General features: G+C 63.5%; 50 protein-coding genes and 1 pseudogene (2 of these 51 running past the window's edge). 21 read left to right on the forward strand and 30 right to left on the reverse strand.

The window, feature by feature from the left end:
* Positions 1–1148, reverse strand: the 5' portion of a protein-coding gene (locus tag CH262_RS25995; protein WP_094718866.1) for a long-chain fatty acid--CoA ligase. Its footprint begins 478 nt before the window's first position; 1148 of the gene's 1626 nt are visible here — the first part of the coding sequence; its start codon is at positions 1146–1148; the stop codon falls past the left edge of the window.
* Positions 1149–1254: 106 nt separating this feature from the next.
* Here CH262_RS25995 and CH262_RS26000 point away from each other — a divergent pair, with 106 nt between their 5' ends.
* Positions 1255–1653 carry a PPOX class F420-dependent oxidoreductase gene (locus CH262_RS26000; RefSeq protein WP_094718830.1) on the forward strand — a complete coding sequence of 133 codons (399 nt, stop codon included), beginning with the start codon at positions 1255–1257 and terminating at the stop codon, positions 1651–1653.
* A 7-nt stretch (positions 1654–1660) separates the two neighbouring features.
* Here the strand turns inward: CH262_RS26000 and CH262_RS26005 are convergent, their stop codons facing one another.
* The 4 genes from CH262_RS26005 to CH262_RS26020 all read right to left on the reverse strand — a co-directional run bounded on the left by CH262_RS26005 (position 1661) and on the right by CH262_RS26020 (position 6112).
* Complete coding sequence (locus CH262_RS26005) at positions 1661–2716, reverse strand: alpha/beta hydrolase (RefSeq protein WP_094718831.1); 1056 nt, start codon at positions 2714–2716, stop codon at positions 1661–1663.
* Positions 2717–2785: 69 nt separating this feature from the next.
* Positions 2786–3670, reverse strand: a complete 885-nt coding sequence (locus CH262_RS26010) for a tagatose-bisphosphate aldolase (protein WP_032383251.1) — start codon at positions 3668–3670, stop codon at positions 2786–2788.
* 71 nt (positions 3671–3741) lie between these two features.
* Positions 3742–5097 carry an FGGY-family carbohydrate kinase gene (locus CH262_RS26015; RefSeq protein WP_094666526.1) on the reverse strand — a complete coding sequence of 452 codons (1356 nt, stop codon included), beginning with the start codon at positions 5095–5097 and terminating at the stop codon, positions 3742–3744.
* A gap of 10 nt (positions 5098–5107) precedes the next feature.
* Complete coding sequence (locus CH262_RS26020; RefSeq protein WP_063216736.1) at positions 5108–6112, reverse strand: LacI family DNA-binding transcriptional regulator; 1005 nt, start codon at positions 6110–6112, stop codon at positions 5108–5110.
* A gap of 74 nt (positions 6113–6186) precedes the next feature.
* On the opposite strand from CH262_RS26020, the gene CH262_RS26025 reads away from it, so the two are divergent.
* A complete protein-coding gene (locus CH262_RS26025; protein WP_176458079.1) occupies positions 6187–6759 on the forward strand; it encodes an AAA family ATPase in 573 nt (190 codons plus the stop codon).
* Here CH262_RS26025 and CH262_RS26030 read toward each other — a convergent pair.
* Both CH262_RS26030 and CH262_RS26035 read right to left on the reverse strand, forming a co-directional pair.
* Complete coding sequence (locus CH262_RS26030) at positions 6752–7759, reverse strand: LacI family DNA-binding transcriptional regulator (protein WP_094718832.1); 1008 nt, start codon at positions 7757–7759, stop codon at positions 6752–6754. The genes CH262_RS26025 and CH262_RS26030 overlap by 8 nt on opposite strands.
* A gap of 30 nt (positions 7760–7789) precedes the next feature.
* Positions 7790–8515, reverse strand: a complete 726-nt coding sequence (locus CH262_RS26035; RefSeq protein ID WP_094718833.1) for an SDR family oxidoreductase — start codon at positions 8513–8515, stop codon at positions 7790–7792.
* Between the two features lie 406 nt (positions 8516–8921).
* Between CH262_RS26035 and CH262_RS26040 the strand changes: the two genes are divergently transcribed.
* From CH262_RS26040 to CH262_RS26055, 4 genes are all read left to right on the forward strand, one after another.
* Positions 8922–9701, forward strand: coding sequence for an ATP-binding cassette domain-containing protein (locus CH262_RS26040; RefSeq protein ID WP_094718834.1), 780 nt, complete (start codon positions 8922–8924; stop codon positions 9699–9701).
* Positions 9698–10795 (forward strand): ABC transporter permease, encoded by a 1098-nt coding sequence (locus CH262_RS26045; protein WP_032364378.1) that lies wholly within the window; start codon positions 9698–9700, stop codon positions 10793–10795. Before CH262_RS26040 ends, CH262_RS26045 begins: the two co-directional genes overlap by 4 nt.
* 54 nt (positions 10796–10849) lie before the next feature.
* Positions 10850–11821, forward strand: coding sequence for an ABC transporter substrate-binding protein (locus tag CH262_RS26050; protein WP_032364379.1), 972 nt, complete (start codon positions 10850–10852; stop codon positions 11819–11821).
* Positions 11822–11924: 103 nt separating this feature from the next.
* On the forward strand, positions 11925–13403 hold the full coding sequence (locus tag CH262_RS26055) for a mannitol dehydrogenase family protein (protein WP_094718835.1): 1479 nt from the start codon (positions 11925–11927) through the stop codon (positions 13401–13403).
* On the opposite strand, the gene CH262_RS26060 is transcribed toward CH262_RS26055, so the two are convergent.
* The 3 genes from CH262_RS26060 to CH262_RS26070 form a co-directional block, all read right to left on the reverse strand.
* On the reverse strand, positions 13391–14182 hold the full coding sequence (locus CH262_RS26060) for an acyl-CoA thioesterase (RefSeq protein ID WP_094718836.1): 792 nt from the start codon (positions 14180–14182) through the stop codon (positions 13391–13393). The genes CH262_RS26055 and CH262_RS26060 overlap by 13 nt on opposite strands.
* Before the next feature lie 54 nt (positions 14183–14236).
* Complete coding sequence (locus CH262_RS26065; protein WP_094718837.1) at positions 14237–15526, reverse strand: MFS transporter; 1290 nt, start codon at positions 15524–15526, stop codon at positions 14237–14239.
* 82 nt (positions 15527–15608) lie between these two features.
* Positions 15609–16655, reverse strand: coding sequence for an SDR family oxidoreductase (locus CH262_RS26070; RefSeq protein WP_094718838.1), 1047 nt, complete (start codon positions 16653–16655; stop codon positions 15609–15611).
* Positions 16656–16822: 167 nt separating this feature from the next.
* On the opposite strand from CH262_RS26070, the gene CH262_RS26075 reads away from it, so the two are divergent.
* Positions 16823–17065, forward strand: coding sequence for an ArsR/SmtB family transcription factor (locus CH262_RS26075; RefSeq protein WP_370878793.1), 243 nt, complete (start codon positions 16823–16825; stop codon positions 17063–17065).
* Here the strand turns inward: CH262_RS26075 and CH262_RS26080 are convergent.
* Both CH262_RS26080 and CH262_RS26085 read right to left on the reverse strand, forming a co-directional pair.
* Entirely contained in the window at positions 17049–17369 is a 321-nt protein-coding gene (locus tag CH262_RS26080; protein WP_143547178.1) for a hypothetical protein, read from the reverse strand. The two genes, CH262_RS26075 and CH262_RS26080, sit on opposite strands and share 17 nt — an antisense overlap.
* A 71-nt stretch (positions 17370–17440) precedes the next feature.
* On the reverse strand, positions 17441–18943 hold the full coding sequence (locus CH262_RS26085; protein WP_094718841.1) for an SAM-dependent methyltransferase: 1503 nt from the start codon (positions 18941–18943) through the stop codon (positions 17441–17443).
* An 82-nt stretch (positions 18944–19025) separates the two neighbouring features.
* On the opposite strand from CH262_RS26085, the gene CH262_RS26090 reads away from it, so the two are divergent.
* Positions 19026–19529: a hypothetical protein gene (locus CH262_RS26090; protein WP_094718842.1), complete on the forward strand. Its 504-nt coding sequence runs from the start codon at positions 19026–19028 to the stop codon at positions 19527–19529.
* A gap of 1 nt (position 19530) precedes the next feature.
* Here the strand turns inward: CH262_RS26090 and CH262_RS26095 are convergent, their stop codons facing one another.
* On the reverse strand, positions 19531–20922 hold the full coding sequence (locus CH262_RS26095) for an outer membrane protein assembly factor BamB family protein (RefSeq protein WP_094718843.1): 1392 nt from the start codon (positions 20920–20922) through the stop codon (positions 19531–19533).
* A complete protein-coding gene (locus CH262_RS26100; RefSeq protein ID WP_094718844.1) occupies positions 20919–22139 on the reverse strand; it encodes a hypothetical protein in 1221 nt (406 codons plus the stop codon). The genes CH262_RS26095 and CH262_RS26100 overlap by 4 nt, the downstream gene beginning before the upstream one ends.
* A 132-nt stretch (positions 22140–22271) precedes the next feature.
* Between CH262_RS26100 and CH262_RS26105 the strand changes: the two genes are divergently transcribed.
* A complete protein-coding gene (locus CH262_RS26105; RefSeq protein WP_094718845.1) occupies positions 22272–23483 on the forward strand; it encodes a Fic family protein in 1212 nt (403 codons plus the stop codon).
* A gap of 18 nt (positions 23484–23501) precedes the next feature.
* On the opposite strand, the gene CH262_RS26110 is transcribed toward CH262_RS26105, so the two are convergent.
* Positions 23502–24746 carry a TetR family transcriptional regulator C-terminal domain-containing protein gene (locus CH262_RS26110; protein WP_094718867.1) on the reverse strand — a complete coding sequence of 415 codons (1245 nt, stop codon included), beginning with the start codon at positions 24744–24746 and terminating at the stop codon, positions 23502–23504.
* Between the two features lie 173 nt (positions 24747–24919).
* Between CH262_RS26110 and CH262_RS26115 the strand changes: the two genes are divergently transcribed.
* Positions 24920–25180: a LuxR C-terminal-related transcriptional regulator gene (locus CH262_RS26115; RefSeq protein ID WP_032384897.1), complete on the forward strand. Its 261-nt coding sequence runs from the start codon at positions 24920–24922 to the stop codon at positions 25178–25180.
* A gap of 4 nt (positions 25181–25184) precedes the next feature.
* Here the strand turns inward: CH262_RS26115 and CH262_RS26120 are convergent, their stop codons facing one another.
* A complete protein-coding gene (locus tag CH262_RS26120; RefSeq protein ID WP_032384898.1) occupies positions 25185–25838 on the reverse strand; it encodes a DedA family protein in 654 nt (217 codons plus the stop codon).
* Between the two features lie 87 nt (positions 25839–25925).
* Here CH262_RS26120 and CH262_RS26125 point away from each other — a divergent pair, with 87 nt between their 5' ends.
* The 4 genes from CH262_RS26125 to CH262_RS26140 all read left to right on the forward strand — a co-directional run bounded on the left by CH262_RS26125 (position 25926) and on the right by CH262_RS26140 (position 28821).
* Complete coding sequence (locus tag CH262_RS26125; protein ID WP_032384899.1) at positions 25926–26954, forward strand: SMP-30/gluconolactonase/LRE family protein; 1029 nt, start codon at positions 25926–25928, stop codon at positions 26952–26954.
* 137 nt (positions 26955–27091) lie between these two features.
* Entirely contained in the window at positions 27092–27781 is a 690-nt protein-coding gene (locus CH262_RS26130) for a DUF998 domain-containing protein (protein WP_230591020.1), read from the forward strand.
* Between the two features lie 73 nt (positions 27782–27854).
* Positions 27855–28412 (forward strand): DUF3558 domain-containing protein, encoded by a 558-nt coding sequence (locus tag CH262_RS26135; RefSeq protein ID WP_230591022.1) that lies wholly within the window; start codon positions 27855–27857, stop codon positions 28410–28412.
* A gap of 13 nt (positions 28413–28425) precedes the next feature.
* Positions 28426–28821: a hypothetical protein gene (locus CH262_RS26140; protein ID WP_032384900.1), complete on the forward strand. Its 396-nt coding sequence runs from the start codon at positions 28426–28428 to the stop codon at positions 28819–28821.
* A 60-nt stretch (positions 28822–28881) separates the two neighbouring features.
* Here the strand turns inward: CH262_RS26140 and CH262_RS26145 are convergent, their stop codons facing one another.
* Positions 28882–30255 carry a dicarboxylate/amino acid:cation symporter gene (locus CH262_RS26145; protein WP_027497711.1) on the reverse strand — a complete coding sequence of 458 codons (1374 nt, stop codon included), beginning with the start codon at positions 30253–30255 and terminating at the stop codon, positions 28882–28884.
* Positions 30256–30568: 313 nt separating this feature from the next.
* On the opposite strand from CH262_RS26145, the gene CH262_RS26150 reads away from it, so the two are divergent.
* Together CH262_RS26150 and CH262_RS26155 are read left to right on the forward strand one after the other, a co-directional pair.
* Positions 30569–31246, forward strand: a complete 678-nt coding sequence (locus tag CH262_RS26150; RefSeq protein WP_052056448.1) for a SanA/YdcF family protein — start codon at positions 30569–30571, stop codon at positions 31244–31246.
* 187 nt (positions 31247–31433) lie between these two features.
* The gene (locus tag CH262_RS26155) at positions 31434–33029 is read left to right on the forward strand and encodes an ABC-F family ATP-binding cassette domain-containing protein (RefSeq protein WP_032384902.1); all 1596 of its coding nucleotides are present in this window, start codon (positions 31434–31436) and stop codon (positions 33027–33029) included.
* Between the two features lie 9 nt (positions 33030–33038).
* Here the strand turns inward: CH262_RS26155 and CH262_RS26160 are convergent, their stop codons facing one another.
* From CH262_RS26160 to CH262_RS26195, 8 genes are all read right to left on the reverse strand, one after another.
* Positions 33039–34655 carry an AMP-binding protein gene (locus tag CH262_RS26160; RefSeq protein ID WP_032384903.1) on the reverse strand — a complete coding sequence of 539 codons (1617 nt, stop codon included), beginning with the start codon at positions 34653–34655 and terminating at the stop codon, positions 33039–33041.
* A 20-nt stretch (positions 34656–34675) separates the two neighbouring features.
* Entirely contained in the window at positions 34676–35992 is a 1317-nt protein-coding gene (locus tag CH262_RS26165) for a DUF2786 domain-containing protein (protein WP_143547179.1), read from the reverse strand.
* A gap of 90 nt (positions 35993–36082) precedes the next feature.
* Positions 36083–36892 carry a hypothetical protein gene (locus CH262_RS26170; RefSeq protein WP_032384904.1) on the reverse strand — a complete coding sequence of 270 codons (810 nt, stop codon included), beginning with the start codon at positions 36890–36892 and terminating at the stop codon, positions 36083–36085.
* Between the two features lie 174 nt (positions 36893–37066).
* A complete protein-coding gene (locus CH262_RS26175; RefSeq protein WP_052056451.1) occupies positions 37067–38665 on the reverse strand; it encodes an FAD-dependent oxidoreductase in 1599 nt (532 codons plus the stop codon).
* Between the two features lie 61 nt (positions 38666–38726).
* Positions 38727–39746, reverse strand: coding sequence for an AurF N-oxygenase family protein (locus CH262_RS26180; protein WP_032364396.1), 1020 nt, complete (start codon positions 39744–39746; stop codon positions 38727–38729).
* Positions 39747–39837: 91 nt separating this feature from the next.
* Positions 39838–41136 (reverse strand): T3SS (YopN, CesT) and YbjN peptide-binding chaperone 1, encoded by a 1299-nt coding sequence (locus CH262_RS26185; RefSeq protein WP_052056454.1) that lies wholly within the window; start codon positions 41134–41136, stop codon positions 39838–39840.
* 91 nt (positions 41137–41227) lie between these two features.
* Entirely contained in the window at positions 41228–42388 is a 1161-nt protein-coding gene (locus CH262_RS26190; protein WP_052054975.1) for a hypothetical protein, read from the reverse strand.
* A gap of 48 nt (positions 42389–42436) precedes the next feature.
* Positions 42437–43111 (reverse strand): NrtR DNA-binding winged helix domain-containing protein, encoded by a 675-nt coding sequence (locus tag CH262_RS26195; protein WP_032384905.1) that lies wholly within the window; start codon positions 43109–43111, stop codon positions 42437–42439.
* 62 nt (positions 43112–43173) lie between these two features.
* Between CH262_RS26195 and CH262_RS26200 the strand changes: the two genes are divergently transcribed.
* Complete coding sequence (locus CH262_RS26200; protein WP_032384906.1) at positions 43174–44100, forward strand: ADP-ribosylglycohydrolase family protein; 927 nt, start codon at positions 43174–43176, stop codon at positions 44098–44100.
* A complete protein-coding gene (locus tag CH262_RS26205; protein WP_094718846.1) occupies positions 44097–44606 on the forward strand; it encodes an O-acetyl-ADP-ribose deacetylase in 510 nt (169 codons plus the stop codon). Before CH262_RS26200 ends, CH262_RS26205 begins: the two co-directional genes overlap by 4 nt.
* Here CH262_RS26205 and CH262_RS26210 read toward each other — a convergent pair.
* On the reverse strand, positions 44603–45301 hold the full coding sequence (locus CH262_RS26210) for an excalibur calcium-binding domain-containing protein (RefSeq protein WP_032384908.1): 699 nt from the start codon (positions 45299–45301) through the stop codon (positions 44603–44605). The two genes, CH262_RS26205 and CH262_RS26210, sit on opposite strands and share 4 nt — an antisense overlap.
* A 164-nt stretch (positions 45302–45465) precedes the next feature.
* A complete protein-coding gene (locus tag CH262_RS26215) occupies positions 45466–45816 on the reverse strand; it encodes a VOC family protein (protein WP_032384978.1) in 351 nt (116 codons plus the stop codon).
* A 149-nt stretch (positions 45817–45965) separates the two neighbouring features.
* Between CH262_RS26215 and recC the strand changes: the two genes are divergently transcribed.
* Genes recC through recD form a run of 3 tightly spaced genes read left to right on the forward strand, consistent with a single transcriptional unit; the run spans position 45966 to position 54432 of the window.
* Positions 45966–49244, forward strand: coding sequence for an exodeoxyribonuclease V subunit gamma (gene recC, locus CH262_RS26220; RefSeq protein ID WP_032384909.1), 3279 nt, complete (start codon positions 45966–45968; stop codon positions 49242–49244).
* On the forward strand, positions 49241–52573 hold the full coding sequence (locus CH262_RS26225; RefSeq protein ID WP_032384910.1) for a UvrD-helicase domain-containing protein: 3333 nt from the start codon (positions 49241–49243) through the stop codon (positions 52571–52573). The genes recC and CH262_RS26225 overlap by 4 nt, the downstream gene beginning before the upstream one ends.
* Positions 52570–54432: an exodeoxyribonuclease V subunit alpha gene (recD, locus tag CH262_RS26230; RefSeq protein ID WP_032384911.1), complete on the forward strand. Its 1863-nt coding sequence runs from the start codon at positions 52570–52572 to the stop codon at positions 54430–54432. Before CH262_RS26225 ends, recD begins: the two co-directional genes overlap by 4 nt.
* 4 nt (positions 54433–54436) lie before the next feature.
* On the opposite strand, the gene CH262_RS26235 is transcribed toward recD, so the two are convergent.
* From CH262_RS26235 to CH262_RS26245, 3 genes and pseudogenes are all read right to left on the reverse strand, one after another.
* Positions 54437–55279, reverse strand: a complete 843-nt coding sequence (locus CH262_RS26235) for a TY-Chap domain-containing protein (RefSeq protein WP_052056456.1) — start codon at positions 55277–55279, stop codon at positions 54437–54439.
* Between the two features lie 79 nt (positions 55280–55358).
* Positions 55359–56528, reverse strand: a pseudogene (locus tag CH262_RS26240) (sulfite reductase subunit alpha); the annotation flags it as partial.
* A 111-nt stretch (positions 56529–56639) separates the two neighbouring features.
* On the reverse strand, positions 56640–57671 hold the 3' portion of the coding sequence (locus CH262_RS26245; RefSeq protein ID WP_179275119.1) for a DUF2079 domain-containing protein. 441 nt of this gene lie beyond the right edge of the window; 1032 of the gene's 1473 nt are visible here — the last part of the coding sequence; its start codon lies off the right edge, out of view — the gene reads right to left on this strand; the stop codon is at positions 56640–56642.

Raw genomic sequence — 57671 nt, forward strand, 5'->3', positions numbered from 1 at the left:
CCGACGGTCTTGCCGTCCCACGGCAACACCGTTCCGGCGTCGTCGACGAGTCGTGCCCGAACTCCGGCAACGAATCTGCCTTGTGTGCAACGCAAGTCGAACTCGTCCTCCGGCGACAGTCCCGCGTCGGGCCTACCGGAGGTGCCGAGCGGTGAGGTCTCGGTCATGCCCCATGCCTGCGAGATGTGTACGCCGTACTTCTCGTGGAAGGCTTTCATCAGATTCGGTGGGCATGCGGCACCGCCGACCACCACATCACGCAGACTCGACAGATCCGCCGGATGCTCGTCCAGATGAGCGAGCAGGGCCTGCCAGATCGTCGGGACAGCAGCCGCCGCCGTCGGACGAAGCGTCGACATCATCTCTGCCAACGGAGCCGGCTGCAGAAACCTGTCGGGCATGATCAGGGACGCACCGACCATCAGCGCCGCATACGGGAGCCCCCACGACATCGCGTGGAACATCGGCACGATGGCCAACACCTTGTCGGACTGCGCGATTGCCATCGCGTCGGTCATGCACGCCTGCATGGAATGCAGGTAGATCGAGCGATGCGAGTACACGACCCCCTTGGGATCGCCGGTGGTGCCCGAGGTGTAACACATTGCGGCAGCTGATCGTTCGTCGAGTTCGGGCCAATCGAACTCCTCCGGTTTGCCGGACAACAGATCCTCGTAGCCGAGCACCTCGATACCGTCGGGTGCAGTGACCTGCGCTGGGTCGACCCCGACGACCACGAGATGTCGCACGGTCTCGAACGTCGGCAGCAACGGCGTCAGTAGGGGGAGCAGGCTGGCGTCGGCAATGATCACTTGATCTTCTGCGTGATTGACGATGTAGGTGAGCTGCTCGGGGAAGAGTCGAATGTTCAGGGTGTGCAGCACTGCCCCCATCGCCGGAATCGCCATGTAGGCCTCCATGTGCGGGGCGTTGTTCCACATGAATGTCGCGACTCGCTGATCATCGTCGATCCCGATGGACCGCAGGCCGTGAGCCAATTGTGCTGCCCGCCTGCCCAGCTCCCCGAATGTCACCGTGGTAGGCCCGGTGTCGGTCCACGTGGTGATCTCGGCCGAGGAGTGGATGGACGTCCCGAATCGAACCAGCTGGCCGATGGACAGTGGGGTGTCCTGCATGGTGCTCTTCACGACGATCTCGCTTTCGATGTCCCGGCGCGGCTGCACGTCGTTGTGCTCCGCGTCACAACATGCACACTACGGACTCGACGCGAGGAGGGTGCGTAACTTGGTACTCATGGCCACTACTTCGAATGACGCTCGTGCCCTCGGCGACGAGGCATTCGTTTCGCTCACCACCTTCCGTCAATCCGGTGCGCCGGTATCGACGCCGGTGTGGATCGCCCGAGACGGCGACAACCTGGTCGTCATCACTCCCGCGGAGAGCGGCAAGGTCAAGCGCATCAGGAACTCCGATCGCGTGGAGCTCCGCCCGTGCAGTCGGCGCGGAGCGGTGCCCGATGACGCCGTGGAGGTAACCGGCTCGGCGACCATCGTCACCGGAGACGCCGCCTCGAGACCGACATCGGTGCTGAAGAAGAAATACGGCATCGAATACCGCATCGTCATGCTCGTCGAACTGATCATTGCTCGACGCCGCAAGCCGCGGGTGATTCTGTCGATCACCACCGACTGAGGTCGAGTTACATCAGGGCCGCCTCTACCGCCGCAACGATGTCGACCCAGATCTCCGACGTGGGATCGACGACGGCGAAGTGCCCGCCCGGTCCTTCGACCGAAGCAACGGAATCGGAAGTCGCGGATGCGGCGGCGTAGTACGCGCGGCTGATCTCGAGGAGATTGGGATCGTCGGCCACTGCGGACACCACCAGCTGTGGCACACCGAGGGGCAGTCGAGACATCGGTGACGACTCCTCGTAGATGCGTCGCGACTCCGCATAACGGGCGCCGATTGCGTTCGATACCGCACCTTCCCCGAGCCACCGCTCGTCGCCGACTTTCAGGTCGAGCACCCCGGCCAGACTCACCGCCAGGGCAGGGGCCACCTGTTCGCCGACAGAATCGGCCGCAAGCCGCAGGGCCAGTTGGCCTCCCGCGGAATGGCCCATCAGGACAATTCGAGCCAGATCCAGCGAGGCGGGTGCCGTCTCCAGCGCGGCGAGAGCAGCCGCGACATCTCCGGTCGTCGTATCCCAACCGTGTTCGTCGGGTCGGCGATACTCGACATTCCAGGTGGCGTAGCCGCGTGCGGTCAGATCCACCGCCATCGCATCCATCAGGTCGAATTCCCACCTCGAACGCCAGTACCCGCCGTGAATCAGTACGGCGACGGGGAACGGGCCGTCGCCTTCGGGCACCCGCAGTTCGACGCGTTGCTCGGGGTGATCTCCGTACGTCACGATCGTGCCGGGGTGGAAGCGATGAAAGTACACACTGTCGATCGCGAACCGGAGACCGTCGAGACCGCGGCCCCGGATGTGGGCGCGAATATTTTCGGACCGATCCGGTGCGCACTGACCGAAGTCGACGCGAACGACGCTGCTGTACAACGACGTATCGACCTGCGCTCCATCGCCGGGAACGACGACAACCTCACCGGAACCGGTTGCAGTGTCGACAATTCCGCCCGACAGACCGCGGGCGGACAGGGCCCGTGCGACCAGCTCCTGTGCGGTCTGCAGATCGGCGAACACTCCGGGCGCGGCAACGATATCGATGTGGTTCGAGTCTTCCGTCATGGGTTCACGCTACCCAGACGGCGTCGACCGAGCCCGTGTTCGCCCACGGGCTCGGTCGAAAAACGCCGATCAGGCGTCGACGGCCGCGTTCAGCTCACGCAGCCGGGGGAGTGCGCGGTTGGTGAGCAGATCCTCGCGGGTCTCGGCAGAGACAGCCATGCTGTCCTTCCACAGTGACCGGCCTGCCATCGCTCCACGTGCACCGTTGGCGACGGCGATGCGGACCTGCTCGATGAACGTCTCGTGATCGACGCCCGCCGACAGCACGGCCCACGGAACACCCTGTGCTGCTTCGGTGACGGCAGCACAGGCCTCGGCGGAACCGGGGTAGGGGAGCTTGAGTACCTTGGCACCGCACTCGACCGAAATGCGCGTGGAGTCGGCAATGATCTTGCCGAAGCCGGCCTTGTAGTCCTCGTCCGACTCACCCTCGAGCTGGTAGGTCAAGATCTCGACGATGAGGAGCAGACCCTCGGCGGAGCATGCCTTGACGAGGTCGCGGATCTCCTCGGCGACACGGGAATCGACGCCCTGCTGCTCGGGGCGCATGTAGAACAGCATCTTGGCGACGTCGCCGCCGAGGTCACGCACGACGCGCGGGGTCACGCCGTCGACGAAACGGGTGTAGCGCAGACCGTCGGTCTCCTCGAAGCCCGACGCATCCATGCCGACCACCAAAGCGGTGCCCCGCGAGAGCACACCGTCGTCGACGATCTTCGGCAGTGCCACCTCCGGGTCCAGCAGGATCGCCGGCGCGTGGTTGCCGAGGTAGCGAACCAGATCGGCCTTGGCCTCGGCGAGCTGCTCGACGGTGATCGAGCCCGGCCCGTCGACGGCGTCCTTCATGACGGCCTTCATGCCGTTGCGCTGATCACCGGCGACGATGAGCATGTTGCCGCCTTCGGTGGAGATAGCAGCCATTCCGCGACGTTCGAGGGTGGTGAGTTCGTTCATCTTCTTCTCCTGGTGGGGTGTTGGGGTCGAGATCAGCAGAGACAACGTTGTCTCGCTGCAGAAATGTGGGCTCAGATTTCTATGAGCGTCAGTAGTCGGGCCGCGAACAGTGCTGCGCCGTAGGCAGTGTCCTGGGATCTGGTCGAGACCGAGACATCGGGCAGCACCTGAGCCCGGGCATCTCGTACGCTGGCCATGCCGGCCCAGCCGCCGGTGAGCAATGTCGTCCTGGCGGGCGGCACCTCGGCGTCGAGTGCGTCGATGAGGCGAGCCACTTCGTTGTTGCCGTGCAACAGAATCGAACGGAACAGCTCGGCCGAATCGATCCCGTCTGTACGGACCGTGATGGACAGAACGCCGTCGTCGTTGCGGGCACCAGTGATGTCGATACCGCCGTCGGTGAACGGTCCGCCTGCAGGCAGTGCGCACACTCGCTGGTCCAGTAGGTCGCGACCGGCACGATCGCTGATGTCGCACAGCTGCAACGCCCGTCGCATCAGCAAGCCGGTCTTCACTCCCGCGACGAGCACATGTTGCCCCGGAACCACGTGGCGCACCGAGTTGATGAGGTGTTCGGCCAGCCTGCTCCGTGCGTCGGTGGTCAACGGAGTGTCGAGTACCCGCAGCAGCACCTCGGCAGTGCCCATCGACACGTGGTAACGGTCGTGCGGGATCGCTCCGCCGGACACCGCGGACACGAGATGATCGTGACCGGCCACAGTCAGACGAGCGCCGGCGATGGACTCGGGAAGTGTTGGTGCGTCGGCAGTTCCGAGATCGGTTCCGGCGTCGACCAGTGGCGGCATGAAGTCGGTTCCGACACCCAGGTGCGCCAACATCTCCGACCACGGCTCGCCGCTGTCCTGATCGAGTAGTCCGGTGCGCGAACTCAGTGAATAATCGGCCACGGCACGACCACCGAGGGACAGTACGACGAACTCCGGCAGGTTGAACCATCGCAGCCCGGTCAGGCTCAGTCCGTTGTCACGAAGATGCGCAATCTTGACGACGGAGACCTGAACGCCGACGGGAAGTCCGGTCTTGCCGGCGAACTGGTCGCGCAATTCGGCCGGCAGGTTGTCGACCTGCTGCTGACCACGCGGGTCGAACCACGCGAAGGCCGGTGCCCGGACAACGTTGTCTTCATCGAGAAGAAAGCCCGTCTCACCCATTCCGGACACCGCGATGGCGTCGATGCGGGCGGCCGGGTCACCGGTTGCCTCGGGCAGCCGGCGAGCGACCGCATCGAGTAGCTGCCCGATGGTGGACAACAGATCCTCGGCGGCCAGGTCGGTGGTTCCGCCCGGTCCGTGCCGCCACGGTGTGGGACTCTGCTCGATGAGCAGCTCGGTGCCTGCATCGTCGGTGACGAGTACTTTGACGCCGGTGCTCCCGAGGTCCAGTCCCGCAACAAGTCTGGGGTTCACGGAGTAGTTCTCATTTCTCTACGGGTAGGGGGAGTGCATGTGAAAGTCGTTCCACCAGAGTGGTCGGCGCTATCTGCTGCTCTGGTTCGAGATAGGGATCGTCGAACCGCTGCACCAGGCGGTCGAATGCGAGGGTGCCGATGCGATACGGGTCTTGGTCGATACAGGTCACCGACGGGCTGACGGCATCGGCGAGCGAGAAATTGCCGAACGACACCATGGCTACGTCGGTGCGACCGATCTCGTGCAGAACCGACACCACGGCGGTCGCGTGTCGTGCGTTGGCGACGAAGAACGCAGTCGGTGGATTGCGCTGCGCCAGTAACGTCTTCACTACAGGCCGCACCGAATCTGCGGCGTGGGATACCGGAGGGGCGAGCGCGGACTCCGGCTCTTGGCCGAGATCGGCGAGAACGTCGAGATACGCCTGCCTGCGCAACTGCGCAGTCTGCAGGCGATCGTCGAAGCCGAGCAGAGCAATTCGCGTGTGCCCGCTTGCCACCAACTTCTCGACGGCTCGCTTGGCGGCACCGTAATCGTCCACGATGACAGAATCGAAACCGGCGATCGAGCGGTCGATGGTAACGGTGGGCAGTGTGCGACGCCGAGGTACGAGGAAGTCACTGTGGTCGCCGACCGGCGCGAGGATGATGCCCCGCACGTGTTGTCCGGCCAGGAGGGCCAGCTGATCCCGTTCGCGCTGGGCATCGAAGCCGGTGCTGCCGACGATGACGGCGAGCCCGTGTTCGAGTGCGCGATCTTCGACGGCACTGACCAGTGATGCGAAGAAGACGTCGTCGATGGAGTCGACGACGATCCCGATGGTGTTGCCCGACCCCGATTTCAGCGACCTGGCGGCGGAGTTCGGAACGTAGTTCAGTGTCTGCACCGCAGCCTCGACCCGCTCGCGTAGCTCCGGCAGGACCGTATCCACGCCGTTGACGACGCGTGAGACGGTCTTGAAGCTGACGCCCGCCAAGGCGGCGACGTCTTTGATGCTGGCGCGCTCGGTCACGTGAACTCTCGATCGGAGGAAGTGTGTCGCTGTAGCACGTATGCGAGACAACGTTGTCTTGTATGATTCCCGCTATGCCTCATGTCTGTCAAGACGTCCTCGGAATCGAACGGGAATCTCTACCGGTCCTGGTGGTTGCCGGCGCGGCGGGCAGTGGCAAAACGACGCTGGGTAGAGAGCTGGCGCGCCGTCTCGGTACGGCCCTGCTCGACCTGGACACCCTCACCAATCCGCTACTGGACGAACTGGATTCGATGATCGAAGGCCCGCACTGGAACAGTGCCGGACCACATTCGGAGCGGATTCGCGCCGGGCGCTACGCCGTGGTGCGCGCCGCTGCCCGGGATCTCGTACAGCTCGGTCAGCGGCCCGTCCTCGTTGCGCCCTTCACCCGCGAATTGACGGGCGCGCCAGAATGGACGCTGTTGATGAACGAATTGTCCCCTGCTGCAACGAAGGTGATCCACGTCGACGGATCGCCGGAGCTCCTGGCGCGACGCCGGGCCGCTCGTGGCGCGTATCGCGATGCTCATCGGCCGGTGGATCCGCCGGCTCGGACGCCGAGCATCCCGCACTTGCGCGTCGACGCCGAACTGACGACCGCGCAGCAAGCCGATCTCGTCGCCCGAGAACTCGGGCTCAGCTGATGGTGTGAGTGGTTCCAGGAGTACAGGATTCGCGCTCGATCAACTCGACACCCAGGATGTTGCGTCGTTTGTAACGGCGCCCGGGATTTTCGATTCGACCCAACAGTCGTTCGATGGCCAGATGGCCGAGTCGAGCCGGGTTCTGATCGATCACCGTCACCGGTGGCATCACTGCATCGGCGAGGGGAAAGTCGCCGAATCCGACGAACGCCAGATGCAGCAAATTCATCTGCTGTAGAACAGGTACGCAGGCCATCGCCACCCGCGCGTTCGACAGAAACAGTGCGGTAGGTGGACTGTCGAGTGCGGTCAAGTCGTTCAATGCCACACGGGCGTCCTCGCGGTCCAGCACACCCAGAGCGACGAGAGCCTCGTCGAATTCGATTCCCCGGGCCTGCAACGACTCTCGATATCCGGCCAAGCGATTGCGGCTGGTCGGGATCCCGGCACTGTCGCCGATCACGGCGATGCGGGTATGGCCCAGATCGAGAAGATGATCGGTGGCCAACACCGCCCCGCCGTGATCGTCGTCGACGAAGCTGTCGGCTTTGAGGCCGTCGGGTGCGCGGTCGACGAACACCGTCGGTGTCCTGTCGATCCAGCGCTCCAGATATGCGTGGTCCGCACCCGTCGGCGCGATGATCAAGCCGCTCAACTGTCTACGCAGCAGCGACTCCACCAAAGCCTGTTCCTGATCTCCGTCGTGGCCGAGGCTGGTGACGAGAACTGCCATGTCGTCCTGGCGGGCCCGTTCCTCCACTGCGCGTGCGATGGAGGAGAAGAAGGGGTCGTCGATATCCGGGACGGCGACACCGATGGCCGCCGTCTGGCCGTTGCGAAAGGAGGTCGCCATCGTGTTCGGCACATAGTTGAGCGACTCGAGCGCTTCGGCAACGCGGGCACGAGTATCGGGATCGACGTGCGGGTCGTTGTTGTACACCCGTGAGACGGTCTTGGCACTGACCTTGGCCAGCGCCGCGACGTCTTGCATGGTGGTCATGATCTACCCCGTCTGCTCGTCCTCGTCCCGTCAGCGACTGGTGTAGCCGCCGTCCACCGGCAACGACACTCCGGTCACCATGGAAGCATCATCGCTCAGCAAGAAGGCAATCGGCGCGGCAATCTCGTCTTCGGTGGCCCAGCGTCCCAGCGGCATCTGCGCCAGGAACGGCTCCTCGATCTCCGGGCGACCCCAGTAGAACGCGGACATCTCCGTCATGACGACCGTCGGGTTCACACCGTTCACGCGGATGCCGTGGCGGCCGAGTTCGAGTGCGGAGACCCGAGTGATGTTGTCCAAGGCTGCTTTCGAGGATCCGTAAGAGATGTGTCCGGTCAGAGCGACGAGACTGGCCTGGCTCGAGACGTTGACGATGGCTCCGGTGCCCGCGGCGATCATGGCGGGGACGGTGTACTTGATGACCAACAGTGCGCCGCGCGCATTGATGGCGATGACCTTGTCGAAGATCGAGATGTCGGTGTCCTGAGGCGTGGCGATCTCGCCGCCGAATCCGGCGCAGTTGACGACGCCGTACAGCTCGAGGCCCGCGACGGCGTCGCGAACACTGTCCTCGGACGTCAGATCGAACGCCAGGGGCGTTGCGCCGGTTTCGTCGGCCAATTTTTCCAGCGCGTCCACCGACTGGCCCGCCGCGACGACGTCGGCACCGTCGGCCACCAATCGCCGAACGGTAGCCGAGCCGATGCCTCCGCTGGCACCTGTCACCAAGATCTTGCGGCCGTCGAACTTCGCCATGGGGGTCTACCTTCACTGTTCCGAGTGGTCATGTCATCGATGTCATCGGTCCCGGAGTGGACCCGTATGTCATCGGTGTCATGGACGGTACCGCAGCGCGTCCTCCCCGTCGCGAAAACGGTGTAGATCGTCCATTTGTCCAGTTCAGAGACGGTACCCCGTGGTCGGATATCGGCCTCGTACTGCGGCGGAATGACCGCCGGGTCGACAGGCCATGTCACCGGTGACATGAATTTTCGCGAAACACGTGACAATGCGAGTTGTGTGGGTCACACTCGTTAACACAGCGAGCCCCGCAGGGAGCTCGACATGCCGCGCAGGCCCAGTTCTCGAACCGTGCTGCACCGGCGTCGGCGGGGGCGTCCTGTCCCACACCCGAACGTTTCCATTCGACCGAGGAGTACCCATGGCCACCGTTGCACCTGCTGCGACACCGATCCTCGAAGCGAGGGGATTGTCGAGGAGCTTCGGAAACGTGCGCGCCCTCGACGACGCAGACTTCGACATCTACCCGGGTGAGGTCGTCGCCCTCATCGGCGACAACGGCGCAGGCAAGTCCACGATGGTGAAGGCTCTTTCGGGCAGCCTGGCCGTCGACACCGGAGAGATCCTGTTCGACGGCACAGCAGTCGATCTCGACAGTCCGACGGTGGCGGCAGAGCTCGGAATCGAAACGGTGTTCCAGGATCTCGCGCTCGCTCCGCATCTCAACGCGCAACAGAACATGTTTCTCGGACGCGAACTGCCGGCCAAGGGGCTGCTCGGCCGCCTCGGTTTCCTCGACGTCTCCACGATGCGCAAGCAATCACAGGATGCGCTCGACGAACTCGGTGCCACCGTCCGTAGCCTCACCGTCCCGGTGGGATCGATGTCCGGCGGCCAGCAACAGGCCATCGCCATCGCGCGTGCCGTCGCCTGGGCCAAGGGCGTCGTCTTTCTCGACGAACCGACCGCCGCCCTCGGTGTCGTGCAGACGCGCAACGTCCTCGACACCATCCGCCGGGTCGCGGACAGGGGAGTGGCCGTGGTGTTCATCAGCCACTCCATGCCGCACGTGATGGAAGTAGCCGACCGTGTCCAGGTGCTGCGGATGGGCAAGCGCGTGGCCACCCTCGACGCCAAGAACACGACCATGGAAGAACTCGTCGGTGCGATGACCGGCGCAACCACCGGAGCAACACGATGAGCAACCAGACCATCTCCCCATCGCTCGAGCCGCTGCCTCCCGGCGACAGGCCGTCACGGCACACGTTCGATCTCGTCGAGTCGCTCGGAAAGCTGGCGCGAGTTCAGGTCTTTCAGATCGTGCTGGTGCTGGCGGCGATCTGCCTGGTGTTCTCGATCATGGCCCCCGGCAGCTTCCCCGAATGGGGCAACATTCGGCAGATCATCCAGAACGTCTCCATCCTGGCCGTTCTCGGTATCGGCATGACGTTCGTGATCGTCACCAGCGGCATCGACCTCTCGGTCGGCTCGGTGCTCGTCTTCTCCGGCGTGGTGTCGGCGAAGACGATGGCCGCGATCGGCGGCGACGGCTGGGGAGTGGCGGCCGTCGGCATCGTGGTGGCGCTGGGATGCGGCCTGTGCTGGGGCCTACTGAACGGATTTCTGATCGGTAAGGCGAAAGTGCCTCCGCTGATCGTCACACTCGGCACACTGGGCGGGGCGCTCGGTCTGTCGCAGGTCATCACCGGCGGCGTCGACATCCGCGACGTACCACCGGTTCTCGTCGACACGATCGGCTACGGAAACCTGCCTGCCACCACCATCCCGTTGATCTCGAGCATCGCCTTGGTGCTGGTCGTTATCTTCGGAATCGTTCTGCACCGCACCAAGTTCGGCCTCTACACCTTCGCCGTCGGCTCCAAGGAGCAGTCCGCTCGCCGCGTCGGCATCAAAGTGGACATGCATCTGGTCAAGATCTACGCACTCTCCGGCACCCTCGCCGGGTTGGCGGGCATACTGTCGCTGTCCCAGTACGGCACCACCGCGATCGCCGGCCAGTCCCAGACCAACCTCAATGTCATTGCGGCAGTGGTCATCGGTGGAACGAGCCTCTTCGGCGGCATCGGCACCATGTTCGGCACCGTCGTCGGATTGTTCATCCCGGCCGTACTGCAGAACGGCTTCGTCATCGTCGGAGTACAGCCCTTCTGGCAGCAGGTCGCCGTCGGTGCGGTTCTCATCGCCGCGGTGTACTTCGACCAACGTCGACGCGACGCCGCAAGTCGAGGCCAATCGCCCAGCTCCCTCAAGAGACTCTGGTCTCGAAGTCCCTAGCTTCGGACCGGCCCTGAACTCCCTCACTCGCAACCCCTTACAAGAAAGTCGACCATGATCACATCACGCACCGCCGTCGTTGCACTGAGTGTCGCTTCGGTCTCCGCCATGTTTCTGGCGGGTTGTTCGTCCGACTCCGGAAGCGGTGGCGGCAGCGGCAAGATCGCCTTCATCCAAGGCGTCAGCGGCGACGAGTTCTACATCAGCATGCAGTGCGGAATCGAGGCCGCAGCCAAGGATGCAGGCGTCACCGTCGACACCCAGGGGCCGGTGAAGTTCGACCCGACGCTGCAGAAGCCGATCGTGGATTCGGTTGTGGCATCACGGCCGTCGGCCATTCTCATCGCGCCCACCGACGTCGCCGCCATGCAGGCACCCCTCGAGGCAGCCTCGAAGGCCGGCATCAAGGTCGTCCTCGTCGACACCACTCTCGAAGATCCGTCCATTGCGGTCTCTTCCATCTCGTCCGACAACAAGGGCGGTGGCGCAGAGGCATTCAGCGCCATCGAGCGGCTCAGCCCGGCAGGCGGCAAGGTGCTGGTGATCTCGACCGATCCGGGAGTCTCCACCGCCGACGCCCGAGTGGAAGGCTTCGAGGAAGCCGTCGGAGCGAACTCGGCCTTCGATTACCTGGGCGTGCAGTACAGCCACAACGATCCGGCCGAAGCCGCCCGGCTGGTCTCGGCCGCACTGGCCAAGGACCCCGACATCGTCGGCATCTTCGCTGCCAACACCTTTGCGGCCGAAGGCACCGCAACCGGAGTTCGGCAGGCGGGCAAGCAGGATCAGGTCAAGATCGTCGGCTTCGATGCGGGCCCGGCGCAGGTCAAGCAGCTTCGTGAGGGAACGGTGCAGGCCCTGATCGCTCAGCAGCCCGGCACCATCGGCACCGATGGCGTCGAGCAGGCCATGGCTGCCATCGACGACAAGCCGGTCACCGCCGACATCTCCACCGGTTTCCACGTCATCACCGCCGACAACATCGACGGCGAAGGCGCACAGTACGTCTACAAGTCGTCTTGCTGATTCACCCCTGAACTGCGGTGGTGCTCCTGGTGGCAGAACTTGCCCGGGAGCGCCACCGCTCACCACGTCCGTTTCATCTTCAGCCGACTCGAGGACCGAAGTCATGACCGAGCTTCGTCGCACCACGTTGGAACACCTACCGGCGACCGTCGCGAGGCCCGAGTACGATGCGGAGGAACTGCACTGCGGTGTGGTTCATTTCGGTGTCGGTGCGTTTCACCGCGCACATCAGGCGGTCTACTTCGACCGATTGCTCGCGGCCGGGCACCTGGACTGGGCGCTGTGCGGGGTAGGAGTACTGCCCCAGGACAAGAGAATCGGAGAGGTCCTCGACGCCCAGGACTACCTCTACACACTCGTGACCGTCGACCCCGACGGCAAACGTGACGCCCGAATCGTCGGCTCCGTCGCCGATTTCGTTTTCGCACCCGACGATCCGCAGGCCCTCATCGATGTGCTCAGTTCACCGTCCACGATGATCGTGTCCCTGACCATCACCGAAGGCGGTTACGGCGTCGACGATCTGACGGGAGCGTTCGAGCCCACCGACCCGTCGGTGCTGGCGGATCTCGAGGATCTCTCCATACCGAAGAGCGTCTTCGGTTTTCTGACCGTGGCTCTCGCCACCCGTCGATTCCACGGAGTCCCGCCGTTCACCGTGATGTCGTGCGACAACATCGTCCACAACGGAGCGGTCACTCGCACCGCGCTGACGTCCTTCGCGCGCCACCACGACAGCGACTTGGCCGACTGGATCGATGCCACGACCGCGTTCCCCAATTCGATGGTCGACCGCATCACCCCGGCCACGACGCCCACCGTCGTCGACGACCTACGACGTGATTTCGGCATCGACGACCGCTGGCCCGTTCAGTCGGAATCGTTCTCGCAGTGGGTACTCGAAGACACCTTCTCGTTCGGGCGGCCACCGTTCGACGCAGTAGGAGTGCAACTCGTCTCCGATGTCGCACCGTACGAGCACATGAAACTTCGGCTGCTCAATGGATCCCACCAGGCCATGAGCTACCTCGGCATCCTCGCCGGATACACCCACGTTCACGAGGTGATGGCGGATCCGGACATGCGTGAATTCGTCGCATCGTACATGCGTGCGGAGGCTGCCCCGACGCTCGCGCCGGTGCCGGGGATAGACCTCGACACCTACATAGAGCAACTGCTGCAACGATTTTCGAGTCTGGCCGTTCGAGACACCCTCGAACGTCAGATCGTCGACGCCTCCGCGCGAATCCCGAAATTCGTGCTGCCGGTACTGCGAGATCGGTTGGCGCACGATCGGACCGTCGATCATTGCGCGTTCATACTCGCCGGATGGTGTGGGGTGTACGAGCGTGGAGACGTGCCCATGATCGACGTCGATGCGGAGCGTCTGCAGCGACTGTCGTGGGAAGACCACGACAATCCCGGAGCATTCCTGACCAATCGCGCAGTGTTCGGGGACCTGTCGGTTAGCCCGCGACTACGAGGTGCGTACCAGCGAGCCAAGCGTTCGCTGCAGGACAACGGTGCGAGGGGCGCGGTACGACGACTGGTCGAACCGTCGTCGGTGAGTCACACCTTGTAATAGACCAGCTGGTGACTGGTGGCCAGCAAAATCCCGCCCTCGGTCCACAATTCGGCAGTCTGGTCGAAGTAGCCCTGGTGAAATCGGCGTGCCCGCGCGGTGCCGAGGACGTATCCGTCGGAATGCTGCTCGAGATCCTCGGGCGTAGCGAAGTAATGGGTAGTCAACGAGATCGTCCCAGCCGGAACATACTTGCCGAGCCGCTGGAAGATCCGCGGATAGAACACATCGCTCAGCGAGGTCAGGGCCGCGAAGTCCATCGGCCGCGGTGGTGTATCGCGGATCCACAGAGTTTCGGTCGAGTCAGCGGACTCCTGATCGCTCAGTGCGCCGTGCACGAAACGCATCTCGTAGTTCTGTGCCCACGCGATGGCGTCGGGAAGACCGCCCTGCTTCGTGTCGGCGGGGGAGGGAACGTCAGGGACCGTCGCCTCGATGTTGTCCCAGGTCTCACGACGCGAACCGAACACCGCGGTCGCGGTCGTCGCCACCGCACCGTTCTGAGTCAGTTCGAGATACCAGTGCTGGTTGCTTCGGTTGGTCCGCACGGGGCGAGCCGAGATCTCGAAATCACCCTCGGCGACAGGACCGGCGAAGTTCACCGTCAACGAGACCGGTGTTCCCTGGCAGTCGGGATGGAGCTCGATGGCCCGGACGAACGATGCAGCAGTGATTCCGCCGAACGGGCCGACCATGTTGTTGTACGACGGCGACGTACGTCCGGCGTACGTGCCCTCGCCGACACTCTCGAGTGCGACTGCTGCGTCGAACGGGTGCATTGACTCTCCTACGGCCTCGGACGGTGTGCCATCCGATCGTAGTGTCGCCGAGAATCAGTCCAGGTCCTGGCCACGCTTCTCCGGCATCCACACCATCGTCAAGAACGAGATCACGGCTGCTGCAGCGAGATAGTAGAAGAACCAGTCGGCGTGGCCTGCGTCGGACAAGGCATTGACCAGTAGGGGAGCGGTGCCACCGAACAACGCAACCGTGAGGTTGTACCAGGCCCCGATACCTACACCTCGAAGCTCTGCCGGGAAGGCTTCGGCCAGAACGGCAGGAATGATGGCCGAGCACATCGCGAACAGCAGCAGGCCGACGCAGAAGACGATCAGCAGTTTGACGAACGACGGCCCGATCAGCTTGGAGAGCGGGACGATCAGAATCGCGAACAGTGCAGCGTAGGTGAGCAATTGCGGCTTGCGGCCGATGCGGTCCGCGAGAGCACCCATGGGGTACTGCAACGCGACGAACATCGCTGTCGCAATCGACAAGGCCACGAACACGTCGTTGGCCTCCGCTCCGCGCTGCTTGACGGCGTAGGGCGTCATCGCGGAGAAGAACGTGTAGTAGGCGAGAGTGGCGAGGAGAACGAATCCCACGACTTGCAGGACGGCACGAGGATGGTGCTTCATGGTCATCCACAACGGGTTTCGCACGGCCTTCGCCTTCACTGCGTTGCGTTCCTGGTTGTCGGCTTCGGCCATGCCGCGTCGCATCCAGAGTCCCACTACTCCGAGCAGCCCGCCGATGACGAACGGTACGCGCCAGCCCCACGAGCTCAGTTGGTCGTCGTCGAGCACGAAGGTCAGATACGCGCCCAGTAGTGAGGCAAGGAGAATGGCCGTGCCGGTGGAGATGTAATAGAAGGACGAGTATCGCCCCCGCCGATCGTTCGGGGCGATCTCGGCGAGGTAGGCCGACGCATTGGAGACTTCACCGCCCATCGACATGCCCTGGACGATCCGGGCCAGCAACAGCAGAATCGGAGCGATCCACCCTGCGACAGCGAAGGTGGGAAGGGCGGCGATCGCGAACGACCCACCCGACATCATCGCGATCGTCAGGATCATTGCCTGGCGTCGCCCTCTGAGGTCGGAGAAGCGCCCGATCAGCAAGCCCCCGAGCGGCCTGAAGAAGAACGCCACCGAGTACGTCGCCAAGGTGCTCAACAGAGCCACAGCCGGGTTGTCACCGGAGAAGATCTGGGTCGCGAAGTAGATCGAGAATGTCGCATAGACCGTCCAGTCGTACCACTCGACGGCATTGCCGATACTGACTGCGAGTAGTTGCTTCTTGGGCATCACGTGCCGAGTGGACGTCGATTCGGACTTCACTGACATGGCGATCTCCTTGTCGGGGGCGTGCGTCGAAAAGCCTATGCCTCCACAGCTCCCGGGTGCGGAACCACCGAGCCCGATTCGCTCAGGGAATGATTCGTTGCCGCCGGAGATCTGTGACGATGCCGGCGAACATCGCCTCGGAGTCCACGAAACGATGAAAACCCATGCGGCGGGCCTTGGAGCTGTCGGATATGACGTCGTAGTCCCACGAGAACACGAAGTCACCGAACGCCCAGGACGACACATCGCGGTAAGGAGTGGGCTTCAGCTCGTGTTCGGACACAATCGAATTCCACAGTGGCTCTTTGTCGGCCATGACCTCGGCCAGCGACATCGGCAGTGGGGTGGCGGTGTCCAACCCGAAGATGTCCGCGATGCGCGGCCACATGTCGTTCCAGCGGAACAGGTCTCCGTTCGTGATGTTGAACGCCTGATTCGCGCACGCGGGAGTGGTTGCGGCCCACACGGTCGCTTCGGCGAGCAACGATGCATCGGTCATTTCCAGCAGAGATTCGAAAGCACCGGGCTTGCCCGGGAATCGCATGGGTACGCCCAGTTTCTTGCACATGGTGGCGTAGACAGCGATGACGGTGGCCAGATTCATCGGATTTCCCAGCGCTACACCGCACACCACCGATGGCCGGATAGCCGACCAGGACCACTTCTTTCCGACCTGACGGCTTTCGAGGAACTGTTGTTGGTCGACGTTGAACTCGGGCGGCATGTGCGGTGGATCGGATTCGCGCGCAGGGGTTTTGAACGGGCCAAGGTGCGCGCCGTACACCTTGTATCCCTGCATCAGGCTGACGTGTTCCAGATCGGGAGAACTGTCCTCGATCACGGTGACCACGTTGACGAGCATCGCCAGATTGGGAGGCACCAGCTCGGCCCACGTGGGGCGTTCCTGATATGCGGCGTAGAAGATGTGCGTAACGTCCGTCAGGTGCGAGAGCTGGCATCGAGTCTCGTCGCCGTCGAGCAGGTCCACTGCAATGTGCCGGACGCGTTCGCTGTCGATACCGCCGCGGCGGGACAGGCCGATGATGTTCCAATCCCCGGTCCGCTGCAGGTGTTCGACCAGATTTCCGCCGATCACGCCGTTGGCCCCCACGACTACTGCTGTCTTCATCGGCTTCTCCTTATCCGAATATCGCGATATTGCGATGTCCGAGTAAGTAGACCACAGATCGCGATATTGCGATATTGGAGTACGCTTCGAGGGTGGCAGACGAACTGAATCCTGCGGAGCTTGCGGCAGTGTTCGGTGCTCTCAGCAACCCGGCGCGATTGGCGATCATGCAATGGCTCAAGGACCCGAGCGACTTTCCGCCGCAGCTCGAACCGGCCGAACAGGTAGGGGTGTGCCTCAAGCATATTCAATCCAGAGCGGGCGTCTCGCAGTCGACTGCCTCGCAATACATGGCGGTGCTACAACGCGCCCACCTGGTGACGAGCACCAAAATAGGGCCGTGGGTGCACTACAAACGCAACGCCGACTACCTCGACCGATTGGCCGAAACGATCAAGACCGATCTGTGACGCCTCCGCTGCCTCGGCGCGACTTCTGTATGTGGCCTGCCAGCAGGTTGATGATGCCGGACAGTGCGAGGCTGCCTCCGGGGTAGAGGACGAGCCCGGGAGAAAAGATGACGGGTTCCGATGCGTCTCTGACCATGTAGACGGCACCGATCCCCGTCAGGACGAATCCGAGGATCGTGAGCAGTGCGATGATTCGGCGGTTCAGGCGTGATAGCCGGGTCGAGATCAACGCCGCGAAACCGGCGAATACGCCCAAGAAAATGGACCCTATGAACAGCCAATCCCACTTCACGATTGTAGCCACGACGAACATGACTCCACCTATGAGGAGGAGGCCCAGCTCCGGAACGGGTTGTCGCTGAGGAGGATCGACATTCACAGCTTTTGGCCCCTCGCGAGATCGACCGCACGAGTGAGCGATGCTGCCTCGAACACTAGACCGTGCGCAGCGGCCGCCGCTGCGGAACGCTCACTCAGTACGACGAGGTCGGTCGCCCGGGCGATCGCCGCGAGGTCGATGCGTTGCAAGAGCTTCTTCGTCACGGGCCGCTTGCTGTCCCAGAAGGCCAGAGCAGCAATGAGATCGGTAGCTTCGGGCCCGGTCAGTAACGCGTGGGCGACGGAGCAGGCTGCGGGGTCCTCGAAAGGGAGCAGATAGGTGGCATCGTCGAACACGGCTGGTTTGCCGTCGTAGGGACCGACCATCCTGAACTGTGGAATCTTGTGGAACCCGGAAATCGCAATCTTGTACGGCGCGAACGTGTACGGGCCTACACCGAAGATGCAGAACCGGGCTCTATTGCGATAGATCGACGACTTCCGCCCGTCGAGCGCCGCGGCGTTGGCGTTGAGGTATGCCCACAACTTCGGTGCGGTGTGCGCCAACTGCTCGGTGTCGTCACCGGTATGCGACTGCGGCACGATCATCCACCTGGACACCGAGTCCAGCTTGTCGCGGTAGACATCGGTGCACTTGAAGAGTGGGAACAGGTAGTCGGCTTCGATGTCGACGCCGGTTCCCAGTTTGGTTCGCGGGCCGCCATTCTCGGCCAACTCCATCACCGCGGTGGCGTCGTGCTTGATGCCTTGCCGCCATACGAGAGGGCTGGTGCCGTCGAAGTGCTTGCTGCGCTGATATGCATCGACGTTCGCGACCAGTTGGCCGTCGACGACTCCGATTCTGTTGTCCGGCTGCGACGCATCGATGCTCGGAAATGTCTCTGCGGTGTAGTCGGTCTGGCCCGGCCCGAGTTCGACAAGGAACCAGCAGGCATCGACCCCTGCGTCGAACCACTTTTTCGCATCGATCATTCGTAGGCTCGAACCGGTCACCGGAAGCTGATGCCGAGCACAGTGCAGCAGAACGTTTCGAGCTACCTGGGTCTTGCAGATCATCGCGATGGCTGCGGGTCGATCGGCGAATTCGGTAAGCAACTTGATCCAAATGAACTCTGCGATATCGAAGTTGGAGCTGCCGGTGATGGCGTCGATGCCGCGGGCGTTCTTCGTGTTCGTGCGGGCGGGTCGATTGGCGGAATCGAGCACCGACAGTTGCGAGTTGGTGACCCACGGTGGGTTGCCGATCACGAGGGTCGCGCCGGGCCCCGAACTCCACTCGATATCTCGGGCCAGATCGAAGTCGAAGATCGACGCTGTGATGATCCTGCCGAATTGTGCTGCTGACGAGGCATACTCGGGCTGCACCTCGATCCCGACGCGCTCTGTTTCAGGATGAGTCCGGGCCATCACCGACAGGAAGTTCCCGACACCGCAGGTGGGTTCCAGGACGCGGGTCCATTCGCGACGAGGCAGGGCGTTGACCAACGCGCACGCCAACTCGATCGGAGTCTGAAAGTCTCCGAACTCGTTGTTGGGCATCGGTGCCTCCGGCAGTGGTGCGGTTAGGTTCCTTCTGTGGCACTCAACCACACCACTGCCGGAGGCATTAATGTAGAGCGGGATGAAGTACTCGCGCGTTGCACTGTCGCTGACAACTCTTGTATTCATCGGTGCCCTCATGTGGGTCGCCGTGACTGCAGGTGACGTGTTACCCGCGCACTTCACCGGCTCCGGAAGGGTCGACCGCGTGGAGTCCAAGTCATCGTTTCTGTTCACCACGGGTGGCATCGGGTTCGTGCTGATCGGGTTCTTCGCGAGTGTCGGGTGGTGGCTCCCCAGACTTCCGGCCCAGCTCGTGAACTTGCCGAGTCGGCGAATGCACGACTATTGGACTGCGCCCGAAAACAGGCCCGCGCTGAACCGCAAGATGGCAGAGGATCTCGACTGGATGGGTGCGGCAACCGCCCTGTTGCTCGCGTGGATCGTCGGGGTGTCCGGTAGTACGGTGGGCGACTCGGTCAGCGTCTGGGTTCTCGCGGTACCGACGGCGCTGTACCTGCTGGCCATTCTGGGATACGTGGTGTTCATCATCAAAGGTGGCCGGTACCGAGTTCCGAAGGACTGACTCAGGGAAGTGGTTGCAGCATTGCCAGTTTGGTGCCCGACTGCACCAGATAACCGCCATCGGCAGCGTCGACCAACGTCTCGAAGCTCATCGATTCGTCGTCCGGAAACATCATCGATGTGGACGCAGTCCACGCGGTCTCACCGGTGGTGATGTCGACCGCGGACAGATCTGTGCCGGCCGAGGTCAACACCAGATCGCCATCGTGTCCGAGAACGTTGCCGTTCAGGTCGGCCTGCCACAGATGCTCGCCGTCTCGCAGATCGAGCGCTGTGGTGCCGCTGGATGACTGCAGCAACCCGACATGGCCGATGATGTACCTCAGGGTGGCGTACGTGCGGGGCTCGTTGAGTTCGTCTCCGGGAGAGTCGTACGACAAGGCGTCGTCGCGCCACAGTTGCTCACCTGTGGTGCGATCGAAGGCCGCATCGCCGAGAACGATCGGGATCGACGTGTCGGTGGGCTCGTCGATCGAAGGCTGTTGCACGACAGGACTGTCCGAACGTGCGAGGACCGTGCCGTCCAGCTGGAGGGCGACGGACCCTTTCAGCTCGGAACCCGTACCCTCGCAGTCTTGTAGCGAGGCAATGGCCAGGTCGCCCATGGTGCGTCCCACTGCTCCGAGGCAATCCTCCAGGCTGTCCGTCTTCCACAATTGCCGGCCGGTCGAGGCGTCGAACGTGGAGAAATCGCCTCCGACATCGAACGTTCCGATCTCTCCATTCACCTCGAGCGCGGTGGCGTAGTCGTCCTCCCAACCGGCCCAAGCATGCAATGGAGCCGTCCAGTCGGCGCTCGGATTTTCCAGCGTTCCGCGGTGCAGGAGTACGTCGTCGTCTTCGAGGTTGCCCGATGTCGTGTAGACACGGTCGTTCGCAACGGTGACGGCGAAAAAATCGAGATCAGTAGGGTAGTTTCGCGATTCGCCGGTGACCGGATCGAAGGTGACGTAGCCCGGAGTTTCGCCCCAGATGGGCTGGTGGCACACGAGTCGTCCGTCGAGCGGCTCGTCGGCGCATGCCGCCAGGTCCGGGGCCGGGGTCTTCCACAGAACTGTGCCGTCGGTGGTGTCGATTCCGACCATGACGGCCTCGTTGTTGCCGGATTCCGACGACACGACGGCCAGTGTGAGAGCTGTACGGCCGATCACTATCGAGCCGAGACCCCAGGCATACATGGAACCGGTACGAGGAGAGGCGAAGGTAGCTCCCTCCAACCCCATGTCCGCCGCGTCGACGGCCCATGCCAACCCGGGTGAGTCGTCCGAGGAGTCGGTGATCTTCTTGATGGTCGTCGATCGGTCCTGTGCCACAACGGCTACCGCAGCACCGACCGACAGTGTCGCGACGATCGCCGCAACGACCAATTTTGTGGTCCCGTTCCATCGCGTCATCGAAGGTCCAATCCTGCTGTGTTCGAGAGGTTTTCGAGCAGTGTCGGATCCTGCACCAGTTCAGTTGTCGACACCGTGATCTCGAGCCCTGACGGCGTGACGACGGAAACCGAGGAGCCTGGTCCGTACTCATCCGGCGACACGAGCTGGGGCTCCTCCGTTGTCGTCGAATCGGATTCGTTGTCAGGCGCGGCCCGGGCAACGCTGATCGTGAGTTGCCCGGCAGTGCTGTTCACCGTCTGACAAAGCCCCGAACTGAATTCACTGGTGTGCAACGCACCCAACGGTGGTGTCGGACCGAGCGCCGCCGCATCTGCCCGCCGGAGAGCGTCATTGAGCCTCCGGGTCTCGTCGGGGGAGAAGGAGGCCGATGAACTGTCGTCCCAACCGGCGCTGCACTCGGCGACGTTGCCTGGCGTGCCAGGAGGTACCGGAGCCGAGATTCGCAGGTTCGGATCTGTGGCAACGCGGACGAGGTCGTCGAGTGTGAGGGTGAACGCGTTTTCTTCGGCTCCTCCGGCCAGGTAGACGGATACAGTCGAGCGGTCCGAGTGGTACGCCGTGGCCATCCGCGTGTAGGTGCGAGCACCGTTGGTTTCGCTCCAGGTGTCGTCGGTATCGACCACCGTGCCGTCCGGCATTGTCCGACGTTCGTCGAGTTGGCCCGCGACGCATGCCGGCGGCTCCGCCGAATCACGCGGTCCCACACCAACGCTGAGGTACTCAGGGTTCTCGCCCCTGGACAGCTGCACCGACGCGTTCGCCGAGTCGAGAACGAAGTCCTGACCTTCCGATGTGGGAATCGGCCCGAAGTACAGTGAGTTCGACGCAGAGACGTTCGAGGGAAGTGCGGCCATCAGCGCCTCGGACATGAGATGGGCTTTGGGGCCGCTGTACCAGGGCGCGGATGGGTTGTCGTAAGACTCCTCACCAGTGCTGATCAAGCTGGAGTACGACGGTTCGGTGGGAGCCTCGACGGTGTCGCATCCGGGGATGCTCGCCGACGGATCGACCTCCGGAGTGACGTAGACGTACTCCTGTTGTGGTGGCTCGGGGGTTGGCGTCTCCGAAGTCTCTGGTAGCGAGGTTAATTCGGGCTCCTCGGCCGGGGTGGTCAATCCCGCTGCGACCACACCCAATGCCACTACAGATACGATGACGAGGGTGTTGAGCAGCGCGGAATGGCTGCGTTCTGCGGACTGCGTGTCCTCGTCCATGACCCTCGCTCCGTTCGGCACCAGTGCGACGAACGTCGCGCAATATTCATACCATTCGTTTTGCTAAGCGAGGGCTTAGCCTGGCCGCGTCATACCAAACTTTAGGACAGTAAGGTTTGGTATGGTTCATCGATGGCGGATGATCAGGCCGCGAGCCGATGGCCTGCGGTCGATTTCGAGCGTCGACCATGGCACGTGTCCGATACCTACACCTCGGGCGCCCAGCGTCGGCTACATCAGGGTGACTATCGCGCGTGCGTGCCGGCGGGTATCGCGGATGCGGAATTGGCGTTGCCCGCGCAGCTGCTGGCGGAATCGGAGGACGCGCTCCGTGAAATCGTCCGCTTCGACCAGTACGCCTCGGTGCAACTCGGTTCATCGGTCGAGCTCGCACCGATGAGTTCGGTTCTGCTGCGAGCGGAAAGCTCAGCGTCCTCGCAGATCGAGAATCTGACCGTGGGAGCCAGGGCACTTGCACTCGCCGAATTGGGTGCGCCCACAACGCGGAACGCCTCGATCGTGTCGGCAAACGTCCGTGCGATGGAAGCAGCACTCGAGGTCGGATCATCGATCGGAGAAGCAAGCGTGCTTCAGATGCACCGATCGCTGATGGAGTCCAACGGCGATCCGTTCCCTGGGCAATGGCGAACTCAGCAAGTCTGGATCGGGGGATCGGACATAGGCCCGCACCGTGCCGCTTTCGTTCCACCGCACCACGACCGGCTTCCGGGTGCACTTGCCGACCTGTTCGAGTTCGCAGCTCGTTCGGACTTGCCCGTCATCCCGCATATCGCCGTCACGCATGCGCAATTCGAAACGGTTCACCCGTTCACGGACGGAAACGGGCGAACGGGCCGGGCCATAGTCCACGCGATGCTGCGCACGGCGGAAGTGACGGAGCGAGTGACGGTTCCACTGTCTGCTGGGCTCCTTACGGACACCGCAGGCTACTTCCGAAGTTTGGATGCTTACCGCGCCGGGGATGTCGAGGCGATCGTACGGAGCCTCACCACTGCCACGTTCCACGCCGTCGAAGGTGGGCGGCGATTGGTAGACGAGCTGGCCGATGTCAGAAGCGAGTACACCGAGCGCGTCGTCGCACGAAGCGACTCGGTTGTGTGGAAACTCCTCGACGCTCTGGTGGCGCAACCGGTCGTCGACAACGCCTACGTACGAAACACATTCGCCGTCAGCGAGATTGCGGCTCAGCGGGCAATCGACAAGCTGACCGAGGTGGGAATTGTGCACCAGACGTCGAAGGGGCGACGAAACAGGGTGTGGCAGGCCGAGGAGATACTCGCCGCTCTCGACGACTTCGCGGACGGCATCCGGCGGGTCCGATAACACGCACTCGGTCGATGCTCAGTGCACACCGAGACCGTCGAGGAGAAGTTCAGCGACGAAGTTCGCGTTGTCCTGCGGGCTGTTCTGTCGTCGTGTGAAGCATCGCATCAGCAGCGTATTGGTGATGCCTGCTGCGAGATCGACTGGGCTCGAGCTCTTTCGGAACACCCCGCTGTCCTGACCCCGCGCGATGACCGGCCCGGTGATTGCCGGCAGGTTGAGTTTCTCCTTGATCGAGATCAACCCCTCCGGCTCGCCGTACGTGTCGTGTGCGACGGCGACGAGGAGAGCGTCCATGAATTCGACTTCGTCGGCGGCGAGCTGCGCGCACCGCAGCATGTGATTTCGTAGAATCGTGAGTTCATCGAGGCCCAGCAACTGGTCGTCGGCTACCGACTCGCGAAGATGATCGACCCGATTCTGCAGGGCTGCAACGATGACGGACGGCTTGGTCGGAAACAGTGTCTTGCAGGCCGTCCTCGGCACTCCTGCGATGTCGGCGACGTCGTCCATTCGCGTCATGAAGTAGCCACGCTTTCCGAACTCGTCGCGCGCAGCTGTGACGATCGCAGCGCGAGGATCGCGAGGAAGCGGGCGTTCCTCGACCGGTGAATCGACTTCTCCCACGTCGTCGAGGTGCTGATGACGACCGGACGTGTCGACGACGGCCCCGAGAAAGGCAAGCACCGCGTCGGACATCACCTCGGCCGATACGGACGCGGCGTCCGCCTGACTGCGGAGGCGAAATCCATCGATGATTGCGTTGACCGTCACTGCGAACGTTCGGGCTGTGAAGGGACGGCGAAAGGCCCCGCCGTCGGGGTCGAACAGTGCCTCGAACGCGCCCAGTACGGCTTCGTCTCGGACGCGGTAAGCGCTGGCGAGTGTCGGAGAAGAAGGCCCGCTGAAAACGTGGTCGAGAAGTGACTCGGTGACTCTGTTCCGGTTGACGAGCGCCGGAAAGTGGAGCGCAACGAGCGCCGACACCGTCGCGCGAATCGATGCACCGCTGGCTGTCGCCTGGGTCCGAACAGTCTCGTGAACGTCGGTGGGCAGCGGCGTGCGGGACAGATGCTCGACCACCTTGTCGAGAAAGTCGGCCTTGGTGCTGAACTTCCGGAAGAACGTCGCTGTCGACGAGTCGGATGCGTGGACGACGTCCTCGACGCGCACACCGCGTTCGAGAATCCTTCGAGGATCCGCGACCAACAATGTGACAGCTGCCTCAACAAAATGGGTGGCAGTCGCGTCGAGCTCGTTCATGAGGACGGACTTTACCGAGGTGAGGCCGACCACGACGGTGCTGGTGACAGTATTCACTCTCGGGTGAGAACTAACTCGGTCATTCGTCGGAGTGACGCCACGGAGCGAGTGCGATGTCATTGGCGGTGATCGCACCGCCGGGACAGCGGTGGTGCCCGAAATCAAGGATCTCCATGACAGTTCTCGACATCCGAATCGGCGCCGCCCCCGATCCACGGCTCAGCGCTCGTGAAATCGAAGTACTCACCACATGGTTGGTGTCCGACTCCAAGTCGGAGGCGTCGCGGGCGCTCTACCTGGCGATGGGGACCGTGAACACTCACCTGACCCGCATTCGAGCCAAGTATTCCGCGGTCGGGCGCAGCGCACCCACCAAAGCGACGTTGCTGGCGAGGGCGCTGCAGGACGGTTTCATCGACATCGACGAGTTGTGAGGGTCTACCGAACCTCAACGCGCCTGGACTTCATTTTCTTGACCACGAACCACGCGATCAACGCCACAACGATGCCGATGACGATGTACTGGAACACCGAGGCGTAGTTCTCGACGTAGTGCCAGTTCTCGCCGAGGAAGTAACCGGCGAGTACGAAGATCGAGTTCCAGATCAGGCTGCCCAGAGTCGTGTACAGCGTGAACTGCAGTATCGGCATCCGTGATACTCCGGCCGGAATGGAAATGCCCGAGCGGACTACCGGGATCATGCGGCCGAAGAACACCGCAGACCGACCGTGACGGGTGAACCAGTCCTCCGCTTTGGTCAGATCCTCGGTTCCGACGAACGGCATCTTCTCGACGATGGCGTACATCCGGTCACGTCCGAGTTTGATGCCCAGCCAGTAGAGAACCAGAGCGCCGAGCACCGATCCGGCCGTCGTCCAGAACAACGCACCGAAGAGCGTCATCCCGCCCTGAGATGCAGTGAAGCCTGCCAACGGCAGAATGATCTCGCTGGGAAGCGGCGGGAAGAAGTTCTCCGCAGCGACGGCAATACCAGCACCGGGACCGCCGATCGCCTCCATCAAACTCACCGCCCACCCTGCGATTCCGCCGAGTTCAGTGCTGGTCGCGGCAAGGGTGGAGAGCTCACTCATGACTACGACTGTACGAAACGTCTCGACCGAAAATCTGCTCACCAGGAGAAATGCCAAGAAATTGAGACATATGGAACACTTGCGAGGGTGAAACGAGCCCTCCAGGTACTGCCCGTTGTTGCCGCCGCCACACTCCTGCTGGGTGCCTGCGGGTCCTCCGATCCGGAGCCGGCCCCCGCTTCCGCTCCCACTGAATCGTCCACTCCGGCGTCGTCAGCTCCGTCGTCGTCCGGCCCATCGAACGCCGGCGTCTACAACCTGCCGGGCACAGGAGTGTTCCCCGAAGGCATCACCGCCGCCGACGACACGTTCTACGTCACCTCCACTTCCGACGGTGCCGTGTTCCGCGGAACCGTCGGATCGCCGGATGTATCGGTCTTCCTGCCCGGCGGTGCGGACGGACGCACCGGTGCTGCGGGGATCGATGTCACCGATGACGACGATCGGCCCGATTACTTGGTGATCGCCGGTGGAGCGACAGGCAAGGTGTGGGTGTACGACGCCAATTCCGGTGATCTGGTGGCAACGTTCACCAACGGTCTCGGCCCCGACGCGACGTTCCTCAACGACGTCGCGATTGCCGACAACGGCGATACCTTTGTGACGGACTCACGCAGCCCGGCGCTGTACCGCATTCCCTTCGATCAGATCGTGGCTGGGACGCAGGACCCTCCGTTGGAACCGTTCGTGAGTTTCGACGGCACTCCGTTCGCATACGGCGAGGGCTTCAACGCCAACGGCATCGTCGAGAACGACAACGAAACAGCATTGATCGTCGTGCAATCGAGCACCGGCAACCTGTATCGCATCGACAAGACTTCCAAGGAGGTCACACAGGTCGATCTCGGTGGAGCGACGCTCATGAACGGCGATGGCATGGAGATGGACGACGACACGTTGTATGTCGTCCGCAATCGCGACGGTCTGATCTCGAAGGTCGACCTCGACGATGATGGCCGGCGCGGATCCGTCACCGGCGAAATCACGGACCCATCGTTTGCCTACCCCACAACCGTTGCAGCAGTGGATGATCGACTACTGGTGGTCAACAGTCAGTTCGACAAGCGTGGGGGAGAACCGGTCGAGCCGTTCACCGTCAGCTCTGTTCCCGAGTAGAGCGGCTTCGCCGCATGTGCGCGGAAATTCGTAGCAGAGACCGACTTTCCGCGCACAACGATCCAAGGGGGTTCGAGCAACGGTTCGGGCACCATGGAGGTCGGACGCGACCGACGTCGTCCGTGAGAGGGGTCTTCGTGTCGATTCGTCCGGCCGAGGTCGGCACCGTGTCGATCGTGTTGGGAGCGCTGGTCGTTCTGGTTCTCGATGCTCACACTGCATTGCAGACGCCTTCGCATCTTCGGCGCACCATCAGTGAATATGGACTCGGCGCACAGCAGTGGGTGTTCTCGATCGGGGTCGTCCTGCTCGCATCGGGTTCTGCTTTCACTCTGCTGGCCGCGGTGCGACAACGGCTCGCCCGACCCACCTCGGTAGCGTCCTTGTGTCTGATGCTGTGGACTATCGGCCTTGTAGCCGTTGTCGCCGTGCCGAAGCAGGATTGGTCGAACGACGCGTCACTGAGCCTCGGCGGGACGATCCATCGACTCGGTGCGGCAGTGGCGTTCGTCAGCATCCCCGTCGCGGTCTTCGCGTTCTCGCGGCCCTGGATTCGGCAGGGTCCATGGACTGCCCGGGCACGAACGACACTGTGGCTGAGCGTGCTGTCCGTCTGCATGCTGCTCCCGATCGCATACGCACTCGTTGTCGGTGCCGTCGGCACGCGACCCTGGTATCGGGTGGTCACCCTCGGCTATGTGGAGCGCGTACTCGTCGTTGCCGAAGTGATCGCATTGATCTCGCTGGCCTTGTGGGTGTGGGCAGCCGAACGTAGGAGTCCTGCTTCCGTGAAGTCACAGGAGATCGAGGCCTCGCAGCCCGTCTAGGGAACCGATCTTGCGTTGCGTGCGTCCAACCTGTCAGTGCCGTCGGCGTCGAGAGGTTGAATGAATGCGTGTGATGTCTGGACGTCGAATTGCTGTGGCGTGCAGCACGGTGCTGTTGCTGACGGGATGCGCCGGCTCGACAGATGGAAGCCCTGTGGCGAGCGAGGACACATCCACGTCGGCGGTGACACCGGGTCCACGAGAGCCATTCGATCCATGCACTATCCCGAAATCTGCGGTGACAGCCAGCGGCTTGGACGTGAGTACGGAGCGACCCGACTTCGCGGGCATCACGACGTACCCGGGTTGGAAGAACTGTGCGTGGGATGGGCCGACCGAAACGCCGTGGTACTTCTTCATCATCCAGTCCTCGATCAACTCGCTCGATCACTTCATGGGTAGTCCGCAGAACAAGAATCAGGTTCCAGTGCGCGTAGGCCCTCGCGCAGCAGTTCAGTTCAACCTCTCCGAGGACGGCAACCCGCCAGAGGGGTGCAGTATCGCGCTCGAGGCAAGCGGCAACCTCATAATCTTCATCCTTCACAAGATTGGTTCGAAAGACTTGTTGGGTGATCCCTGCGCCGAAGTCGACAAGCATTCCGAGGACCTTCAGTCCTACTTGCCGAAATGAAAGGCGCGCCCCAGTGACCGACAGGACTCTAGGTCTGGCCGACAGCCTTGCCTATTGGCGATCGTTGCGCGATCAGGCAGGTGCCGGCGAGCTCCAAGTCGACCCTGATGTCGCAGTGGCTTGCGACAAGGCGTGTTCTGACTACCTCGAAAAACTGGACAAGATGCTCGAAATGACCGTTGGCCTGTCGTCGCCTGAATCGTTCGGCAATCTGCCGTCAGCCCAACAACTCGGAGCCAAATTCCATCGCCTTGCTGTCGGCGAAGAAGGCTCCGCTCGCTTTGTGATCAAGCAGCAGATCGAGATCATCAAGACCATGCGCGAGTTCTTTCGACACTATTTCGCGAGTGTCGAGGCCGTGGACAGTGCCACCGCGGCATCGGTCGAAGCGCTGTCGCCACCGCGATAGACGAAAAATCCCGACGACCCAGTTGCTCGGTCGTCGGGATCGATCGGTCGAAACGTGCTGCTAGCGAGCCAGTTCCACTTCGGCTTCCTCGTCGACGAAGGGATCGCCGTTGCGCGGAGCGTTGTAGCGCTCGAGATTCAAGATGCCTTCGCGCTTGGCGACGATGGTCGGCACCAGAGCCTGACCGGTGACATTGACCGCGGTACGGCCCATGTCGACGATCGGTTCCACTGCAAGCAGCAGGCCGACGCCGGCGAGAGGCAGTCCCAAGGTCGACAGCGTAAGAGTCAGCATCACCGTCGCGCCTGTCGTTCCTGCTGTTGCCGCTGAACCGATCACAGACACGACGATGATCAGCAGGTAGTCGGTGATGGTCAGGTCGATACCGTAGAACTGCGCGACGAACAGTGCTGCGATGGCGGGATAGATTGCCGCGCAACCGTCCATCTTCGTCGTCGCCCCGAGCGGTACCGCGAACGAGGCGTACTCACGCGGAACGCCGAGGTTGCGTTCAGTGACACGCTCGGTGAGAGGCAGAGTGCCGATCGACGACCGCGAGACGAAACCGAGCTGGGTCGCCGGCCACACGCCCGAGTAGAAGGCGCGCACCGAAAGACCATGAGCGCGAACGATCAACGGGTACACCACGAAGAACACAACAGCCAGGCCGACGTAGATCGAGACGGTGAACACTCCGAGCGAACCGATGGCGTCCCAGCCGTAGGTGGCCACAGCATTGCCGATCAGAGCAGCAGTACCGATCGGCGCGAGGCGAATGATCCACCACAGCACCTTCTGGACAATGGCCAGCAACGAGGCGTTGAACGCGAGGAAGGGCTCGGCCTTCTTGCCGACCTTGAGTGCAGCGATACCGATGGCAGCGGCGATCACCAGCAGCTGCAGGATGTTGAAGCTCAACGACGTGGTCGCGGTACCGCTCTCGGCAACCGTGGTCTTCGCGCCGAGCGCGAGGAAGTTGTTCGGCACCAAACCGGTGAGGAACGACCACCAGGACCCGACGCTGGACGGATCTCCCGCCGAGTCCGCCCCAGCGCTGGTCCTTGATCCGGGCTGGGCGACCAGACCGATGACGATGCCGATGATCACTGCAATGAACGCCGTGATGGCGAACCACCACAGCGTCTGAATTGCCAGACGCGCAGCATTCGTGACTTCACGAAGATTGGCGATGGAACTGACGATGGCCGTGAAGACCAGCGGAATGACCGCGACGGTGAGTAGCTTCACGTAGCTCGAACCGATGGTCGAGAGGGTACCGACCAACCAGTTTTCGTTGCCATCGGCCGCGTCGGGCATCGATCGAGCGATCAGCCCGAACACGACACCGAGTACGAGACCGGCAACGATTTGTGGACCGAACGCGGTTGCCCAGGTAGGGACACGGCGCGTACGGGTAGCGCTGGGCGCAGACATGGTTATGCCTTTCGAAAAGAAGAGACGCCGACAGAGGTGGGCGAGAGAATGCTCATCGGGACGATGTGCCCGACGGAGAGGTTGCGGTCTAGAGGACCGTCAACAGGTAGCGCTGGCTTGCAGACGCAAGTCGACGTAGCGTCGAGAGGTCAGCAGCGGATTCACTGGTAAGACGGTACTCGTCCGACAATCGCCGCGACGGGCAGGGTCTTCTGAGTGTTCACTGTGGAATCGATGAGGGTGCGCTGCGCGATCGACGGTTCCCCGATTTCGTGAGTTACGTTGAGTTCTCCGCAGCCGACGAAACGAGATCATGAGTATCAAAACGAAGCCTCGAGGACTGGTTCGGCGACTGGTACAAGCGATGTGCGCTGTTGTCGCAGCGCTGGTTGCGGTCGTTCTGGCGTCGGCCGGATGGGTTGCGTACGCGACGGCGGGCAAGGTCTACGACGTCGACGACGCACCGGACGCGCCAGTGGCCATCGTTCTCGGCGCGCAGGTTCGCGACGGTAAGCCGATGCGATTCCTCGCCGGGCGTCTGGACGCCGCGATCGCGTTGATGCAGACCGGAAAGATCAAAGCGATCTTGGTCTCGGGCGACGCAGACGGCAACTCCGGCAACGAGATTCAGGCCATGACCGAGTACCTGATCGAGCATGGAATCGACCCTGACGTCATCATTGGTGACGACCACGGCATCGATACCTACGACACGTGCGCCCGCGCGAAAGAGACGTTCGGCGTCGAACGTGGACTCATCATCAGTCAACCCCTTCATGTCTCCCGTGCCGTCGCGCTGTGCGAGGACATGGATCTGGAGATCGACGGTGTGACTGCCGACTGCATCGATTGCAACACGCTGGCCGTGGTGCGCAACTACGCGCGAGAGTTGTTGGCACGCCCCAAAGCAGTCCTCGATTTGTGGTCCGGACGTGATCCCGTCGTTGTGTCCCCGCCCGTCGATTCGCTCGCGACCATCACCGGCAAATAAGAGTTCCGAGCGCGCATAGGCAATCCGATCCTCAGTTTTGAATATGTGCCGCCGATCGGCGTCGGTTATCCGAGACTGGGGAGCCGATCAGAACAGTCGACGTGAAAGACGCAGGCTGAAGCGCGGCTAGAGTGAGCGTGCCCGGTTCGACGACTCAGCGAACCCCGTGCTTTACAGGAGTGGACGCTTGAGCTGGATTCGCTTGAACGACGTTGCCAAGGGATACGACCAGAAGGTGATGTTGCGTGAGGTGTTCTTCCGCCTCGCCGACGGCGATCGCATCGGTCTGATCGGCCGGAACGGCACAGGCAAGACCACTCTGCTGCAGCTTCTTCTCGGCCGAGAGACCCCGGATTCGGGGACCGTCGACGTCACCGAGGGTGCTCGCATCGGCTACTTCTCGCAGTTCTCCGAATTGGACGGCGACCGCAGCATTCAAGCGGAGCTCGAATCTCTCTTCGGTGCTGTCCACGCAATCGAGACCGAGTTGGCCGAGGTCGAGGCCGCATTGGGCGGTGACCTGGACGAGAAGCAGATGTACAAGCTCGTCGACCGCCAGGCTGAACTGCTCGACGCCATGGAGAACAGTGGCGGCTGGACCTACCACCAACAGATCGACACCGTGTTGTCGATGCTCGGATTCAACGCCGAACGACGGGAGCTGCCCGTCGATCGACTGTCCGGTGGTTGGCGCAACCGCGCGGCGTTGGCCAAGATCCTCATCGAGGCCCCGGACGTCCTGCTGCTCGACGAGCCGACGAACTTCCTCGATGTTGCCGGAATCGCGTGGCTCGAACGCTGGCTACGAGACTTCCGCGGTGCGCTACTCGTTGTCTCGCACGACCGCGCATTCCTCGAGCAGGTCGTCACCAGCATCGTCGAAATCGAGAACCATCACCTGCAGACCTATGACGGTAGCTACTCGGAATACGTGCAGCAGAAGCAGTTTCGACTCAAGAACCTCGAACGTGAGTTCAGCAACGAACAGCAGCTGCTGGCCTACGAGCAAGAAGCGATCAGTGATCGTAAGGAAGCAGTGAAGAACCCCAGCGGAGTGCTCAAACGTCGACTGGCGAACATCAAGAAGAGCAAGAGCCCCCGCCCGGTCGACACGGTGGTCACCGCAATCTACGGCGGTTTGCATGTGCACGACAACCTCGCGGAGATCACGGGAATCTCGAAAAGCTTTGGCGAACAACGACTCTTCGAGAACATCTCGTTCACCGTGCACCGCGGTGACCGTATCGCCATCACTGGGCCCAATGGATGCGGAAAGACCACGCTGGTCGACATCCTCGTCGGTGCCGAGCAACCCGACAGTGGCAAGATCAAATGGAAGACCAAGGCACCGTCCTTCATCTATTACAACCAGGTGCTCGCCGATCTCGATCTCGACGACACTGTCTCGCACTCGGTCAACGCGATGCCGGGCAGTCTCGCTCTGACGGCGACGAAGAAAGAAGTCCACCGCTTTCTCACGTTGCTGCAGTTCTCCGAGATGGATCTGAAATCGAAGATCGGCGTGCTGTCCGGAGGGCAGAAGGCACGAGTTGCATTGGCGCAGTGCCTGTTGTTCGGCGCAGGCGTCATCGTGCTCGACGAGCCCACCAACCACCTCGACCTACAGAGCACCCAGGTGCTAGAACGTGCGCTGATGGCCTTCCCCGGTGCTGTGATTCTGGTGAGCCACGACAGGTTCTTCGTCGAGAAGGTGGCATTTCGGCAGCTGTCGTTCGACGGCAAGGGCGGCGTCACCGAAATCGCCGGTGTGCAGATGGCGTGACCAGAGAAGCTATCCGTTGATCTTGGACGCGGACGTGCCCCACTCGGCGTCGCGCAACTCCTTCTTCCTGATCTTGCCCGTCGATGTTTTCGGCAGCTCGACGATGAACTCGACGTTGCGCGGAGCCTTGTACGACGCGATGGCCGATTTCACGTGCGCCACGAGCTCGGCTTCCGACACGTCCGCGCCGGCCACCAGCACTACGAACGCCTTCGGCCGCTCTCCCCACTTGTCGTCGGGCACCCCGATGACCGCAACATCCGCGACGGCAGGATGGCTCGCCAGTGCCTGTTCCACCTCGATGGTGGAGATGTTCTCGCCGCCGGAAATGACGACGTCCTTGGCGCGATCGAGTAGCTGAACGTAGCCGTCGGGATGCATCACCCCGAGGTCACCTGAATGGAACCAGCCGCCCGCGAAAGCCTGTGTCGTTCCGGCCGTGTCGTTGTAATACCCCTTCATGACGTTGTTGCCGCGCATGACGATCTCACCCATTTCGGTGCCGTCGGGTTCGACATCGATCAAAACCCCACCGGGGCCAGGCTTGTCGCGGACCACCCGTAAACGGTCCGCAGTGAGCATGCCGACTCCCTGTCGAGCCAAGCGACGGGCCTGTTCGTCGGCGTCCAGTTCGAGCCATTCCTGCTTCGCCTCGCACACCGAATACGGACCGTAGGTTTCGGTGAGGCCGTAGACGTGTACGAGCGTTGCTCCCAATGCTCGAATCTTGGCGATGATCGTCGGGCTCGGAGGAGCTCCCGCAGTGACGATGGTCAACGATCGATCGAGTGAATGTGCCTCTGCAGCAGTGGCGAGAGTGGTCAACACGGTCGGCGCACCGGCAAGGTGATCGACGCCGTTGTCGATGGCCGACCAGATGGCGTCGCCGCGCACTCCGCGAAGGCACACGTGTGTGCCGGACGCGGCCGTGACCGCCCACGTGGTGCACCACCCATTGCAGTGGAACATCGGCAGAGTCCACAGATAGCGGGTGTCGACCCCGAATCCCTGGTGGTGAAGTTCCCCCAGGGAATTGAGGTAAGCACCGCGGTGGGTGTACATCACGCCCTTGGGTCGACCGGTGGTGCCCGAGGTGTAGTTGATCGTGATGGTCGACGTCTCGTCGTCGACCTCCCACTCCATCGGTTCGTCCGTGCCCCGTTCGAGGAACGCGTCGTATCGCGTGGTGTGCGGCAGCCTGTCGTACGTGCCGTCCACCGAGGGGGTCTCGACGATCTCGGTGACCGAATCTGCGATGGGATCTGTTCCGAGACCGGCCAGCAGTGCCGAATCACCCACCAACAGAACCGAACCGGAGTGATCGCAGATGTACCGAACTTCGTCCGGCGAGAGCCTGGTGTTGATCGCGACCAGAACGGCACCGGCCAGTGGCACCGCGTAATGCGCGAACAGTAGCTCTGCCGAGTTCGACGCCATGTAGGCCACCCGATCGCCGTGGCCGACCCCCGACGCGCGCAGTGCATGCGCGAGCCGGGTGACGGCGGCGGCGAACTGCTCGTAGGTGAAGGTGCGCGGACCATCCTCCACGGCGATCTTGTGGGGATGAACTTCCGCAGCGCGTTCGAGAAAGCGAAGTGGTGTCAGCGGAGTATCCAGACCGGTCATGCCAGCCAATGTAGCGCGCACTACGAGGCCAGATCTGATTTGTCGATACGTTCGCGCCCACCGGTAAGGTCGGCGCGTTCGGCGGCGGCACGGCCTGCACGTCGACCCGCATGATCGCGTGCCTCGATACGCACCTCCGTTGTCGACGGATACATGGCCGTGAATGCCTTGTTCACGGCATCGCTGCGCTCGGCCAAGATCGGCAGCAAGGCGCTACCGTGATGCTCCGACGCCGCCTTGGTAGCTCGCTCCCGAGCTTCCAGCAAGCGCTGGCCGATACGGTGGGCGTACGCGATCAGAAAAGATTTTCTGAAGCTGCGACCTCGGGCTTCCGGTGATTCGGCGAGTTCGTCGAGTGCGCGAGAAGACTGCACGAGTAGCGATGTGAACAGCAGCTCGCACAAATCCAGATCGACTTCGAGCCCGACGATGTTGACCAGAGCGAATCGCTTGTACCACAGGGTTCGGGCACCATTCGCTTCGCAAACACTGTGCAGGAGAAGAGACTTGGCCTCCGAGTACGGACTGTCGACCAAGATGCGGCGGGTGGTTACGTCGCCGATCGAACCGCGCGGGTTGTCGGACTCGAGCAGCGCATGGTCGATGGCATAGCGGGTCATGAGATCTTGAGCCTTCGCCGAAAACGCCTCGGCCTCGGCCGGAAACTGGGTGGACTCCGCCTTTGCCAGTAACCCCCGGATCTTGCCCAGCATCTTGGGATCCGAGACGCCACTCTTGTGGGCCGACGACGGTGCTGGCGAGGATCGAACCGACGACCACTGCGATGGAATGGGAACCAGCTTGTCGAGTGAACCCAGTGAGGTCGTATGACCGAGGACGGTCAACACCGTGTTCCAGGAGTCGGACGTGGAGACCCGAGGTCTCGCACACCACATTCGGAGGCGTTCGACGGACACGCCTGCGGTGGAATCGATTTTCAGATCGATCAGTTGCTCTCGCCAGGAATCGGGTGCGTTGGTGAGGGCAGAGGAACGCCCCGCATGGGTGGCGATCGCCTCCACCACGAGCATCCCGGCCGCGCCCCCGGCCATCTTTCGAGTAGCGTGCGCGAGTTCGGTCGGCTGCCAACCGATCTCGAACAACCTGTCGACAGAGAGGTCGAGTATCCGTGCTGATACGGCGTACGCAGGATCGACTTCGGGCGTGCACTCGAATTTCGCGAGACGGTCTGCAACCAGCCGAACGTACGCCTTCCACCCTGACCCTCGAGTGGCGTAGTCAAGGCCCATTTCGACGAGGCGAACCGGATCCGCGTCCGGCCAGATTTGACCGGTGCGGTGAAAATTTTGAAAGCTGTCCAGATCGATACGACTCATCGTCGTCCCCTCCACGTCCCCCGGTGTGGTCCCCGAACTTTTCGGTGAATCGCAGAGTAGGGGAGGGGTCCGACAAGCTATTCGAACATGTCAGCGAGGAGCGAGCATCAGCAGCAGTTCTTCCACCGACGGCAGGCCGGGAATCACGGGAAGGTTCGGTACAGGAGAAGCAGCGGGCGGTGCCGTCAACTCGACGCCGCCGAGCGCTGCCAGGACGTCGTCGGTCTGTGAGCGGCGCGGTCCATACGTGTTGGAAGCCACGACGAATTCGTCACCGATCGACGCGGACGCAACCACGCTCGATCCGTCGTCGGCCCATCCCCATTTGCTACCGGTCACGCCGGGTAGTTGCTGGGTGCCCCAGTCCTGCACGGTTCCGTCGGCTGCAACCGGTGCGGCGGAGTTCATCCAGCCGAGGACCGGGCTGGCGGGGTCTGTTCGCTTCTTCGCCGCCAGGAATCGCACGGTGTCGGCTGTGCTGGTGTAGGAACTGCCCCAGAAACCGCCCCGCGAGGTAGAGGTGAGTCCGAACTCCGTTGCCGTCGAATCGATGGCCTGGGGATATTTGTTGTCGAGTACCGAGGCGGCACCGTCGTCACTGACCTGGACCATGCGTGCGGCCAGGTCGCGATCTCGCGGCGAACCGTCTCCGAAGCGCACGACGTAGTCGGCCATGTAGAGCTTGACCGTCGACAACCCCGGGCGCGCCGAATTGTCCTCTGCGCTGCCGACGTACGTACCCGTCGGGACGTGTTCGTACGAGATCGACGTCCGCGCCGGCACATCTGCCAGATCGCCCGGTGTGGGCAGAGCCTGGGCCGGTGCGGCGCACGCGAGCGCCATGGCAATTCCGACAAATGGGACAGCGGCTGTGGCTGTGATGCGACGCAGGCCCGGCATCTCGGTCTCCTCGAGGTGTTGGCCCGCCGCGATTCGGTGGCCGATACACCCCAATCTACCCCGATGGTCGTCGCTTCAACCTCGCGCCCGGACCGGATGAATGTGGCTTTGTTGCACTCAGAACGACTGACAGTCGCATTGATCCCGACCGGGTGGGGTGCACGAGCCGATCGGTCAGGATCGGCGCAGTGCCAGCAATTTGTCTTTCGAGCGACGCAGCGACCCTCGACCCGAGTTCGCCGTCCATGCGCTCGGCAGATCGATCGGATCGGTCAGGCGGCCTGCGTTGAAGTCGTCGACCAGATGTCCGACGGTCTCCTGAGCACACGACTTGTTGGTGCCGATGAAGCCCGAAGGTCCTCTCTTGATCCACCCGGTGACGTACGTACCGGTCGACGGGGATCCGCCCACTTCCTCGAGTACGCGGCCGCCGAGGTTGGGGATGATGCCGACTGCGTGATCGAACGGAATTCCTGGCAGCGCGACGCCGCGGTATCCGATGGAGGTGAGTACGAGGCCGGCGTCGATCGTTTCGATCTCGCCGGTGGCGGTGCTGCGCACCACATCGTCGGTGTCGGCGGTCAGACCCATGCGCTCGAACTCGACCCCGGTGACCCGATCCGTGCCCAGGATTCGAGTGGGGGAGAGTAGGTAGCGAAGCGTGATGCGCTTTCGGCCGTCGATGTGCTCGGGTGACTCGTCGACGTGCCGCAGCAGTTGCAGCTTCTGGGCGACCGCGTGAGGCAGGTCGTTGGTGCCGGCCAGTCGTACCGTCACCGGATCCAGTGCGAGCTCGCTGCGATCGACGGTGAGATCGATATCGGGGACGGTCAGCAGTCCCGCGAATTCGGGCACCGTGAATGCGGATTGCGCCACGCCGCGCCGACCGACGACCATCACCTCTCGAATGGCACTGTGGCGCAGTGCTTCCAAGGCGTGGGGGGCGATGTCGGTCGCGGCGAGTGCGTCGGGGTCCATGGTCAGGATCCGGGCCACGTCGAGTGCGACGTTGCCGTTGCCGATGACGACCGCTCGTTCGTGTGACAGATCGAACGTCCGGTGAGCGTGATCGGGATGGCCGTTGTACCAGGCGACGAAGTCGGTCGCCGACGTGCGCCCGGGCAGTTCGGCTCCGGGGATACCGAGTTCGCGATCCGACGACGCTCCGACCGCATAGATCACGGCGTGATGGGTGTCCATCAACTCGTCGTGCGTCACGTCTTTTCCTACCTCGACGCCGAGGTGATAGGTGAATCCCTCTTGCGCCGAGATGGTTTCGAACAGCCGTGACACTTGACGTGTCTTCTGGTGGTCGGGTGCAACACCCAGGCGTGCCAGACCGTGCGGTTGCGGAAGCCGATCGTAGACATCGACGCTGACCCCCGGCTGCGTGAGCAGCTCGTCGGCCGCGTACATCGCCGAGGGTCCGGACCCGACGATCGCCACCCGGAGCGGTTGGCGATCTCTCGACACCGAGGCGGCCGGCGTGACCGGAGCCAGAATCGGCCGTGGCGGCCGCTCCTGCTTGTAGAAGTCGGCGTTGATGGTCAGGAACGGAAGTTGAGCCTCGGTCAGTTTGGCCTGGGGAACGATGGCGTCCACCGGGCAGGCCGACACACAGGCACCACAGTCGACACACGATTGCGGGTCGATGTGCAGCATTTCCGCCGTCAGGAAGTCCGGCTCGTCGGGGGTGGGGTGTATGCAGTTGACGGGGCACGCGTAGACGCATGACGCGTCGCTGCAACATGATTGGGTGACGACGTGGGGCATGTGGGGTTCCTGACGGCGGGCGCTGCTGTACGGATAACTGGCGCGTGGGGTGTCGAGAGGGCTATGCGGCGAACTGGCTGGAGCTGCGGTCCGGCTCACTACGGAAACGTGATGCCTTGCCGTCGATTCCGCACAGCTTCCACATCAGGCGAGCCGCCCGGTTCATCATTCCGGTATCGGTGGCCAGCATGCGCACATCACCGAAGTAGTCCTGCAGAGCGTGCTGCGACTGCTCGGTTCCCCAGAAGAGGTCCTTCTTGACGCTCTTCGGAATGTCGAACTTCGTCCAGAATTTCTTCGGCGGGATGACGATGACGTCGCACAGAATGCGCATCGTGACGGGGAAGGCCAGCGACAGCAGGAAGCGTCCGATCTTGGACATCTTGGGCACACGACGACGCAGGAGCTGGTGCGCGAAGGAGATGTGGCGAGCCTCCTCGGCCACATGAATGGCCATCACGCTCTGCATGATCGGATGGATTTCTTCGCCGGAGCGAAGCACCGACTTCTGGATGTGGTCGATGGGTTCTTCGCCTGCGAGGACCCCGACGAAGAACAACTCGGGTAGCAGCGTCGCGAACAGAGGGATGAACGGCGAGAGCATCTTCATCGGTCGACTCATGCCGGGAGCGTCGGAACCCACCCGATTGACCATCTCCTGGAACATCAGGGTGTGGTTGCACTCTTCGATGGATTCGTGGGTGCAGTAGCGCGCCTCGGCCGAACCGTTGGGCAGCGAGAATACGTACTGCATCATGCCGCGGATCAGGATGTTCTCGAACTGCAGGCCGACCTTGGCGACATTGGCCTGACGCCACATGCCGATCTCGATCTGCCGGTCCAGCGGCAGGGACTTGTACCAGTCATGACCCCCGATGGGGTCGGTCTTGGCGGGCAGTACCCAGCGGGGATCATTGGCGGGAACTGCGAACTTCTCGGACTCCCAGTCGATGTCGACGTAAGGATCGAAGTGTTTGTGCACCGAACCCTCGGACAGCAACGTGAGTGTTTCGTTGTACTGCTGCTCGTCCGTGGCGTCGATGTCCACCGAAACGGACGTGGTGCCGGTCGTCAGTGTCATGGCTTCTCCAAACGTGATGCGAACATGGAGTTAATGTAACCCCAGTTAACATGAAAGGGAAGCCCGTCGAAACTTTTCTGTTCGGACGGCGCTACTGATCGTCCGAACGCTCGTCGGACACCTCCGCGACTTCGTCGGTCTCGAACAGCTGCAATTGGATCGCCGACGGATCGACCACAGGAGTGGCCTGTTCGGGGGTGCTCCGCAGCACCTCCCGCAGGGCAGCCACTGCGCGGCCCCAGTTCGCGGCCTCGCGATCCGCCTCGTCCACGTCGCAGTGTTCGTCGCCCAGGTCCGCGGCTACCGCCATGCCGCGCCACGATGCCTCCTGCTCGGCGCTGATGCGGAGATACGACACGACCACGTCACGGTCCGAAGAGCAGCACTCGAGGACGGTGCGTGGCTCGACAGCATCGGGCGAATCCGCGATCAGCTCTATCAACGCGAGCAGACCGTCCGGGAAGTCGTCACCGTCGAGGACCGGAGGGGTCGGTTCGCCGAGCCTGCCCCCGAAGTCCTCGGCGAACTTGTCGTCGACCTGCTCCCACACGTGCGAGAGCATCCGGACCGCCCACAGCAGGTGATCGGCCACGAACGGTGATCCGCTGACACGTACCTGGGCCACGATGCAGTCCTGGACGAGATGCAACATCACATCGGGAAGCTGCACGTTGAGATCGACCAGCAACTCGGCCGCGCGGGTGCGACCGGTGACCGCGTGCACCAACGTCGAGTTGATCTCGACGACCGGCTCGGTGGATTTGACCGTGACGTATGCGGTGCCGTTGACGAATCGCAGAGGGATGTCGCCGTCGGGGTCGTGATCGGGCGGAAAGCCGAACCAGGGTTCGAGTGCGCGATCGACCAGTTGCTGCAGGTGGTCCTTCCCTTTCGGCTGCACGCACAGTGGAACGACTGCCGAGACGGGTTCGGTGCTGGGCTCGAAGCTCGGCACGTCGTAGCGTCCGGTGGCCCGCGAACTCAGAAAGGACGGGTGCGGCAGGCCCCAGATGTCACGGAACACCGCGACCGTCTTCTTCGCCAGATCATCGGACCACGAACGATTGCGGTCGACGTGGGGTGGCGTCGGCTCGGAATCCCGAGACGTTCGAAAGCCCAACGCATTCAGTGCTTCTCGCTGAGCGTCGGTGATGGCGCGACTACTGTGTAGGTGCTCGTTGGCGGGCAGCTCGCAGCGAACCATGTCGAGATCCCAGGCGTAGAACTGGACGCAGGCCGCGGTGTCCGGAGCGCCGTCCGTGCTGTCGTATCGAGACTCGATCACCAAGGCGTCACCGTCGCGCATGGCGCTGACGTACTCGCCGAGCCGGCGCTGGAAGTGCATCCATGCCGAGTCGACGTCGAAGTCGAACTCGAGTGAATCGCTCATGTCGGCTCCTTACCCGAATCGCGCTGAGATAACGCGGCGTCGGTCACGCTAGCGGCGAGCACCGACAGAGTCTCGGCGCGCGCGAGTGCGTTCACGACGACGCCGAGTCCTCGAGCGGCTCGTGCGTCTCCTCGTCCAGCGCCCCGAAAGGGTGCGCCTCGGCCACCCCGTCCAGAACAGCGGGACGCAGCGCATGTGGAACCGCCAGGACCTCTTCGATCCGCACGAGAATGCCTTGCTCGATCAGAGATCGAACCCGGTGGTCGATCAGCTGCGCCGTCCGCAGGTCCTCACCCTCCAGATCGGCGTAGTCCTCGCCCTCGTTGTTCAGAGGCAGCTCGTCGGTCATCGCGGCCAGCAGGGTCTGAACCGCGAACGTGTTGGCCAGCGAACGGGACACGTCGGGGTCGTCGGCGTCTCCGGACAGCTGCACTCGGACGTGTTCGGCAACCAGCTCATGAACGGTCTCCGCCTCACGCTTGGCCAGAGACGGGGCGTTGTCGCCGAGCTTGGCCGTGTCGCCGTCGATCCGGACCAGTTCGGTCGCGATGGCCGTCGACCAGTAATCGACGGCTGCAACGTCCGAGGACTCGGTGAGTCCGGCGGGGTCGAGTGGAGCCGGGCCGACGGCGGTGCGTAGATGGACGTCGTCCGACACTGCCAGTCCGTCGGCGACGCGAGCAACGATGTCATCGAGCGCAGGCAACAGCGGCAGAGCCGAAATGGCCGCAAGCTCCTGGTCGAGCGAGACGTTCGGCAGATCGATGTCGTCTGCGTCGAGCATGTCGGGCTCGTCGCCCTCGAGGAAGTCGGAGAGGTCTTCCATGCAGTGTGCGTAGTCCTCGGGGCTGCCGTCCCACAGATCGGTCTCGTCGAGGAATGTCAGATACTGCAGTGACGTCAGAACGAGGTTCACTGCCGTGTCCTCGGCTGTCTCCGATTCCTCCTGCAGAATGCGTTCTGCAGCATCCACCAGCAGGTGCGCATCGGCGGGAATCCACGCGCTGGGGGAGAACCCGTGGCGCGCACCGGACAACTGGGTCAGTGTCGACGACACCAACCGTGAGATTGCCTCGGCCTGCTCCGACATCTCGCTCTCGTCGAGCCACTCGACGAAACCGTCGATCAGATCGCTGATCCGCTCGGATACGACACCGGTCGGTGCCGGCCGGGATTGCTGGTGACGCCGTTGCCGGGCCTTGGTCTTTTCTGCACGTTTCTGTCCGCGGTTGGCAGGCCGCTTCGATCCCATGGCTCGCAGCTTATCCGCTGGCATGTCCGGTTTCGTCGCGCGACGCCTCTAGCCGCGAAGGAACGAGTCCGCGGAAGCGGCCAGTGCAGCATCGGGTGCCCGGCGGTACAGCTCGGCGGGGCGACCGCCACCTGCCGTCGTCGTCGTGCTCGTTCCCTCGAGTGCGGTGATGACGTGGCGGCGAAACGTGTCTTTGGAGAACGCGCGATCGAAGACGATTTCGTACAGCGATCGCAGTTCGAGGAGCGTGAAGGTGGAATCCAGGAATCCTGCAGGGTCGATCTCTCGCGCGTAGCGAGCTCGTAGGTCCAACACTGCCTCGGTGACCATCTCGCTGTGATCGAACGCCAGTGTCGAGCCCGGCACCACACCGTCGATGGCGACCGATTCGGCTGTCGCAGGCAGTGATCGACTCGGTGTTGCTGCGCCGTGCGCCATCGACAGCACCCAACCGCGGTCGTCGCGGCAGGGCTCGTCGAAGAGCTTGAGTTGGTGGAACTGCAGATCGACGATGTTCGCCTTGGACTCGAGTGCGCGTTCGGCGGCTTCGGTCAGGGTTTCCGACGGGCGCAGAAACGTTCCGGGAAGTGCGAGGCCCCGCTCAGAGGGCACGACAACGACCTGTAGCTGCTGTTCACGGACCGTCAGGACCGCGACATCGACCGCAACCGAAGGGCGCGGGTAATCGGTCAGAGCCTTGCCTTCTCGGTCCGTCCACGTCATGGGTTGCAGCTTAGCGCAAGTCTGATCTATTGTTAGATCAACAACGATCTAAGGGGCAGCGAATGAACTTGACCGACAATCAGCGGGATCGGGCGCGTGGGGTACTGCTCGGCACTGCAGTGGGCGATGCGTTGGGCGCGGGGTACGAATTCGGATATCCGACGCACGAGACCGCCATTGCGATGATCGGCGGCGGCGCGTTCGACTGGGCCCCGGGGGAATGGACCGATGACACGTCGATGGCACTGTGCGTTGCGAGCGCTCTCGAGATCGGCGGAGACGTCGACGAGGTGGCAGCGAACTTCCGCGCCTGGTTCGCGGTGAACCCTCCCGACGTCGGCAATCAGACCCGAAAAGTGCTGTCGCAGAGATCGAGTAGCGGATCGGAGATGACCGCGGTCGCGGCGTCGCTGACCGGCCGGACCGGTGGAAACGGCTCGTTGATGCGCACCGCGCCCGTCGCGCTGGCCTATCTCGACGACGTGACCGGATGCCGGGCTGCTGCGGAGCGGATCAGCGCGCTGACCCACTCCGATCCTCGTGCCGGTCAGGCATGCCAACTGTGGTCGCACGCGATCCGGCACGCGGTGCTACACGGGACGTACGACGGTATCGCCGACTTCCTGCGCCACGAAGAACCCGATGTCCGGGACTTCTGGCAGCCGCTGCTCGACAGCGCTCGGGAGGGCGAGCCGACCGACTTCCCGAAGAACGGTTGGGTCGTGCACGCGCTCCAAACGGCCTGGTGGGCGATACATCGCGCGGCAGACGCATCGTTGCCTCTTCCTGCCGCGCTCGAACTGTGTGTCCGAGCAGGCGGGGACACCGACACCACCACCGCGATCGCAGGCGGACTTCTCGGTGCACGGTGGGGTGCGTCGGCGGTCCCGACGCAGTGGCGCGAGCTGGTCCACGGCTACCCGGGGCTGCGCGCCGACGACCTCGATCGCATCGCCATCGCGATCGCCGAGAGAAAGGACGACGCATGACGATCATCGACGTAGTGCATGGTGATATCACCGAGGTGGCCGCAGATTCGATCGTCAATGCGGCCAACACCCGACTCCTCAGCGGCGGTGGGGTGGACGGCGCGCTGCATCGGGCCGGGGGTCCCACGATCCTCGCGGAATGCAAGGCGTTGCGGGCCACCACCCTGCCCCACGGCCTCGACACCGGTGCCGCTGTGGCCACCACCGCAGGCAGGTTGCGCGCCGAATGCGTGATCCACACCGTCGGCCCGCGCTATTCGAAGAACGAAGACAGATCCGAACTACTACGCCTGTGCTACCAGCGCAGCCTGGCGCTGGCGGCGTCGATGAATCTGAAATCCATCGCCTTTCCGCTCATTTCGGCCGGGTCCTACGGTTGGCCGATGCACGACGCCATCACCCAACAGGTCGTTGCCGTCAAGGCAGCGCGGCCATCCGTGGACCTCGTCATGCTCGTCGCATACTCCCGCGAGGCTGCCGAGCTGACACAGCGGATGGTGAATTAGTTCTCGCAGCCGACCCCGTCCCCGTCGCGGTCGAGTTTGCTCGCGTATCCCGGGTCGCCGGCGTAGATAGGGGCTGCGCCTGCTGCACGCACCGCGGAGCAGTTTGCGTAGTAGACGCTCTCCGGCACCGCTGCCAACGGCGCGGGAACGGTGTAGACGGGCTCGGGTGTGTACACCGGCTCCGGGATGTAGACAGGTTCGGGAATGAAGTCGGGCTCGGGATCGGGGATGTACTCCGACGTCGTCGGTATCTCCACGATCGCGGCGACGGGCTCTGTTGTGGGTGCAGCCGTGGTTGTCGTGGTCGGTGCCGGCGTGGTGGTCGTCGGACGTGCCGAGGTCGTCGTCACGGTGGGCAGCGCGGGCACGGCCGCGACCGGGGTGACGGCCACCTTCTCGGGTTCGGTCGATCCCGTCAGTCCCATGACGATCAATGCCGGAAGAACAGCGATCGCCGGTACGGCCCAACCCTTGCGTCCACGCTCAGGGGACAACCGAAGGTACGCGATCCCCGCAGCGAGCATCGATGCGCCGACGAGTACCGCACCGAACTCGAACGAGATTATGGCTCCGATCAAGAAGATCGCGCCGAAAACGATTGCCGCCCAGGCGAAGATCTTGCCGACGAGGGGTCGTCGAGAAGGAGCTGGCTCGGGTGCGGGGCGCTGGAACGGTGGTGGGTAGGCACTGGTCATGTCGGATCGTCCTCGGGTCACGGGGTGTCGGCCTCGCGGCGAAGGGTGTCCGCGAGACGGGAGCAACCCCACGTTCTTCCGAACCGGGCGGTCGCATTTCCTTCCACCATGTCGCACCGCGTGCGAGCGTCGTTACACCTCGAGCCGAGACGGCACGCCCCGGCTCAGTAGTGCTCGCGAAAACCGCCGATAGCGGTGATGGAATTGCCGTCGGGATCCGTGGCCGTGGACAGCCGAACGCCCTTGTTCGCTTCGACGATGTCGGCGAAGTCGATTCCGCGCGAGTGGGCCGCCGACACGAACGATTCGAGGTCGTCGACCGCCACATTGAACAGCGACGAGCCTGCACGCTCGGAATCGACGGTCACCTGCACCCATGCTCCGGGAGCGGCCTGCCACTCCACCAGTGTCGACATCGGATTGTTGTCCGCCGGACGGTCGAACAACTTCTCGTACCAAGTGTTCGCGATATCGATGTCCCGAACCGCCACGACCGCGAAAATGTATCTGAACATGCCGTTCTCCTCCGTTGCTGTCGGGTTCTGCATATACGGACCGCTGCCGAGGGCTCGACTCACCGGACAGAACTTGTCGGTGGCTCGAGTAGGGTCGTCACCAGTCCGAATTCGGGCGTTCTCAGACGAGCAGGCAGGGGACTTCGACCGTGTTGACGCTCCACCGCGCCGAACGTGCAGGAACGCTCGCTGCAGCCCTCGCCGATGTACTGTCCGAGCCGCTGCCCGATGCCTTCGTGCCCGAAATCGTGTCGGTGCCGGCAAGAGGTGTCGAGCGGTGGCTCACCCAGCGTCTGTCGAGCGTCCTGGGTGCTCCCCACGGTGATGGAATAGCTGCGAACATCGAGTTTCCGAGCCCGGCGAGGTTGGTCACGCGCACCATCTCCGAGGTCGACGGCATCGATCCCGACGACGACCCGTGGTCTCACAATCGAGTGCTGTGGACCGCGCTGTCGGTGATCGACGACTGCCGCACCGAACCGTGGGCCGCGGTGCTCTCCAAGCATCTGGGTTCGGGGTCGGACGATCATCGGGTAGGGCGCCGCTGGTCGACGGCCGCGCACATCGCGGAGCTGTTCCGCGCCTACGGATCTCAGCGACCCCAGATGCTGCGCGACTGGCGCGCCGGACGATTCACCGACGGGCTCGGCCAGGAACTGGACGACGACCTGACGTGGCAACCGCGGATATGGAGCCTGGTACGCGAGCGGATCGGCAGTCCAAGTCCCGCCGAGCGCCTTCCCGATACGTGTTCGACACTGCGATCGGAACCGAACGCGGTGGACCTACCGTCCAGGTTGTCGGTATTCGGTCCGACTCGGCTGACCGCCGACCAGCTCGACATCCTGCACGCGCTCGCGCACCACCGCGACGTCCACATCTGGATCCCGCACCCCAGCCCGTCGATGTGGGCCACACTCGCCGACATCCCGGCGGCCACCCGACGGCGCGACGATGTGACCGCTCTGGCCGTCGAGCACCCGCTGCTGGCGAGTCTGTCGCGCGACGTGCGGGAACTGCAAACAACCATCGGCTCGATCGCCGATCACACCGTGCACCACGAAGGGCCCGAACCAACGCGGACCTTGCTCGGAACGATCCAATCCGACATCGCCGGCGACGAAGTGCCCTCCGACGCAACGACGGTCGGCGATCCAGCGTTCGCCGACGGCAGCGTGCAGATTCACGCATGTCATGGGCCTGCTCGCCAGGTCGAGGTGCTGCGCGAGTCTCTGCTGCATCTGTTCACCGACGACCCGACTCTCGAACCCCGTGACGTGCTCGTCATGTGCCCGGACGTCGAGACCTATGCGCCGCTGATCCGTGCCAATTTCGGCCAAGCCACATTGGTGCATCCCGGTCATCGACTGCGGGTCCGGCTCGCCGATCGGGGCCTGCGTCGCACCAATCCGGTACTGGATGTGGTGGCTACGGTGCTCGACTTCTCCGAGGGGCGAGTGACGGCCAGCGAACTACTCGATTTCGCGGCGAGCGGCCCGGTGCGGCAGAAGTTCTCGTTCACCGACGACGACCTCGAACGCCTCCGCGAATGGGTCGCCACGTCCGGAGCCCGCTGGGGTTTGACGGTGCGACAACGAGAATCCTTCGGGTTGAACAACTTTCGGCAGAACACCTTCAAGTCCGCACTCGACCGTATTCTCCTCGGGGTGGCGGCGGACGAGAGTGGGAACGACTATCTCGACCTCGCGCTGCCCCTAGACGACGTGGACAGTAACGACATCGGGCTTGCGGGCAGATTCGCCGAGCTGGTCGACCGGCTCGCCTCGGTACTACGGGCGCTGTCCGGGCGCGCCCCGGTGACCGAATGGACGCGGCAGCTCGGCCGCACCCTCGATCTGCTTGCCGACGTGCCCACCGCCGACGAATGGCAACTGGCGCAAGCGCATCGCGAGATCGCCGAGGCCACCGAGCACGGCGACACCGCCGAGCTGCGGCTTGCGGATGTGCGCGCCATGCTCGGTGGCCGGCTCACCGGCCGTCCCACCCGAGCGAACTTTCGCACCGGAGAGCTCACCGTGTGCACGATGGTGCCGATGCGATCGGTCCCGCACCGCGTCGTGATCCTTCTCGGTCTCGACGACGAGGTGTTTCCCCGCGTCGGCAGCCTCGACGGAGACGACGTCCTCGCACGAGACCCGGCCGTCGGCGAACGCGACATCCGCAGCGAGGACCGACAGCTACTGCTCGACGCCGTGATGTCCGCCGAAGAAAAGCTACTGCTTTTCTACACCGGTGCCGACCCCGTCGACGGATCGACCAAGCCGCCCGCGATCCCACTGCGCGAGTTGATGGACGTTCTCGACGTGACCGCCGGCCGTAGCGTCGAACACCGGCATCCACTGCAGCCCTTCGATCCTCGGAATTTCGAGGCCCGACACCCGTTCAGCTTCGACACGGTGGCGTTGGCGGGCGCCGTGTCTCAGCAGCGACCGTCCGTGCCGGTGCCGTTGTTCTTGCCAGATGCACTGCCCCCAGCGAATTCGGGCGACGTGGAACTCGCGGACGTGATCGCGTTCGTGGAGAATCCGGTTCAGGCGTTTCTGCGTCAACGTCTCGGGTTTCGAGTTCCCGAGCTCGAAGACGATCTGGCGGACAGTCTCGACATCGAACTGGATCCGTTGTCTCGGTGGAACATCGGCGATCGGATGTTGGCAGCGGTGCTGGCCGGCACGGACATCGGCGAATTCGCCGACGCCGAGTGGCGGCGAGGCACGTTGCCTCCGTTTCATCAAGGTCGACGCGAGATGTCCGACATCCGCCGAGTCGTCGGAATCATCGCCGACGCGGCCGCGCCGTTTCACGACGGCCCGGCCGAGACCACCGACATCGTGGTCGATCTCGGTGATGGGCGACGTCTGACCGGTACCGTCACCGGCATTCACGACCGGACACTCGTGCGTTCGTCGTATTCACGGCTGGGGGCCAAGCACAGGCTCGCGGCGTGGGTGCGTCTGCTGGCGGTGGCAGCGTCCGAGCCGGGGGAGTGGAGCGCGGTCACCATCGGGCGCGCCAGCGGAATGCGTCCGCCTCGCCGGTCCCGCCTGACGACCCCTCCGAATCCCCTCGCGGTACTCCGCGACGTGGTGGACCTGCGGGATCGCGGATTGGTTGCGCCGCTGCCGATCTCGACCGGGACGGCAGCTGCCTACGCGGAGAAGCGGTTCGGCGGCGGATCGATCGAGGACGGTTACGAATCTGCCGGTTGGGCGTGGCGCGGCGATTTCGGTGACGGCACCGACCGATCGTTGCGATACGTGCACGGCCCGTCGCTCTCGTTCGGAACGTTGCTCGATCCGAGCCCTCTCGACGACGAGACCGACCCCGCGAACGAGCAGAGCCGCTTCGGAGTTCTCTCCCGCCGGTTGTGGGATCCATTGCTGACCGCAGAGAACATGGGGAACGCATGACCGCCGCACGCGGATTCGACCTCCTCGGTCCGATGCCGACCGGGACGACCGTGCTCGAGGCCAGCGCCGGAACGGGCAAGACGTACGCGATCGTCGGACTTGCGGCGCGGTACATCGCCGAAGGACTGGCCGAGATCTCGGATCTACTGCTGGTGACGTTCAGTCGCGCCGCGACCCAGGAACTGCGCGATCGCACCCGCAGCCGGTTCGCGTCGATCGCCCGAGACCTCGGTGATCCGGACTCTGCGCGTGGTGCGCGCGACCCTCTCGTCGCCTTTCTCGCCGCGGCAGACGACGAGGAAGTGGACAGGCGGCGCCGGCGACTGCGTAAAGCGCTGTCGGACTTCGACGCCGGGACGATCGTCACCACGCACAGCTTCTGCCAACGCATGCTCGACGGGCTGGGTATCGCGGGTGAGCGCGAACCCGAATCCACGTTCGTCGAGTCGGTGTCGGATCTGCTCGAGCAGGTGGTCGACGATCTGTATCTGCAGATGTTCAGCGGCGACGACGAGGCACCACCGTTCGGGCGACGCGACGCCCAACAACTGGCCGCGGCAGCCGTCGGAGATCAACAGTCGATCCTGTACCCCGACATCGACGACCTCGACGGTGACGACGGCAACCGGGAAGCCGCCCTGCGGGTGCAGTTTGCTCGGGAGGCCCGCCGTGAGGTCGAGCGTCGCAAACGTCTTCTCGGCATCCGCGACTACAACGATCTACTCGGACTGCTGCACTCGGTGTTGTCCGATCCCGTGCACGGGGAGGCAGCATGCGCGCGCGTGCGAGACCGGTTCCGTGTCGTGTTGATCGACGAATTCCAGGACACCGACCCCATGCAGTGGGACATCCTGCGCCGGGCCTTTCACGGCTACACGACATTGATCCTCGTCGGAGATCCGAAGCAGGCCATCTACGCTTTCCGCGGTGCCGAAGTGCTGAGTTATCTGGATGCGGTGCAGTCGGCCGATCATCTGTACGAGCTGACGGCGAACTGGCGTAGCGACTCCGGGCTCCTCGACGCGTTGGACCATCTCTACGGAGGTGCCGCCCTCGGACACGACGACATCGTCGTCCATCGCGTCGAAGCGCGGAACCCGTTCTCGCGCATGACAGGACTTCCTCCGTTGCGGCTGCGCTATCTGCCCCGAACCGGAGCAGGACCGTTGCGTTCGGGATTCCCGGCGGTGGATCGACTCCGCTCTCGGGTGGCTGCAGATGTGGCGGCCGAGATCGTGACGCTCCTGTCCGGGAACGCCGTCATGGACCGGCCGGACGGGCCGAGGACGGTCGAACCGCGGGACATCGCGGTGTTGACTCGCACGACCAAACAGGTTGCGCTGATTCGAGATGCGCTCGACGCAGTGGGTGTGCCGTCGGTGGTGTCGAGCAGCACCAGCGTCTTCGGCACCGACAGTGCTCGACACTGGTTGTGGCTACTGCAAGCGATCGAACAACCGCACCGCACCGACCGCGTCAGACTCGCAGCCCTGACACCTTTGCTCGGTTGGACTGCCGCCCAACTCGATTCCGGGGCCGAGGACGCTCTGTCGCAGGTGAGCAGCCGGCTGCGTGAGTACTCCGTGCTGTTCGGCGAGGCGGGTTTCGCGGCAGTGTTCGAGCGGGTGTCGGCGCAGTCGGGTCTCGATGCTCGGTTGCTCGCGGTCGAGGCGGGGGAGCGCACGATGACCGACCTGCGGCACATCGCCCAACTGCTCAATCGCGCAGCGGTATCCGAATCGTACGGAATCACCGCTCTCACTCGGTGGCTCACCGATCGAATCAAGGAACCGGCAGCCGGCGGTTCCACCGATCGCAGTCGCCGGCTCGACAGTGACTCGGCGGCAGTGCAGATCATGACCACGCACGGGAGCAAGGGGCTGGAATTTCCCGTCGTCTACCTTCCGTACGCCTGGGACACGCTCTACTTCAGCTCACCGTCGACCCTGCTGCTGCACGAGGACGGCCACCGCATCCGGGACGTCGGCGGTCCCTCCGGGGCCGGCTACGCAGCACGAAAGCTTGTCAACGATCGTGAAGAAGCCGGAGAAGAACTACGGCTGCTGTACGTGGGACTCACCAGAGCCCAGTGCCAGGTGGTGTTGTGGTGGGCACCGGGACGCAACACTGCTACGTCGTCGTTGCACCGCATGCTGTTCGGCCGCATTCCGGGGATTGCGCAGCCGGAGCCGTCGTACAAGGTGCTCGACGACGCCACTACCGCCAACCGCGTGCAATCTTGGGTCGGTCCGTCAGCGGATCTGATCTCGATCGAGGCAGTCGGCCCCACACCACCCTCGGATCAGCAGTGGGTTCGACCCGAGGAGGAACACCGCGACGTCACTGCCGCTCGCTTCGGGCGTGCTCTGGATTTGCTGTGGCGTCGAACGTCCTACTCGGCCTTGACGGCTCACGCGCACGATGCGTCGCCCGTCGAGCCGGAGGTGGGGGTGACCAGTGAGGCCGAGCGGCCCGAGAAAGCGGATGAGCCTGTCGAACCTCCCCTGGGAAGCGCGAACTCGGACGAGCCCGTGGACGGGATCGCGTCACCGATGAACGGCATGCCGGCCGGTGCCGCATTCGGAACGCTGGTGCACGAGGCCCTCGAGCACGTCGATACCTCCGCAGCCGATCTACTGTCCGAACTCGAGCAGCGCTGCAGAGCTGCCGTTGCCTCACGAATGGCAGATGTCGATCCGACGGCTCTGGCAGCCGCCCTGTTGCCGGTGATGCAGACACCGCTGGGCTTCGGGACGCTGGCCGACATCGCGCCGAACGACCACCTGGCCGAGCTGGATTTCGAACTGCCTTTGGCCGGAGGCGACGACCCGGTGGACTCGAGCGTGACTCTGACATCGGTTGCGCAGCTGCTGCGTCGACATCTCGACCCGGCGGATGTCCTCGCGGACTACGCCGACCTGCTCGATGCAGTGGAAGCCACCCCACTGCGCGGCTTTCTCACCGGAAGTATCGACTCCGTTCTTCGGGTACCCGGCCCTCGCTACATCGTGGTCGACTACAAGACCAACCGCCTGGCCCGAGGCGATCTGACGACCGGCAATTTCACGCGCGAGAGGATGGCGCAGGAGATGATGCGGTCGCACTATCCGCTGCAGGCCATTCTGTATGCCGTTGCGTTGCACAGGTATTTGCGATGGCGTCAACCGAACTACCGGCCGGAGACGCATCTCGGCGGAGTACGGTACCTGTTCGTTCGGGGCATGGTGGGGCCGCAGACTCCGGCCGGCTGCGGTGTGTTCGACTGGGATCCGCCTGCGGCACTGGTGGTCGAGTTGTCGGATCTGCTCGCCGGAAAGGTGCAACGATGACGAGGGTCTCGACGGCGCTGCGCGGCAGCGGAATTCTGCGGTCCTTCAACGACGCCGGTGTACTGACAGCGGCCGACGTCCACGTGGCGTTGCGGCTCGGTGCCCTGGCCGGGGAAGCCTCCGAACCGGTGCTGCTCGCCACGGCTCTGACGGTGCGCGCAGTGCGATCCGGATCGATATGTCTCGACCTGCAGCGACTGCGTGATGTCACGGTGGACGAGGAATCGGACGTGGATCCGAGCCTTCTTCCCTGGCCCGATCTGTCCGACGTTCTCGAAGGGTTGGCGGTCAGTCCGCTCGTGGTCGGCAGCGCCAACGGGCCGCTGACGCCACTGAAGCTGGTGCGCACCGACCTGGGTGAACTGCTGTACCTGGATCGATATCACTTGCAGGAGAACACAGTTCGAGGAATACTCGACGCTCGATCGCAGTCGCACCCCGTCGTCGACGGTGCAAAGATCGACCGTGCGTTGGCCGAATTGTTCATCGACGAATCCGGCGCACCCACCACCCCTCCCGATCGACAGCGGATTGCAGCAGCCCTCGCGGCGACGCACTGGACCACGGTCATAGCGGGCGGGCCGGGCACCGGTAAGACCCACACGGTGGCTCGAATTCTGGCGCTGTTGGTTCGAGAACACGGCAGCGATGTGAGAATCGGTCTTGCCGCCCCCACCGGCAAGGCTGCCGCTCGTCTGCAGGAGTCGGTGGCCGAGCAAGCGGGACTGCTGGGTCTGCCGGCAGAACTGAAAGCAATGACTCTGCATCGCCTGCTCGGGTGGAAACCAGGCAGCAAGACCAGGTTTCGTCACGACTCCCACAATCGACTGCCCTACGACGTGGTGGTCGTCGACGAGACGTCGATGGTGTCGTTGACGATGATGTGCCGACTGCTCGAAGCAGTTCGACCGGAATCGCGGTTGATACTGGTGGGCGATCCCGATCAGTTGACGTCCGTCGACGCCGGAGCAGTGTTGGCCGACCTCGTGGCACGGCCGGTCACCGGCACCGAGAACCCAGTGTTGGCGCACCTGGTCGACGCGGATTTCGACGCAGCCGAGGATCCGGACGAGGCGGCGCTCAGTGCGTTCGAGCGAGACAGGTTGCGCGGCGGGGTGGTTCGGCTCAGCCGCGGTCGACGATTCGGTGGCGCGATCGCCCGTCTGGCCGTCGCAGTTCGAGACGGCCGCGGTGACGAGGTGATGAAATTACTCGAATCCGGTGACGACCAGATCTCGTTCCATGCACCCGAGGACACCGACGCATTGCGGGCCGACGTGGTCGATACCGCCGCCGAGGTCACAGCGGCGGCAACCCGCGGTGACGCCGCCGCGGCGCTGCTGGGAATGGAGAAGCATCGACTTCTGTGCGCGCACCGTGAGGGGCGGTGGGGCGTTGCGCTGTGGGATCGGCGGGCACTCGAGTGGGTGGGAGAAGCGAACAAGACCTTCCTCGACCCCGCCTACTGGTACCCCGGTCAGCCGCTGCTGGTGACGGCCAACGATCACGAAGCGCGAATCTACAACGGAGACACGGGTGTTGTGGTGTCGGGTGAGAACGGAACTCCGATGGCTGCTTTCGCGCGGGGTCGCGGCCACGTTCTCATTCACCCGAACGTCCTCTCTGCCGTCCAGACCGTGTACGCGATGACGATTCACCGGAGCCAGGGCAGCCAGTACGACACCGTGTCGGTTCTGTTGCCCGCCGAGGCATCGACTCTGCTCACTCGCGAGTTGCTCTACACCGCGATCACCCGTGCGCGGTCGCATGTACGGGTGATCGGCACCGAGGAGGCCATCCGAGCCGGAGTCGAACGTCAGGTCCTGCGGGCCAGCGGATTGCGGCGAAGGATTCTGTAGCAGTTCAGCGACAGGCGTGCCGGTCCGATCCGGCTGCAGCTGCGATACTGCGGGCAACCAACAGCCAGGTTCGGGCCAGTCCCGTCCACACCGCGATCGAGGTGCCTGTTCCCTCGGCTGCGCTGCGGTCCGAGTGTGCGGCAGCCGAGCGATGCAGGGCGAGCGCGTGTACACCGAGTTCGTCGATGTCCGCCCCCACGCACACCGAGTGCACTGTTTGCGCGTCGAGTTTGCGACCGGTCAATTGGCACAGAGTGTGCAGTGATCGCAGTTCGTCGGGAACGTCGGTGATGTCGAACGGGGGATCGGTCGGTGTCGAGTCGACACGGCTGTCCCCGGCAGTGCTGGACCGGACGCCGACGATTCCGCGCTGGAGGTCGATCGGCCCCGAGGCGGCTCCGTCTGCGGCGACGCCCCACACGCTGAGAAACGACGGATGGGGAACGTTCCACAGCTCGCGGAACGCCCGGGTCACCATTTCGGCGACGAGTGCAGCGTCGGCCCTCGAATCCGTTCGGGTGAGATCGATGATCGACCCGTCTGCGACGGGCTTGCCTCGGTCCAGCCACCCGAAGTCGAGCAACTGAACGTCGAGGGTGACCGACTCGGGTGCCTCTGGATACAGCAGCGAGGGCAGCGACGCGATCGACACCAGAGCCCCGTCTCGAGTTGCTGCGATGTCGATGTACGGCCGGAGCCCACGCTCGCCCGGGCTGGCCTGCGCGGCCGTCACAGTGATGTAGTCCCGCATCGGCAGCGACCGCAGGTGCGCGTGCAGATTCTCGGTGAACGTGCCCCATGCACGCGCGGTGGTGGAGTCGAAATGGTCGTTCTGCACTGCGTTCACGGTGCACACCCTCTACTCGGACGAGAACTTCATTGCTGTGCCCGTGACGGTAGCGAGGGGGTCCGACAAGAACGGCCCGTCAGTAGACGTCGCGCAGATAGCGCTTGGCGCGCTTGAGGTCGTTCACGTAGTCCTCCGCGGCGTCGGAGGAGCGCCCACCGTGTTCGGCGACAACCTCGTGGAGTGCCTCGTCGACTCCCTGCGCCATGCGTGACGCGTCTCCGCAGACGTAGATCTGTGCGCCTTCTTCGAGCCAGCCGTACAGCTGCTTTCCGGCCTCGCGCATGCGGTGCTGTACATAGATCTTCTCGAACTGGTCGCGCGAGAACGCCAGATCCAGCCTGGTCAACAGACCGTCACGCTCGAAGTCCGTGAGTTCGTCCTCGTAGAGGAAGTCGCTCGCTCGATGTTGGTCCCCGAAGAACAGCCAGTTTCGGCCAGACGCACCGCGAGCCCGACGTTCCTGCAGAAACGCACGGAACGGTGCTACTCCGGTGCCCGGACCGATCATGATGATCGGAGTGTCGTCGGAAGGAAGTCGGAACGACTTGTTGGCCGAAAGAAACACTCCCGCTTCCTGCGCGTCGCCGACACGATCTGCCAAGTACGTCGAGCACACCCCGCCGCGATCTCGCTCGGCCGATCGGTATCTCACGGTCGACACGGTGAGGTGAACGCTTCCCTCGTGCGCTGTCGGCGACGACGAGATCGAATAGACGCGGTGCTGCAGGGGCCGGAGCAGGCCCAGGAATTCGGCGGGGTCGAGAGCACCCGACCGATCGAGGTCGAGAACGTCGACGACGTCGCGTCCCCATGTCCACGCGTCGAACGACGCCCGGTCGCCGTTCTGCAGTACGTGGTCGAGTTCGGCGTCACCGGCCCGCTCGGCGATGGCTTCTATCAGGTCCATCGAGGGTATGCCGATTTCGTATTCGGTGGTCAGGGCCTGGGCGAGGGTGATTTCTCCGGACTTGGTGTGGACGGCCGTGTCTTCGGGGACACCGAGACGGTCGATGACGGCCGAGACCAGTGCGGCGTCGTTGACGGGTTTGACGCCGAATCCGTCTCCCGCCTCGTAGGTGATTCCGCTGTCACCGAGGTCGATCGAGAAGTGTCGTACTTCTTTCGCAGAGGTGGGACCGGACAGCAATCGGTTGCTCGACACCTGCGCGCGGTACGGATTCTTCCGATTCCACGGTGACCGCTTCGATGCTGTTCGGGTGGTGCCGAGGTCGCCGGTTCGAGCGTCGATGTCCTGTACCTGCCTTGCCGTAGCTGTCGTGATCGGTCGAATGTCGAGAGTTCGAGAACCCCGCGGTATCGAAATGCCCGAACTGATCGAAACCTTAGTAGGGACCGCTCAGTTGCGGTGCAGCACCTCGATACCGTCCACGGAGTAGACGACGTCGTATCCAGTGGTCAGTGCCCGGTCGATCGCCTGCCGATCGCCGCGTTCGTCGGTCGGCCAACCCGCGGGCCGTTCTCGGTTGACGACGATCCAGTCCGGGACGGTCGAGTCGGTCGGTCGCTGCGGAAACACCGATACGTCGTGGTCGGCGACGAGTTGTGCCACGAGGTTGTTCGACGCCGCAACGCGGTCACCGGCGGGGATCCAGGCCGAGATGTCGCGGGCAGTGGCTGCTTGTGGATCGACACGCCACTCCTCGGCGTGCACCATCCGCGACATGGGCAGGAACGGTAGCGCCACCAGTGCGAACGCAGCGACGAAGGCGACGATCGCTCGTCGACCTCGTTCGGTCAGCTGGGCGTGGCGCTCGCTGCGTGCCAAGGCGTCGATCAGGGCGACGAAGACGATCACCATCAGAATGGCGTTGTAGTGGTAGATCGGTTTCCAGAAGTTGGTGTTGTCGCTGAGGAAACGCCAGGCAACCGTCGGTACCGCGACCAGCAGGAGTGGAGAGCGCAGCGCGAAGAACCCCGTGACGGCAAGCAGCAGAAACGCCGTCGCGGCCCGGGAGTCTCCGGCAACCAGCCCGTGCGCGGTATCGGCGATCCCTTCGCCGATGGGCGGCAATTTCGAGCCCTGGCCGTACGAGTCGTCGGAGCTCAGCGCGGGAACGATCACCTTGACGGCCACTATCACCCAGGTCAGCCCCCACACCGCGGTCATCGCGCCCAGAATGCGCGGGCGGCCGGTGGTGAACAGGGCAACCAGTGCGCCGATGACGACGACCGTCAAACCCATGTCCTCTTTGACGAACACCAGCGGAAGAGCCCAGGCCAGAGCGGGCACCCAGCGTTCGCGAACGAGAGCCACCAGGGACATTGCCAGTAACGGCATTGCGAAGGCCACTTCGTGGAAGTCGAAGTTCAGCGCGGCTTGTACGCCCCACGACAGGCCGAACGCGCCGGCAATCACTGTTCCGACGAC

The sequence above is a fragment of the Rhodococcus sp. 05-2255-1e genome (assembly GCF_002259025.1).
Taxonomy (GTDB): domain Bacteria; phylum Actinomycetota; class Actinomycetes; order Mycobacteriales; family Mycobacteriaceae; genus Rhodococcoides; species Rhodococcoides fascians.

Bases quoted from the DNA above. Each gene is read 5' to 3' on its own strand.
- CH262_RS26045 (WP_032364378.1), top strand. From the start codon at position 9,698: ATGAGCAACCAGACCATCTCCCCATCGCTCGAGCCGCTGCCTCCCGGC.
- CH262_RS26165 (WP_143547179.1), bottom strand. From the start codon at position 35,992: ATGAGTCGTATCGATCTGGACAGCTTTCAAAATTTTCACCGCACCGGT.
- CH262_RS26105 (WP_094718845.1), top strand. From the start codon at position 22,272: ATGGCGGATGATCAGGCCGCGAGCCGATGGCCTGCGGTCGATTTCGAG.
- CH262_RS26085 (WP_094718841.1), bottom strand. From the start codon at position 18,943: ATGCCCAACAACGAGTTCGGAGACTTTCAGACTCCGATCGAGTTGGCG.
- CH262_RS26200 (WP_032384906.1), top strand. From the start codon at position 43,174: ATGAACTTGACCGACAATCAGCGGGATCGGGCGCGTGGGGTACTGCTC.
- CH262_RS26185 (WP_052056454.1), bottom strand. From the start codon at position 41,136: ATGAGCGATTCACTCGAGTTCGACTTCGACGTCGACTCGGCATGGATG.
- CH262_RS26055 (WP_094718835.1), top strand. From the start codon at position 11,925: ATGACCGAGCTTCGTCGCACCACGTTGGAACACCTACCGGCGACCGTC.
- CH262_RS26110 (WP_094718867.1), bottom strand. From the start codon at position 24,746: ATGAACGAGCTCGACGCGACTGCCACCCATTTTGTTGAGGCAGCTGTC.
- CH262_RS26210 (WP_032384908.1), bottom strand. From the start codon at position 45,301: ATGACCAGTGCCTACCCACCACCGTTCCAGCGCCCCGCACCCGAGCCA.
- CH262_RS26215 (WP_032384978.1), bottom strand. From the start codon at position 45,816: ATGTTCAGATACATTTTCGCGGTCGTGGCGGTTCGGGACATCGATATC.
- CH262_RS26040 (WP_094718834.1), top strand. From the start codon at position 8,922: ATGGCCACCGTTGCACCTGCTGCGACACCGATCCTCGAAGCGAGGGGA.
- CH262_RS26160 (WP_032384903.1), bottom strand. From the start codon at position 34,655: ATGACCGGTCTGGATACTCCGCTGACACCACTTCGCTTTCTCGAACGC.
- CH262_RS26000 (WP_094718830.1), top strand. From the start codon at position 1,255: ATGGCCACTACTTCGAATGACGCTCGTGCCCTCGGCGACGAGGCATTC.
- CH262_RS26180 (WP_032364396.1), bottom strand. From the start codon at position 39,746: ATGACACTGACGACCGGCACCACGTCCGTTTCGGTGGACATCGACGCC.
- CH262_RS26205 (WP_094718846.1), top strand. From the start codon at position 44,097: ATGACGATCATCGACGTAGTGCATGGTGATATCACCGAGGTGGCCGCA.
- CH262_RS26145 (WP_027497711.1), bottom strand. From the start codon at position 30,255: ATGTCTGCGCCCAGCGCTACCCGTACGCGCCGTGTCCCTACCTGGGCA.
- CH262_RS26025 (WP_176458079.1), top strand. From the start codon at position 6,187: ATGCCTCATGTCTGTCAAGACGTCCTCGGAATCGAACGGGAATCTCTA.
- CH262_RS26150 (WP_052056448.1), top strand. From the start codon at position 30,569: ATGAGTATCAAAACGAAGCCTCGAGGACTGGTTCGGCGACTGGTACAA.
- CH262_RS26170 (WP_032384904.1), bottom strand. From the start codon at position 36,892: ATGCCGGGCCTGCGTCGCATCACAGCCACAGCCGCTGTCCCATTTGTC.
- CH262_RS26075 (WP_370878793.1), top strand. From the start codon at position 16,823: ATGCAATGGCTCAAGGACCCGAGCGACTTTCCGCCGCAGCTCGAACCG.
- CH262_RS26050 (WP_032364379.1), top strand. From the start codon at position 10,850: ATGATCACATCACGCACCGCCGTCGTTGCACTGAGTGTCGCTTCGGTC.
- CH262_RS26060 (WP_094718836.1), bottom strand. From the start codon at position 14,182: ATGCACCCGTTCGACGCAGCAGTCGCACTCGAGAGTGTCGGCGAGGGC.
- CH262_RS26115 (WP_032384897.1), top strand. From the start codon at position 24,920: ATGACAGTTCTCGACATCCGAATCGGCGCCGCCCCCGATCCACGGCTC.
- CH262_RS26030 (WP_094718832.1), bottom strand. From the start codon at position 7,759: ATGACCACCATGCAAGACGTCGCGGCGCTGGCCAAGGTCAGTGCCAAG.
- CH262_RS26070 (WP_094718838.1), bottom strand. From the start codon at position 16,655: ATGAAGACAGCAGTAGTCGTGGGGGCCAACGGCGTGATCGGCGGAAAT.
- recD (WP_032384911.1), top strand. From the start codon at position 52,570: ATGACGAGGGTCTCGACGGCGCTGCGCGGCAGCGGAATTCTGCGGTCC.
- CH262_RS26120 (WP_032384898.1), bottom strand. From the start codon at position 25,838: ATGAGTGAGCTCTCCACCCTTGCCGCGACCAGCACTGAACTCGGCGGA.
- CH262_RS26010 (WP_032383251.1), bottom strand. From the start codon at position 3,670: ATGAACGAACTCACCACCCTCGAACGTCGCGGAATGGCTGCTATCTCC.
- CH262_RS26195 (WP_032384905.1), bottom strand. From the start codon at position 43,111: ATGACGTGGACGGACCGAGAAGGCAAGGCTCTGACCGATTACCCGCGC.
- CH262_RS26095 (WP_094718843.1), bottom strand. From the start codon at position 20,922: ATGACGCGATGGAACGGGACCACAAAATTGGTCGTTGCGGCGATCGTC.
- CH262_RS26065 (WP_094718837.1), bottom strand. From the start codon at position 15,526: ATGTCAGTGAAGTCCGAATCGACGTCCACTCGGCACGTGATGCCCAAG.
- CH262_RS26225 (WP_032384910.1), top strand. From the start codon at position 49,241: ATGACCGCCGCACGCGGATTCGACCTCCTCGGTCCGATGCCGACCGGG.
- CH262_RS26135 (WP_230591022.1), top strand. From the start codon at position 27,855: ATGTCTGGACGTCGAATTGCTGTGGCGTGCAGCACGGTGCTGTTGCTG.
- CH262_RS26090 (WP_094718842.1), top strand. From the start codon at position 19,026: ATGAAGTACTCGCGCGTTGCACTGTCGCTGACAACTCTTGTATTCATC.
- CH262_RS26100 (WP_094718844.1), bottom strand. From the start codon at position 22,139: ATGGACGAGGACACGCAGTCCGCAGAACGCAGCCATTCCGCGCTGCTC.
- CH262_RS26190 (WP_052054975.1), bottom strand. From the start codon at position 42,388: ATGGGATCGAAGCGGCCTGCCAACCGCGGACAGAAACGTGCAGAAAAG.
- CH262_RS26175 (WP_052056451.1), bottom strand. From the start codon at position 38,665: ATGCCCCACGTCGTCACCCAATCATGTTGCAGCGACGCGTCATGCGTC.
- CH262_RS26005 (WP_094718831.1), bottom strand. From the start codon at position 2,716: ATGACGGAAGACTCGAACCACATCGATATCGTTGCCGCGCCCGGAGTG.
- CH262_RS26035 (WP_094718833.1), bottom strand. From the start codon at position 8,515: ATGGCGAAGTTCGACGGCCGCAAGATCTTGGTGACAGGTGCCAGCGGA.